The organism is Granulicella rosea (assembly GCF_900188085.1).
Lineage (GTDB): Bacteria > Acidobacteriota > Terriglobia > Terriglobales > Acidobacteriaceae > Edaphobacter > Edaphobacter rosea.
On sequence record NZ_FZOU01000010.1, the window covers coordinates 1 to 57,671 of the forward strand.

General features: G+C 61.8%; 35 protein-coding genes (1 of these 35 running past the window's edge). 19 read left to right on the forward strand and 16 right to left on the reverse strand.

The features are described from left to right. Window positions 1–1,520, reverse strand: a 1,520-nt coding sequence (locus tag CHB87_RS19250) for an Ig-like domain-containing domain (RefSeq protein ID WP_245818105.1), incomplete at its 3' end; no start/stop codon positions are given. Window positions 1,521–1,754: 234 nt separating this feature from the next. Next, window positions 1,755–2,411, reverse strand: coding sequence for a Crp/Fnr family transcriptional regulator (locus CHB87_RS19255; RefSeq protein WP_089410085.1), 657 nt, complete (start codon window positions 2,409–2,411; stop codon window positions 1,755–1,757). Window positions 2,412–2,702: 291 nt separating this feature from the next. On the opposite strand from CHB87_RS19255, the gene CHB87_RS19260 reads away from it, so the two are divergent. After that, on the forward strand, window positions 2,703–5,240 hold the full coding sequence (locus CHB87_RS19260; protein ID WP_176441869.1) for a putative bifunctional diguanylate cyclase/phosphodiesterase: 2,538 nt from the start codon (window positions 2,703–2,705) through the stop codon (window positions 5,238–5,240). A 203-nt stretch (window positions 5,241–5,443) separates the two neighbouring features. Here the strand turns inward: CHB87_RS19260 and CHB87_RS19265 are convergent, their stop codons facing one another. Beyond that, entirely contained in the window at window positions 5,444–6,436 is a 993-nt protein-coding gene (locus tag CHB87_RS19265) for a LacI family DNA-binding transcriptional regulator (RefSeq protein WP_089410087.1), read from the reverse strand. Between the two features lie 150 nt (window positions 6,437–6,586). Between CHB87_RS19265 and CHB87_RS19270 the strand changes: the two genes are divergently transcribed. From CHB87_RS19270 to CHB87_RS19290, 5 genes are all read left to right on the forward strand, one after another. Beyond that, window positions 6,587–7,843: a multidrug effflux MFS transporter gene (locus CHB87_RS19270; protein ID WP_176441870.1), complete on the forward strand. Its 1,257-nt coding sequence runs from the start codon at window positions 6,587–6,589 to the stop codon at window positions 7,841–7,843. 125 nt (window positions 7,844–7,968) lie between these two features. After that, a complete protein-coding gene (locus tag CHB87_RS19275) occupies window positions 7,969–8,196 on the forward strand; it encodes a hypothetical protein (RefSeq protein ID WP_089410089.1) in 228 nt (75 codons plus the stop codon). 344 nt (window positions 8,197–8,540) lie between these two features. Beyond that, window positions 8,541–9,788: a glycoside hydrolase family 28 protein gene (locus CHB87_RS19280; RefSeq protein WP_089410090.1), complete on the forward strand. Its 1,248-nt coding sequence runs from the start codon at window positions 8,541–8,543 to the stop codon at window positions 9,786–9,788. A 24-nt stretch (window positions 9,789–9,812) separates the two neighbouring features. Beyond that, the gene (locus CHB87_RS19285; protein WP_089410091.1) at window positions 9,813–10,850 is read left to right on the forward strand and encodes a pectinesterase family protein; all 1,038 of its coding nucleotides are present in this window, start codon (window positions 9,813–9,815) and stop codon (window positions 10,848–10,850) included. Window positions 10,851–11,161: 311 nt separating this feature from the next. Continuing rightward, window positions 11,162–13,828, forward strand: a complete 2,667-nt coding sequence (locus CHB87_RS19290) for a glycoside hydrolase family 3 C-terminal domain-containing protein (protein ID WP_089410092.1) — start codon at window positions 11,162–11,164, stop codon at window positions 13,826–13,828. Between the two features lie 47 nt (window positions 13,829–13,875). Here the strand turns inward: CHB87_RS19290 and CHB87_RS19295 are convergent, their stop codons facing one another. Further along, window positions 13,876–14,760, reverse strand: coding sequence for a rhamnogalacturonan acetylesterase (locus tag CHB87_RS19295; protein WP_089410093.1), 885 nt, complete (start codon window positions 14,758–14,760; stop codon window positions 13,876–13,878). A gap of 475 nt (window positions 14,761–15,235) precedes the next feature. Here CHB87_RS19295 and CHB87_RS19300 point away from each other — a divergent pair, with 475 nt between their 5' ends. The 4 genes from CHB87_RS19300 to CHB87_RS19315 are packed head-to-tail and all read left to right on the forward strand — an operon-like array spanning window position 15,236 to window position 24,890. Beyond that, the gene (locus CHB87_RS19300) at window positions 15,236–19,078 is read left to right on the forward strand and encodes a TonB-dependent receptor (RefSeq protein WP_089410094.1); all 3,843 of its coding nucleotides are present in this window, start codon (window positions 15,236–15,238) and stop codon (window positions 19,076–19,078) included. Window positions 19,079–19,135: 57 nt separating this feature from the next. Continuing rightward, window positions 19,136–23,503 carry an NHL domain-containing protein gene (locus CHB87_RS19305; RefSeq protein ID WP_089410095.1) on the forward strand — a complete coding sequence of 1,456 codons (4,368 nt, stop codon included), beginning with the start codon at window positions 19,136–19,138 and terminating at the stop codon, window positions 23,501–23,503. 57 nt (window positions 23,504–23,560) lie between these two features. Continuing rightward, on the forward strand, window positions 23,561–24,067 hold the full coding sequence (locus CHB87_RS19310) for a hypothetical protein (RefSeq protein ID WP_142988435.1): 507 nt from the start codon (window positions 23,561–23,563) through the stop codon (window positions 24,065–24,067). A 25-nt stretch (window positions 24,068–24,092) separates the two neighbouring features. Then, window positions 24,093–24,890 carry a hypothetical protein gene (locus CHB87_RS19315; RefSeq protein ID WP_089410097.1) on the forward strand — a complete coding sequence of 266 codons (798 nt, stop codon included), beginning with the start codon at window positions 24,093–24,095 and terminating at the stop codon, window positions 24,888–24,890. A 508-nt stretch (window positions 24,891–25,398) separates the two neighbouring features. Here CHB87_RS19315 and CHB87_RS19320 read toward each other — a convergent pair. Both CHB87_RS19320 and CHB87_RS19325 read right to left on the reverse strand, forming a co-directional pair. Further along, on the reverse strand, window positions 25,399–28,542 hold the full coding sequence (locus CHB87_RS19320) for an Ig-like domain repeat protein (RefSeq protein WP_176441871.1): 3,144 nt from the start codon (window positions 28,540–28,542) through the stop codon (window positions 25,399–25,401). Window positions 28,543–28,660: 118 nt separating this feature from the next. Beyond that, complete coding sequence (locus tag CHB87_RS19325; protein ID WP_089410099.1) at window positions 28,661–32,245, reverse strand: Ig-like domain repeat protein; 3,585 nt, start codon at window positions 32,243–32,245, stop codon at window positions 28,661–28,663. A 616-nt stretch (window positions 32,246–32,861) separates the two neighbouring features. Between CHB87_RS19325 and CHB87_RS19330 the strand changes: the two genes are divergently transcribed. After that, window positions 32,862–36,230, forward strand: a complete 3,369-nt coding sequence (locus CHB87_RS19330) for an FG-GAP-like repeat-containing protein (RefSeq protein ID WP_176441872.1) — start codon at window positions 32,862–32,864, stop codon at window positions 36,228–36,230. Window positions 36,231–36,323: 93 nt separating this feature from the next. Here the strand turns inward: CHB87_RS19330 and CHB87_RS19335 are convergent, their stop codons facing one another. After that, window positions 36,324–36,971: an Lrp/AsnC family transcriptional regulator gene (locus CHB87_RS19335; RefSeq protein ID WP_089410101.1), complete on the reverse strand. Its 648-nt coding sequence runs from the start codon at window positions 36,969–36,971 to the stop codon at window positions 36,324–36,326. 127 nt (window positions 36,972–37,098) lie between these two features. Between CHB87_RS19335 and CHB87_RS19340 the strand changes: the two genes are divergently transcribed. Beyond that, window positions 37,099–38,040, forward strand: coding sequence for a VWA domain-containing protein (locus CHB87_RS19340; protein WP_089410102.1), 942 nt, complete (start codon window positions 37,099–37,101; stop codon window positions 38,038–38,040). A gap of 104 nt (window positions 38,041–38,144) precedes the next feature. Here the strand turns inward: CHB87_RS19340 and CHB87_RS19345 are convergent, their stop codons facing one another. The 8 genes from CHB87_RS19345 to CHB87_RS19380 form a co-directional block, all read right to left on the reverse strand. Next, complete coding sequence (locus CHB87_RS19345) at window positions 38,145–40,235, reverse strand: VWA domain-containing protein (RefSeq protein WP_089410103.1); 2,091 nt, start codon at window positions 40,233–40,235, stop codon at window positions 38,145–38,147. Further along, window positions 40,235–43,228, reverse strand: a complete 2,994-nt coding sequence (locus tag CHB87_RS19350; protein WP_089410104.1) for a TonB-dependent receptor — start codon at window positions 43,226–43,228, stop codon at window positions 40,235–40,237. Before CHB87_RS19350 ends, CHB87_RS19345 begins: the two co-directional genes overlap by 1 nt. Then, window positions 43,229–44,383, reverse strand: coding sequence for a TIGR03435 family protein (locus CHB87_RS19355; RefSeq protein WP_089410105.1), 1,155 nt, complete (start codon window positions 44,381–44,383; stop codon window positions 43,229–43,231). 273 nt (window positions 44,384–44,656) lie between these two features. Further along, window positions 44,657–45,808, reverse strand: a complete 1,152-nt coding sequence (locus CHB87_RS19360; protein WP_089410106.1) for a TIGR03435 family protein — start codon at window positions 45,806–45,808, stop codon at window positions 44,657–44,659. Between the two features lie 163 nt (window positions 45,809–45,971). Next, on the reverse strand, window positions 45,972–46,895 hold the full coding sequence (locus CHB87_RS19365; protein ID WP_176441873.1) for a TIGR03435 family protein: 924 nt from the start codon (window positions 46,893–46,895) through the stop codon (window positions 45,972–45,974). 49 nt (window positions 46,896–46,944) lie between these two features. Then, window positions 46,945–47,370: a hypothetical protein gene (locus tag CHB87_RS19370; protein WP_089410108.1), complete on the reverse strand. Its 426-nt coding sequence runs from the start codon at window positions 47,368–47,370 to the stop codon at window positions 46,945–46,947. Beyond that, window positions 47,370–47,720, reverse strand: coding sequence for a PadR family transcriptional regulator (locus CHB87_RS19375; protein ID WP_089410109.1), 351 nt, complete (start codon window positions 47,718–47,720; stop codon window positions 47,370–47,372). The genes CHB87_RS19370 and CHB87_RS19375 overlap by 1 nt, the downstream gene beginning before the upstream one ends. 119 nt (window positions 47,721–47,839) lie before the next feature. After that, complete coding sequence (locus tag CHB87_RS19380; protein WP_089410110.1) at window positions 47,840–48,703, reverse strand: winged helix-turn-helix domain-containing protein; 864 nt, start codon at window positions 48,701–48,703, stop codon at window positions 47,840–47,842. Between the two features lie 162 nt (window positions 48,704–48,865). On the opposite strand from CHB87_RS19380, the gene CHB87_RS19385 reads away from it, so the two are divergent. The 3 genes from CHB87_RS19385 (at window position 48,866) to CHB87_RS19395 (ending at window position 51,076) form a co-directional block, all read left to right on the forward strand. After that, window positions 48,866–49,675 carry a hypothetical protein gene (locus CHB87_RS19385; RefSeq protein WP_142988437.1) on the forward strand — a complete coding sequence of 270 codons (810 nt, stop codon included), beginning with the start codon at window positions 48,866–48,868 and terminating at the stop codon, window positions 49,673–49,675. 130 nt (window positions 49,676–49,805) lie between these two features. Continuing rightward, window positions 49,806–50,498: a CDP-alcohol phosphatidyltransferase family protein gene (locus tag CHB87_RS19390; protein ID WP_089410112.1), complete on the forward strand. Its 693-nt coding sequence runs from the start codon at window positions 49,806–49,808 to the stop codon at window positions 50,496–50,498. Continuing rightward, window positions 50,495–51,076, forward strand: coding sequence for a hypothetical protein (locus tag CHB87_RS19395; RefSeq protein ID WP_089410113.1), 582 nt, complete (start codon window positions 50,495–50,497; stop codon window positions 51,074–51,076). The genes CHB87_RS19390 and CHB87_RS19395 overlap by 4 nt, the downstream gene beginning before the upstream one ends. 182 nt (window positions 51,077–51,258) lie before the next feature. On the opposite strand, the gene CHB87_RS19400 is transcribed toward CHB87_RS19395, so the two are convergent. Then, complete coding sequence (locus CHB87_RS19400; RefSeq protein ID WP_089410114.1) at window positions 51,259–52,029, reverse strand: SDR family oxidoreductase; 771 nt, start codon at window positions 52,027–52,029, stop codon at window positions 51,259–51,261. A gap of 93 nt (window positions 52,030–52,122) precedes the next feature. On the opposite strand from CHB87_RS19400, the gene CHB87_RS22785 reads away from it, so the two are divergent. From CHB87_RS22785 to CHB87_RS19420, 4 genes are all read left to right on the forward strand, one after another. Beyond that, window positions 52,123–52,560, forward strand: a complete 438-nt coding sequence (locus tag CHB87_RS22785) for a winged helix-turn-helix transcriptional regulator (protein ID WP_089410115.1) — start codon at window positions 52,123–52,125, stop codon at window positions 52,558–52,560. Between the two features lie 69 nt (window positions 52,561–52,629). Further along, window positions 52,630–55,635, forward strand: coding sequence for a sensor histidine kinase (locus CHB87_RS19410; RefSeq protein WP_089410116.1), 3,006 nt, complete (start codon window positions 52,630–52,632; stop codon window positions 55,633–55,635). A gap of 113 nt (window positions 55,636–55,748) precedes the next feature. Continuing rightward, a complete protein-coding gene (locus CHB87_RS19415) occupies window positions 55,749–56,381 on the forward strand; it encodes a response regulator (RefSeq protein ID WP_089410117.1) in 633 nt (210 codons plus the stop codon). Between the two features lie 430 nt (window positions 56,382–56,811). Continuing rightward, a protein-coding gene (locus tag CHB87_RS19420; RefSeq protein WP_245818108.1) for a TonB-dependent receptor crosses the window boundary here: on the forward strand, window positions 56,812–57,671 show its 5' portion. It continues 3,106 nt past the right edge of the window; only the first 860 of its 3,966 coding nucleotides appear in the window; the start codon lies at window positions 56,812–56,814; its stop codon lies off the right edge, out of view.

The following is a 57,671-nucleotide window of genomic DNA, read 5'->3' on the forward strand; positions in this document are numbered from 1 at the left end:
AAGGTCGCGCTATTCAGCGTGCTTGCATTCATCGCCGTGCTGAAGGTGGCGCTGACGGGCTGTGTGAGCAGCACTCCGGTCGCACCGTTCGCCGGGACGGTTGAGATCACCGTTGGCGGCGCAGGTGAGGCAGCAGTGGTAAAGCTCCAGGTATAGGCGCTTGCCAGCGGTGTGCCGGCGGCGTTCTGCGCTCCTGTCGTGATGGTCGCGATATAGGTCGTCCCATACGCGAGATTCGCGGTAGGGGTAAAGGTTGCGGTGTTGGTCGCGGCTACATAGGTGACCGTGCCGCCGACAGCGGTTCCACCGGGAGACTTCAGCACGTATGTCCCGCCATTGATCGTCGCTGCGTTCATCGTCGTGCTGAACGTAGCGCTGATGGCCTGCGTGAGCAGCACTCCAGTCGCACCGTTCGCCGGGACGGTCGAGATCACCGTCGGCGGCGCAGGTGAGGCCGCAGTGGTGAAGCTCCAGGAATAGGCGCTTGCCAGCGGCGTGCCGGCTACGTTCTGCGCGCCTGTCGTGATGGTCGCGATATAGGTTGTCCCGTACGCGAGATTCGCGGCTGGAGTGAAGGTTGCGGTGTTGGTTGCTGCTGCATAGGTGACCGTTCCGCCGACAGCCGTTCCGCCAGGAGACTGCAGAGCAAACGTTGCGCCATTGATCGTCGCTGCATTCATCGCCGTGCTGAAGGTGGCGCTTACTGCCTGTCCTACCGCGACACTGGTTGCGCCATTCGCCGGAACGGTCGAGATCACCGTGGGAGGCGTCAGCGGTGGAACCGTGGTGAAGGTCCATGTGTACGTGGCAGCGAGCGATGTGCCGGCGGTGTTTTGCGCACCGGTCGAGATTGTTGCCACAAGAGTCGTCGAGTTAGGCAGAGCAACCGAAGGCGCGAATGTGGCGATATTGCCCGTAGCCGAATATGTCACTGCACCGGCAATCGGTACGCCTGCCGCCGTCACGGTGAAGGTCGAGGTATTGATCGTCGCTGCATTCATCGCCGTGCTGAAGGTCGCGGTTAACAACTGGCTTACCGGCACATTCGTCGCTCCGTTGACCGGTACGGTCGAGATCACGGTGGGAGGCGTCGGTGCGGGAGCCGTCGTGAAGGTCCAGAGATAGTTCACAGCCAGAGAGTTGGCAGGCGATGCCGTGTCCTGCGCGCCGGTGGTGATCGTCGCCAGATACGTGGTGTTGAGCGCAAGCGCGCTTGCCGGAGTAAACGTGGCGGTGTTGTTGCCTGCTGTGTAGCTCACCACGCCGGCGATCGAGGCGCCGCCGGGGCCGGACAGCAGAAACGTGGCTGCGTTGAGTGTGGACGCAGTCATGGGCTTGCTGAAGGTAGCCGTGATGGGCGGTGTCAGCGAGACGCCGGTGGCTCCCTGCGCAGGTGTGGTGGAGGTGACAACAGGCCGAACCGTGTCGGCGATATTGGCCGTCTCGACACCGCACCCGGCGAGTATGCCTGCTATTAGCAGCGCCATGAAGACGGTAAAACCATTGATGTGCTTGCCCATTTTGCTGTCCTTTAGGTGCCGGATCGCCATCTCGGCGCGAGATTCTGGGCTCGATCGATGGCTTCCGTGTATTGCACCGACCCTAGCAGCAGCAGGGCAGGACAAATTGTCTAGTATTGCTCACATCTCCGCTTTCGTTGTAGGCAACAGTTAACGTTGCCCCGCTGCACAAATCGGCGTTCGCCGAGAGCGAATGCATCTGGCGTCCGGTTGAAGCGCAGGCTTGAAAGAAGGTTAGTTACTTTGAAGAACGGCGCTTAGCGTATGGAATACGCGGATCTGACCGCTGTACGTGATGAAGCCCAGCTTGCGAAACCGGTTCAGGAAGAAGCTCACGCGGGAGCGCGTCGTGCCGACCATCTCCGCGAGCGCCTCCTGCGTGATCTTTGGGATCAGGGTGCTGACGCTGCGGCGCAACCCGTCCCTCGCCATGATGAGCAGGATCCGCGCCAGCCACTTTTCACTGGAGTTGAAGAACTGGTCTACGACCGCCGCCTGTGCACGCACCCCGCGCAGCAACAGGGAGTTCATGAAGATGACGGCGAGCTTCGGTTCTTCCCGGATGGCGCGCAGCATATCGAGCCGCTGAATCCGGAGTACTGTACAACTGAGCACGGCAATGGCGCTCGCAGCGCGCACGCCGGGGAAGGCGGGAAGATAATCCTCGCCAAGGAACTCGCCTGTGTTGATGTTCATCACTGAGGCCTCCTTGCCGTCCACCGAAGTCACAGCCAGTCTCGCCATGCCGTTGACCAGATAGAAGAGGGAGTCGGCGGGATCGCCCTGGATGTAGATCCGTTGCCGGGGCGCAACGATCTGAACCGCGCGATGAAGCCCAAACGCAGCGACGATGTCGGTCGTCGCGATGCTGCCCACCTGTGTTTGCTCCATAGGATCTCCGTGACTTTCCTGAGATAACGCTTACTCCGCCATGGGTACGACGTTTGTTTATCTTCCAACCGACCTCGAAAGTCAAGGTTAAGTTTATGAGTTTCAGCGGTTTAGTGGGAGGGGGTTATCACTTGCCACCAACGTCTCCGTGCATGCAACTAAAGTGCGGAAGAAATGTGCAATTCTATACACTCTTCCTTCGCCCTGGGCGCGTACTGTTCTCGAAGATTCGCAGTCTTCTCTTGGTTTCGCTCATTTCGCGGATGCCGAGTTCCGTACGTCGAGAGGCACATGCAGAAAATCAGATCGCTCGTCCCCCGCTCCCTATCCGCCGCTCCAGGCCTTGGCTTTGTCGTTTCGCCGAACGCCATCCTCGATCCTGGCAGCCAGGCCGATCTGGAAGCCGTTACGTCTCTGGCTCGATCCTTCTTTCGGACGGAACGCTGCTTCCTGACGCTGACGCGCGAATTCGCGAAACGCCTGCTGGGATCGCAGTGGCGTCGGGCCCAGATCCCGGCGTGGGCCAACGAAGAGGGCATCGAAGAAGAGCTCTGTCTCGATACACGCGCCGATGCCGCTACGCCTTTCTTTTTCAAGCAAGCTGGGTCATCGAGACCGGAATTTTTCGCCCGCACCGCTCTCATTGGCGCATCGGGCGCGAGGTTGGGAAGCATCTGCATCGCGGACGACACCGCGAAGGAGGACTTCACCAGCCGAGAGAAAGAAGCGCTCCGGAACTTTGCGGGATTGACCGTGCAGATCATTGAGCAAAGGCTTGGCGCTTACGAAAGAATGCGGGCGGCCGACGAGGCTCTGCGCACCGCGAATCGCGTTCGGATGCTGCTGGAGGCCACCACGGATTGCGTCTTCGTGCTGGGCGCCGATTGGGTGTTTACCTTCATCAACAAAAGCGCGATCGAGATGATCGCCCAGGGTCGCGATCTGATCGGATCGAACTTCTGGGACTCTTTTCCCACCGTTCTGGGGTCGGAGGTGGAGGAGCACTACCGCCGCGCCATACGAGACAGCGTAGCCGTCTCCTTCGAAGCGTTCTATCCCGGCGCCGCTGCCTTGTTCGAGGTCAACATCCAGCCGAGCGGCGACGGGCTTGCCGTCTTCTTTCGCAACATCACGGAGCAGCGCGCCATCCGGATGGAGTTGCAGCGTATCGAAGCCCGCTATCGCCTCGCCACGCTGGCTGCCGTCGATGGCATCTGGGATTGGGATCATGCCACGGGGCAGACGTACTTCTCCGCGCGCTGGCAGGAGATCGTAGGCCTTCCGCCAGTGGAGATTGTGGCGGACATCTCCCACTGGTTAGACCGCCTGCATCCAAACGATCTGCTGAGTGCGCGCGACATCTACAACGCGCTCAATCCCCAGATCACCTCCGAATTTACGCGTGAGTACCGCATACGTCATGAGAATGGCGACTGGCGATGGATCCTGAGTCGCGGCACCGTCGTTCGCGATCCTTCGGGCCGGTCTCTGCGCACGGTCGGCTCGAATCGCGATATCACTCACGAACGTTCACGCGATCCGCTATCGTCGCTTCATAACCGCGGCTCGCTGCTGGAGGAACTGGAACGGAGAATTGAGGATACGGCAGGAGATGGAAAGACCTTCGCACTCCTGCTCTTCGACATCGATGGCTTCCAACAGGTCAACGATCGTTTCGGCGAGGGTCATGGAGACCTGGTTCTGATCGAGATTGCGGCCCGCTTGGAATCCACCGTCAAGGACGTTCGTCACAGCCTGGTAGCGCGTGTGAGCGGCGACGAATTTGCCGTGGTCCTGGGTGGCGTCACGGAGGTGGAGGACGCCATCACCTACGCCCAATGTCTGCATACCATGCTGGCCGAGATCCCATGCGACAAGGAATTGTTGTCCATTTCGATTTCGATCGGCATCGCCATGGGAGACGAAGGGCATGAGGATCCGGGAAAATTGCTGGAGAATGCGGGAATTGCCATGCACCAGGCAAAGAATATGGGGGCGGATGCAACGCTCGTCTTCGGCGCGCAGATGCGCAGGGAACGGTTGAAACGAGTGCAACTGGAGGCAGACCTGCGCCATGCGATCGCCCGGCAACAGCTCGTCCTGCACTACCAGTCAAAGGTCTGTCTCGATACAGGAAAGGTCATGGGATATGAGGCCCTGGTCCGCTGGATGCATCCGGTACGAGGCATGATTCCGCCGATGGAGTTTATCCCCTACGCTGAAGAGTGTGGGCTCATTATTGCGATCGGCGAGTGGACGCTTCATGAAGCTCTCCGCCAACTCATGGAGTGGCGCACCTCGGGTTTTGTAACGCCGGATGTAACGATTGCGGTCAATCTTTCGACCCGGCAGTTCAATGATGTCGCTCTCGCCGACAAGGTCGCGAATGCCCTCAGCCTGCAGCAGGCGCCAGCATCGTGCCTTACGCTTGAAGTGACGGAGAGCGCGATGATAGGCGACCTCGCCCATGCGAAGAATGTGCTGGATGGACTACGCGCCATCGGCATCAGCCTCGACCTCGATGACTTCGGAACCGGCTATTCTTCTTTGAGTTACCTGCATCGTCTACCGTTTCAAGCGCTGAAGATCGACCGATCCTTTACGCGTCATCTGGAGCAATCCCACGAAAGCAGGGCTATCGCGCGTTCGATCTTGCAACTGGGCAAGTCGCTCAATCTGGCGGTGATTGCGGAGGGCATTGAAAATGAAGCCCAGCGCGTATGGCTCGTACGCCTCGGCTGTCGACTGGGTCAGGGATTTTTGTACTCTAAACCGCTATCTGCGGCGGCGTTGAAGATCGCCGGGCTGGACGACGTGCGAAGCGCATGAGGCCGGATGTCTGAAGCAAACATGGTGTACATCGTGACAATGTAACGATCCGCCCCGCGAATGGCGCGTTCATTACCGGAAGCTACTTTCTGATGGATGGCGGCGTAGCTGCCGCATACTGGTTTGGAGACCTCGCTCCACAGTGAAGACGGTGCGCCTGGAATAACGACGCTTGGGCTATATCGTGGACGGAAAGCGTCGCCTCAGACACAGCCACAGGACTTGCGGCAAATGAGATCTCCGGGAAGGAGAATTGTCTGTCGCGCCGCATCCATTTCTCCGTCGATTCGGCTGAACAGGAGACTCATCGCATATCGCACCATACTTTCGATCGGCTGGCGGATGACGGTCAGCGGCGGATCGATCAGCGAGGCGAAGCCGAAGTCGTCAAAGCCGATAAGTGGTACAGCATCCGCAGGCTTCATGCCGAGTTCGCTGAAGGTCGTAAAGATGGTCAGCGTCGCAAAGTCGCTAAGCGAAAGAATGGCGGCTGGTCGATTCCTGCTTCGAATGGCGGCGGCCAGGACGAATTTTAGCTGCTCATAGTCGGGCGCAGTGATCAGTTGCGGCGCAAGCTGATGGGCCGCCAGCGCCTCAATGTACCCGGCGATCCGTTCCTTGAAGCTGTAGATCTCAGGTTTCGCTGTGACGCAGGTGACATTGGCATATCCGTGCCGCAGCAGGTGCTCCGTTGCGACTCGACCGGCCTCTCGATTGCGCAGAAGGACGGCGTCGACCTCATCCGAAAAGAAGCTATCGAAGGCCACGACGGGAACGGAATGGATCGCCGACTCGATATCCTGCCGCGTTGTTCTGGCCGTTGCCGCGATCAGTACACCATCGACGCGATAACGCCGCAATGTTGCCAGATGTTCCGCTTGCTGGTGGAGCGAATCCTGGTGAGTGAGCAGAATGACGGCGCATCCTCGTTTTCTCGCTTCTTCTTCGATCGTCTGCACCGACTGGCTGAAGAAGACATTGGAGACCTTTGGCAGTATGACGCCAATGGTCCGGCTTCGTCCCACTCGCAGGGCTCGCGCAGTCTGGTCCGGTTCATACCGTAGCGTTTCGACAGCCTGTGCGACGCGCCGGGCGATCTCCGGCTTGACCTTCACCCCGCGCAGAAAACGCGATACCGTGGAGGGCCCCACATTCGCCATTCGAGCCACATCGATTACGGTAGAGCGTTTTTTCATACGGAGATCATCCTCTAGGATCGCAGATAGCAGTTTACGTCAGTCGGAAACATCGGTAGCTGAAGCGAGCGCTTCTGGACTGTTATGCGGAATACTTCGCCAAGGCCCGCTCAGTTAGCTGAACAGCAGGCGCTGTGGGAAGGCACTCTCATGGAAACCCAATCCGCACGGTTTACGGTTTTGCTTGGGTCGATCGCGGCTCTCACCTCATTGTCGATCGATATGACGCTTCCAGCAGCCCCTGCGATCGAACATAGTCTCGGCATCGCCGCAGGCCGTGCCGGACTCATCATGAGCGTCTTCCTCGCCGGTTATGCTGTGACACCGCTGATTGGCGGCCCTCTTGCCGATAGATTCGGACGAAGACCCGTGTTGCTGACATCGCTGCTGCTTTTCGCCGCTTCCACGATAGCGTGCGCGGCGTCGCGCAGCTTCACGATGCTGCTGGCCTTCCGTTTCGCTCAGGGTTGCGCATCAGGAGTTGCCACAACATTGCCGTTGGCCATCGTCCGCGACCTGCTGCAGGGCAGCGAGGCGCGTCGGCGTATATCGGAGATCGCGACGAGCAACAGTCTGATGCCTATTGTGGCGCCGATCTTCGGCAACGGCATCATGATACTCGGCAGTTGGAGGATTCTCTTCAATATGCAGGCCACGTTTGCCGTCGCGATGATCGCCATGCTGCTACTCGACTTTCAGGAATCGCTTCCACCGGCACGCCGACAACGCCTGCATCCGGCGCAGGTGCTGCGGAGTTACGGACTCCTGATGAGAAACCGCAACTTTGTCGGCTACTCGCTGATATATGCGTTCAACTTCGTATGCATCTTCTCCTTCATCTCCTCATCGCCTCTGATCCTCATGCAGCGAATGGCGGTCCAGCGTTCTGTCTACTCTTTGTTCTTCACGTTGATTGCGGGAGGAACGATCCTGGGCTCTCTCACGAGCGGAATTCTCAGCCGCTGCCAACGGCCACCCGGCCAGATGATATCGCTCGGGCTCTGGATAAGTTTTCTAGCTTCGCTGGCGGCCGCCGCACTGCAGGGCATGAGACTCCATCAACCGGCAGCGATTGTGGCGCCAGCCTTTCTCACCCTCTTCGGCGCGGGCCTTTCCGGCCCGTCCGTTATGCTGGAGGCGCTGGAACCGGTACCGAATCTGGCGGGCGCGGGTTCGGGCGCTCTCCGTTCCATCCTGATGATCTTCGGATCGGGTTCGAGCGGCTTATTGGCGGCCTACTGCGCACGTAAGCCCGAACATAGCGAGGTCGCCGCAACCCTCGCCATGTCCGGCGCGGGGCTGGCTTCCCTGGTGATCTATCTGGGCCTTCTTCGCGGAGGCCGCTCTTCTGGACGTGCGGCCGAGGGGCAAAAGCAGGCTACCTGGAAAGAGCAAGCGCCGAGTTGACAAGGGTTATCGTCGCTCGCTAAATTGTCGATACTGGCAACGTTGCCAAAATTTTGGTTTGTTCTCATCAACTGTAGGTCGTAGCAGGGCTACGAAGGGTCAGGACGGTGGAAGGAGCGACACCGATGGCGAAGCCGTTGCATCCAAAAAGCCGGGAATGGTTTCTCGAACGCGTCCACTGCACACGGCTTTGGGAAGAGTGGATAAAGTTTCCCGCGAATGCCAGCCTTCAGGCCAATTTGGTCGAATCTTTTGAGAAGCTCGGACTTATCAGGCTTGCTGACTCATCGTCGGCGGCCAGCACAGCCGCTCACCAAGAGGCGAGGGAGAACGGCGATGGACTGGCTCGCTGAACCCACGAGCAGGCGCCCGGGCATGGTCGACGAGTGCTCTTCGGGCAGAATTTCCGATCCGTGGACAAGAACTGAGGTACGAGCCGGCAGCCAGGTAAATTGCGGTTGGAATACTGACCGACTAGCCGGGTATTTTGGCAACGTGGCCAGAATATTCCTTGCTTCCGGATATAGCCACGGGAGTAAAGCAGGCCAAGCAGAATGCAGCATTTCGTGTAGATCGCTCTGCCTTCGAGGACGTTGAGAGATGTCTTCGGTTGACCGCCATGCAATCGAATCCGTATATTATGGCAACGATGCCGAAGGCGCACGCTTTTGTATTGCCTTCACGGAAGAGGATCGCAATGCACGTTTCAAAGAAGTTGCTCTGTGGAGCGGCCTTTCTGGGACTCATCCAGACGAATGAACTTTTGGGTCAGAAACGCTGCGACGTACATACGTTCGGCGCCAAAGGCGATGGCGTGACGAAAGATACCTCTGCCATCCAGGCAGCCATCGATGCTTGTAGCGGATCAAGCGGGGGCGTGGTGCTGCTCCGTGGCGCCGCGACTTACATCAGTGGCCCGCTGCTGCTCAAGAGCGGTACGACGCTGGACATCGAACCCGGAGCCGTTCTGGCTGCAACCTCGGATCACGACGATTTCAAGCCGATCCAGGAGTTCCACGACCCCGGCCGGGAGCCGCTTCTGAGCGCCGACCATGCTGAGAACATCGTCATCACTGGTGGTGGAGTCATCGACGGTCGTGGCGATTCCTGGTGGGGGCACAGGGAACCCGGATATCTGCGGCCGCGGCTGGTGGTGTTTCGCTACAGCAAGCACATCCGGATGGAAAATATCACCGTCCAAAACTCCCCATCCTGGCAGATCGTGCCGTACTACAGCGACGATGTGATCCTTCGCAACATGAAGGTTCTGGCCCCCGAGGGTGCGTCGCACAACACGGACGGGATCGATCCTTTTTCGTCTGGACATGTCGTCATCGATCACGTCACCATCGATACCGGGGACGACAATGTGGCTATAAAAAGCGGTCAGCCAGGGTCTCCGGGACCCGATGCGCCGAGCCATGACATCGTGATCACGGATTGTGAGTTTTTGCACGGGCATGGGTTGTCGATTGGGAGTGAGATCGCTGGAGGCGTGCAGAACGTCCGCGTGGAACGAGTTCATTTCAAGGGAACCGGGACGGGAATTCGCATCAAGTCCAATCGCGATCGAGGCAACGACATTGGAAACTTCACTTATCGCGACCTGGTGATGGAGGATGTCGGCACGCCGATCGCCATCAGCGCCTACTACCCGAAGATGCCGACAAATGTCGTGAGTGCCCCGGTCACTCGGCTGACGCCGCACTTTCACGACATCACGATTGAGAACGTCGTGGCCACGGGAGCCAAAGAAGCTCTCATGATCGTCGGTCTGCCCGAATCGCCGATCAAAGCTATCACCTTGACGAATGTGCATATTCAAGCAGCGAAGCCGGGGACGATCTCGTTTGCCGAGATTGTCGCCAAGGACCTAAAGGTCGTGGTTCCGGGAGCCGCGACGCCGATCCAGATTGGCGAAGGCGTCCGGGGCAGTCTGAAATAAACGTCGTTAGAAGATGGAGAATCTATGAGCCGTCGCCGCCTTCTTATCTCGTGTCTTGCCGTGCTGCTGCCAACTTCGGCGGTGGCCAGCCCACTGAGCGGAAAGAAAGAATTAACTGTCGGACCGGGCGGTCGCGGACAGTTCCGGACCGTACAGGCGGCCATCGACGCGGCGCCTTCGGATAAAGGCGCAATCATCCGTCTCGCCCCCGGCGTTTATCACGAGAAGGTGAGCATCGAGAAGCCGGGAATTGTATTGGTAGGTTCGGGGAGCAAGCCATCGGATACGGTCATTACCTGGGGCGACTCGTCGAAGAATACCGGCAGCACATTTACGTCGGGCACCGTCACCGTCTCGGCCAATGGGTTTGAAGCGGAGAACCTGAGCATTGTCAATACGTGGTGGGACGAGCATCCGCTCCCTGAAGATCGTTCACAGGCTGTCGCGTTGCAGATGGACTCTGACCGGGCCATCCTCGATCGCGTGCGAATCGTAAGTGCGCAGGACACCTTGTATGCAAACGGAGATGCGTGTCATGGCGACTTGACCAGACCTTGCCGAGCCTATCGTCAGTTCTTCAACGACTGCTTCGTCGAAGGCAGTGTGGACTATATCTTCGGCAATGCTAAAGCGGTCTTCAACCACTGCGAATTGCATTCGCGCCCGGGGTCTGGCGTGATGATTACCGCGCAGAGCCGGCAATCCCTTCAACTGGACTCCGGATATTTCATGCTCCATTGCAGCATCACCGGTGAGGATGGGGGGAAAAAGATCTTCCTGGGAAGACCATGGCGAGATTACGCCACGGTCCTCTTCTACGACACAGAGATCGTGCAGAAGATCGATCCGGCAGGCTGGGGAGAATGGGGCGATCGTCTGAAAACCGCAACTTATCGGGAGTACAGGTCACACGGGCCAGGCGTCAATGGAGACCGGCGGAGCGTAATCTACTCTCCCTTGACGCCGGAGGAAGAGAAGGGGCTCACGCCGGCGGCGCTCCTTGCCGGAGGTGACCATTGGAACCCCGAGGCTGAGTTGGAGCAACTGCGACGCCTTCCGTAAGCATGTGGAGACGAAAGGACGCCAACTCTTTGTCGAACAGTGTGGTTTCCATCAGAGTTGAGATAGTCGAGATCTCGCTTTCGCCGGGGTTGCACTCGCCGTGGCTCGTCGTTACCCAAAACGCGCCGTCTCCTCCCTTCAGCAAGCAAGGGCATTTGAATCAGCAAGCAAGGGCATTTGAATCGATCCGATCAGTGATTCGATCCAGCCCGCGAGTCCGAAATACGGAAGAGATTTCTGTGCGAATGGGATGCGATCGTTGGCCGTACCGAAGCCTTGAGGTATCTCTCTATTTGGAATAAGGGAATAACATGAACGTAACCTCCTATGTCGTCCTGCTTTTCACGATCTCCTGCTTTAGTTCGGCGCTTGCCCAGACGCCGATCGCCTGCACGCCTGCGACTTGCGCGTATTTGAACCCCGAACTGACGCCTGTCGCGCGAGCCAAAGATCTCGTCTCCAGGATGACGCTCCAAGAGGAGGTCTCGCAGACCATGAACGCAGCGCCCGCGATTCCGCGGCTTGGAGTGCCGTCCTATGAGTGGTGGAGTGAGGCGCTGCATGGCGTGGCGCGCGCCGGCGTGGCTACCAATTTTCCGCAGTCGATCGGCCTGGCAGCCACCTTCGATACGGGGCTGATGCGACAGGTTGCGGATGTGATCGGTACGGAAGGACGAGCGAAGTACAACGAGGCACAACGCGCTGGCGATCACCGGCGGTTCTCCGGTCTTACGTTCTGGTCGCCGAACATCAACATCTTCCGCGATCCACGGTGGGGACGCGGGCAGGAGACCTTCGGCGAAGATCCTTTCCTGACCGCGCGCATGGGGGTGGAGTTTACTCGAGGACTGCAGGGTGACGATCCGAAATTTCTGTTGCTGGTCGCCACCCCGAAACACTACGCGGTGCACAGCGGGCCTGAGCAGGACAGGCATCACTTCAATGCGCAGATCTCCGATCACGACCTCGAGGATACCTATCTGCCGGCCTTCCGCGCGTCCATCGTCGAAGGGCGCGCGGCCTCGATTATGTGTGCGTACAACGCTATCGATGGCAAGCCGGCGTGCGCGAGCGACATGCTCTTACAGAAGCATCTGCGCGACGCCTGGAAGTTCGACGGATTCGTGGTTTCGGACTGCGATTCCGTGGCGGATGTTTACCGGGGCCATCACTTCGCATCCGACGATGCTCACGCGTCGGCGGTCTCCCTGAAAGCAGGGACCGATCTGGATTGCGGCAGCGCATATCGCGCGCTTGCCCTGGCAGTGAAGTCCGGGTTGGTATCGAAGGCGGAGCTCGACATCGCTGTGGAACGACTGTTTGCAGGACGGTTCCGTCTGGGTATGTTCGATCCGCCGGGAAGCGTTCCTTACGACCGGTTGTCGGCGTCGTCGATCGATACGCCCGCCAACCGCGAACTGGCGCTTCGGGCGGCGCGCGAATCGTTGGTGTTGCTGAAGAACGATGGGATCCTCCCGATAAAAAACAAGGACGCGACCATTGCCGCGATCGGGCCAACCGCCGATTTGCTGGAGGCGATTGAAGGGAACTACAACGGAGAGGCGGCGGAGCCCGTGACTCCACTGCTGGGGCTACGCAGAGAGTTCGGAGTCGACAGAGTGCTGTATGCGCCAGGTTCGATCCTTGCGGCGGGCCTGCCGGCGCCCATACCTTCCCAGTATCTGCGTCCGGATGAAAAGAGCATGCGGACGGGACTGAAGGCAGAGTTCTTTGCCGATGGCGGTTTCACGGGGCAGCCGCTCGCCACACGCATCGACGCGAAGGTGAACTTCGACTGGAATCGCGTCTCGCCAGCATCCGGCGTCCCGCCTGGGAACTTCGCCGTGCGCTGGACCGGCGAGCTTGTGCCTCCGATTGCGGGAGAGTATATGCTGAGCTTCCGCTGCATCAAGCGCTCGACCACCTACGACCCGACGAGTGCTACCGCACACTCCCCCTTGCATTACCGTCTCTACCTGGACGACAAAGAGGTGCTCGACGATCATGCGCGTTACCAGGATCTGAAGGTGGTCTTCAACGACACGAAGCCTCACGCGATCAGAGTGGAATACATGCATTCGAGCGAGGATCGCTTCGTCGATCTCGAATGGCAGCCGCCTGCACAGCCCATGCTCGACGAGGCCCTGGCGACCGCACGCAAGGCCGATGTGGTCGTCGCGTTTGTGGGGCTTTCGCCGAATCTTGAAGGCGAAGAGATGCCGGTGTATACGGAGGGATTCGCGGGAGGAGACCGGACCATGATTGGCCTGCCGGCTGTGCAGCAGCACCTGCTGGAGGAGCTCGGCAAGCTGGGCAAGCCGCTGTTGGTCGTACTCACCTCCGGCAGCGAAGTCTCGATCCCGTGGGCTCAGGAGCATGCCAATGCGGTGCTTGCTGCGTGGTATCCGGGCGAGAGCGGAGGCACGGCGATCGCGGAGACCTTGACAGGTAAGAACAACCCGGCTGGGCGACTGCCGGTCACCTTCTACCGTTCCGTCACGGATCTTCCCGAGTTTTCGGATTACGCGATGGCGAATCGAACGTACCGCTACTTTCAGGGCCCGGTGCTATACCCGTTTGGCTTTGGGCTGAGTTACTCGACGTTCGAATATGGCAAAGCCTCGGTTTCGCAACCTGCGGTCCGCGCCGGCGAAGTTGTGAAGGTCAGCGTCAACGTGAGAAATACGAGTCCTGTGGCCGGTGACGAGGTGGTGCAGTTGTATGTGACTCCTCCGCGGACACCCGAGTCCCCGCGCCTCGCGCTCGAGGGGTTTCAGAGAGTTCATCTTGCAGCCGGTGAGAGCCGGGACGTTACGTTTCCGCTCGACGCGAGAGCCCTCAGCGAGGTCGACCGCAACGGCGACAGGCACGAACTCCCGGGAGAGTACACCATCTCCGTCGGAGGCTCGCAACCGGCCCCCGGCGACCTGCGTGCCGTCCATCTCCAGGTTACCGGCGAGTTGGCGCTTCCAAGGTGACCAGCCTCTTTATGCGGCTCGACCGCCAATGGGTATTGCCTGCTCCGTTACTTCACCGGAATAAGCTGCTGGCCCAGGGCGGACAGGTATGTCGTGACCGGCGCGTCTGGTAGCCCTTTGAGTCCGGCGGCAATGCACTGCGCAGCGAGGTATGCGCCGGGCGTCGTCATGTGAACGGTCTCGCGATCGTGAAACAGGCCATTTACCTTTGCCTGGCCGAACTTCTCATACTCCGCGCCCAGGATGGCGCTTACATCGACGAAGTCGGTGTTGTGCTCTTCCTGCGCGACGGTGCGCGCCCACTGCCGGTACTCGCCCACGCCCAGTTCGACGTGGCCATCCTTCCAGACATTTCTAGTCGTCAACGACAGGACGATCGGCGTGGCCCCCTTTGCACGTGCGTCCTGCACGTATTTGCGGATATACCAGCCGTAGGTATGCACCGTCTCGTGCTTCTTCGTGACCATGTTGTCGATCTCCTCGATCTCCGGACCGGTTCCTGGCAGCGTTCCGCGTGCGCGTGTGGAGTCGTTGACCGGGAAGACATCGTTCTGCCCTAGCTGGATCAGCACGACGTCGTGAGGCTTCATCTGCAAGATCACCTTGTCCCAGAAACCTTCGCTCATGAAGGTCCGGCTGGACCTGCCGCCACGCGCCGCGTTCACCACGTTGACCTTTGAGGGGTCGAAGAAGACCGGGAAAAAGACGCCCCATCCCTGCACTCCCGCGGTACCTTGGTTCGCAGTATCGCTGCTGATGTCTGCGGTCGAGTCGCCCACGATGAAGATCGTGGGAAGAGCAGGGTTCGCCGGCTCACGCGGACTGGCCTTCAGCGCACCGGAGACAGCCTGCGCATCGCATGAAACGGCATGAGTGACGACCGGCAACAGCCACATGCCGGCAAGCATTGTGTTCCTGATCCACTGCTTCATGAAAGCTCCTTGGTAAGTCGTCGATTGCCCGGTCACACCCACAAACCTAAACGGTGAAGGCTTATTTTGGCAACGATGCCGAATTTATCTTGACAGAGGCGTTCGCCATCGGTAGATTTTCGTTCGCGCGACTCTTCAAAGTTTAGGACGATTCAAATTTACGGGGAATGATGGAGATTGCCAAGCCGCAGAATTCACTCAACTTACATTGGCAACGTTGCCTAAGATTGGCTGCCGCCCTTCCCGCACATCGGTTTTTCTGCGCCGAATTGAGCTCCACCGGCGTGTCGGGGGGGGGCGAGGGCACACTGATATCTCTGCCCGCGCTACTCGTCTGCGCGCAGCTTCCACCAGGTTGACTGCGCCATCGCCGGCGTAAACAGCCTCTCTTCGCTTGCCACGGCGAGCGGACAAAGATCGCGAACGTTGTGAAATCTGTATCGCATTGCCCGACATCGGGTCGACTGGGGGAAACATGGTAAAGGAAACGCAGAGCACCGGGATCGCGAAAAGCGCTGCATCTCGCAGCGAGAACGGACGACTGGCAAGCCTGCTCGCGGCATTGCTCTTTGTCGCGGGATTCTTGACTTCGGCGCAGGCACAAAACACCGGTTCGATCTTCGGCAACGTGGTCGACCAGACCGGCGCCGTTGTCGCCGGCGCCTCGATCACCGCAACCGACGACGCGCACGGCATTACCCGCACGGTGAAATCGACCAGTCGCGGCGAGTTCCAGATGTCGAGCCTCCCTGTCGGCGCCTATACCCTCACCATCACCGCACCCACGTTTGAAACCGAGGCGATCACAGGAATCACCGTGGATGCCAACTCCAACATCAAGGAAGTAGTGAAGCTTTCGGTGGGAAAGGCCAGCGACACGATCGTCGTACAGGACACGGAAGGCTCGGTCGTCGATGCGAGGTCGGCAACGATCGCGACATTGATTCCCCAGCAGTTGATCGAAGATATGCCGATCGACGGCCACAATGTCGTCGCATTGGCGGCGTTGCTGCCGGGCGTTGTGAACGTCAATGCTCCGGCTACCTTTACCGGGGACACGGGCGGCCCGACCTATAGCGCGTCCGGCGGAAGAACCACGCAGAACCTCATGCTCTTCGACGGTCTGTTCTGGAACAATCTGTTCTACAACACCGGCGTGAACTTCCCCACGCCCAATGCTTTGAACCAGGTCAGCATTTTGCAGAACAACTTCAAGGCGGAGTACGGTCGCAATGCGGGTTCGGTCTTCAACGTACTCACACGGCAGGGAACGAATCAGTTTCATGGCGCGGTCTGGGACTATCTGCAGAACCAGATGTTCAACGCGACCGACTACATCACGCAGGTCAATCCCAAGAACAATCAGAATCAGTTCGGCGGAACGATCGGCGGGCCGATCCTCAAGGATAAACTTTACTTCTTCGCTGCCTACCAGCAACTCATCGGACATTTGCAGACCACCGGAAAAGCGCTTGTGCCGAGCGCCCAGGATCGCGGCCTGGGAGCGAACGGCGTAGGGGTGCATCCGTGCAACCCCAACGGTGCGTTTCCCGGCATGGCGCAGTGCGCCGACTTCTCCGATCAGACGAACCAGACCGTCAACGGCGTGCTCACCATCGGGCGCATGATCAATCCCATCCAGGTCGGCAACACGGTCTCGATTCCAGGCGCGGGCGGCGTGAACCCACAAAACGTCATCGATACCTACAACTACGCCTCGGCGCAGGCGGGCGGCCCGGCCACCTCGCCGTGCATCGCACTGCTCAATCAGGCGAGCACCTTCGCAGCCACCCATAACTACGGCAACGCCGGCGGAACGACGACCAGTTTGCAGCCGACGTACATGCCCTACGACGAACTTCCTTCTCCCTGCTTCAACCCGGTCATACAGAAGATCGAAAGCACGTTTGTACCCCTTCCCAACTCTGTTTCGCAGCCGGGATTCGCAGTGACCACCTCGCCTGCGCCGACCGCCGATAAGAACTTTTTGATCCGTACCGACTGGATCGTCGATTCCAAGCGCACCGTCGATGCCCGATATAACGTCTTCACCTCCAGCTCAATGTCGCCTCCGGGCGTCAACTCGCAGTCCACCGGCGTGGCGACCTATGAACTGGTTCATGCGCAGGTTCATGGCAACTTCGGCAACGTCGGTCTCACCTGGATCCTCACACCCAACATCCTCAGCACCACGCGCGTCGGCTATAAGCGGTTCGAGACGACCCAGATGCCAACTGACGCACGCACTCTCAATGACTTCGGCGCCAACTTCTATACGCCGCTGCAGCCTGTTCTGCCTTCGATCGGATTTGGCAGCTTTACGCTCGGCAGCTCCGGCCAAGGATACTCCGACCACATCAACGAGAACGTGGAGGTTCAACAGGCTTTCACCTGGACGAAGGGTAGCCACAACTTCAAGGGAGGCTTCGACTTCCTTCGTCTGCAGTATCTCAACCGCTCCGACTATGCGGGCAGCCTCGGCTTCAACGTCGATTACACAACCATCCAGAACGCCGATGCGCTTGGTGGACTGCTGGACTCCGTGACGGTTCAGAACCGACTCATACAAGGCGGCATCCAGCATGACGTCTTCGCCTACTTCCAAGATGACTGGCGCGCGACGCCGAAGTTGACGGTCAACCTCGGCGTTCGCTATGAGCTGCCATTCCAGTGGTTTGAGCCACATGGGCATTCCGCTACCTTTGTGCCCGGACTTCAGTCCCGCGTCTTTCCCGGCGCGCCTCCGGGCCTCGGCTTCCCAGGCGACCCAACCGTACTGCCTTCGCTGGTGCCGACGGACTACAACGGTATCGCGCCCCGTCTCGGTCTCGCTTATGACGTCAAGGGCAACGGGCGCTTCCTGCTACGCGCGGGCTTCGGTATCTTCTTCGATGGACCGAATGCCAACGTCGTCGGCGTCGGTGAACCCTTCCACTATCTCGCCACGGAGTCTCAGCCTCCGGGAGGAGCTTCCGTTCCGCTGGCAACCTTTGGTTACAGCAGCACCGGCGTCCCGAACAACTCCGTACTGACGCTGCCACAGACCTTCGATCCCAAGAACCCACTCTTCTTTGCGCCGTTCTCTATTTTCTTTCCAGATCCAAACTTCCGTACGCCGTACGTGGAAGGCATGAACTTCGGCTTCCAATATCACATTCCTCACGCCGGTGTTCTCGATGCAAATTACATCGGCCGTATGGCGCGCAAGCTGACGATTCCGCTCGATCTCAACCCAACGCTGGTCGACCCCCAATGCACCGGCTTCGGACAGGCGAACCCCACGGTCTACTGCCTCAACTACAACCCGACGGCGGCCCAGATTGCCGCCGGCCAGCCCGCACCTACCATCTACCAGGCGGAAGGCGGCGCCGGCACCTCGACACCCCAGAGAAAGCTCCGTGCCCGTTACGCGCCATTCAACGTGGGCGGACAGGGAATCGTCGATATCCTTTCGGCCGGCAGCTCCAGCTATAACGCTCTGCAACTGCAGTACACACAGCGTGGCGGCAAGTATCTGACGATCCTCAGTTCCTTCAGCTATGCGAAGGCGATGGACACCCAGACCAACGGTCAGACGACTTCCAACGCCGTTCCGAATGTGCTGAACCTGAGGTCCGACTACGGCCCTTCGGACAACAACGTCAAGTTCAACTACACATTGGGCTGGGTGACGCGATTCCCAAGAATCACGACCGGGAACTTCATCGCGCGCGCCATCCTGAACGACTGGGTCTATAGCGGACAATACCTCGCTCACACCGGTACGCCCTTCAGTGTGACGATGAACTCGGATTCGGCCTTCAACGATGAACCGGGACAGCGAGCCCAGGTGATCCCGGGTATGAATCCGCGACTGCCCTCCAACCGTCATCGCACGGACAAGGTGACGGAGTGGTTCAACATCAACGCCTTTCAATATCCGATCTCCGGAACCTTCTCCAACCAGTCGCGCAACAGCTTCGTCGGTCCTGGCTACATCCTGACGAACATGACGGTCGGTCGCGACTTCCCGATGGCGCGCATCCGCCAGGGCATGCGGCTGAATTTCCGGGCGGAGGCCTTCAACGTCTTCAACACGCCGAACCTCGCAAATCCCTATGCCAGCTACTCCTGCACGACTTCAGCGGTGGGTCCCCTCACTCAGGTCAACGGAACGGGCACGATTTACAGCCCGTCCGGCCAATGCCAGGTCTTCGGCAATCTGATCACCGGCACCAACACGACGCAGTTCGGCAGAGTGCTTTCCACCTATGGGAATAACGCGAATACATCCACGAACGGCCGCAAGATGCAGTTCGCCGCAACGATCTATTTCTAAACGAAAGCGAACGCCGTGCAGTTCTACGAATCACCTCAGCCGCCCTGGGAGGCACACATGAAAGTCACATCGGTAGTTGCAGCACGAATGGGAAAGGCGCTGACGAGCACCTTGGCGGTCCTCTCGCTGGCTTCAGCCGCGAACCTATACGCGCAGGCGCCTTATGCTTTGCCTTACACCATCCAGTCTTATGCAGGCGGCGGTACGGCGCTCACGGCGAATCCTCCGGTCCAAACAGCTTGCAAACCGACCAGCAATACGGCCATCAACTACAGCAACTACGGCGATGGATGCCAGAATACATCCGCTTCCGTCGTTCTGGGCGCAGGTCAGGCACTGGGGAACATCCACGATATCAACGTGGATGTTCAGGGGAACATCTACTTCCTCGACCTCAGTTCGCTCAATCACACGGCGCTCCGCCGGATCGACGCACGCTCCGGAAGAGTTACGACGGCCGCCGGCACGCTGGGACCAACCTCCGGTACAGCAGCCATCTGTGCGAATGCCACGGACTCCTACGGCGACGGATGCCCCGCGAGTGACGGTCTCGGCAACTCGGCAGGAGGCTACACCTACTATGGCGTAGCGTTGCGCGGCTTCGCCGTGGCGAAGAACGGCGATATCTACATCACCGGCTACAGCACCAATGTTGTGCAGAAGATCAGCGCCACGACTGGCCTTCTGACTCTTGTCGGCGGTACGCTCAGCGGCACCGGCAAATCGGCAAGCGGATCGGGCGGCTTCGGCGGCAACGGCGGCCCGGCCACGAGCGCCCACTTTAGCGGACCCCGTGGAATCGCAGTCGATAACTCCGGCAATGTGTATATCGCGGACTCCGGCAACAACGAGATCCGCGAGATCAACGCTGCCACCGGCATCGTCACCGTCGTCGCGGGATCGGCCACGGCGACCTCCGGCTATACGGGTGACGGCGGCCCTGCAACCTCTGCGACGCTCACGACTCCCGAGGGTGTGGACATCGATGCGGCTGGCGATATCTTCATCGCAGCCTTTGGCAACAGTTCCGTACGAGTCGTGTACGAGGGTGGCGCCGCCGCAGCCAAGCTGATCTCTGCGACGAACAAAGGGATAACCCCGGTTGTCGGCAGCATCTACACCGTGTGGGGCGCCGGCACGAATGGATATATCAGCGGCCAGTACGCGTTGGGAACGAGCATCGTCGGAACCACCGTCGCCTCCGGCGCTACTGCGGCTACGACCTTCGCGCCCCGCAAGATTCGCCTGGACTCCCGGGGAAACGTCTACATCTCCGAGAACGACTACAACTCCATCTTTTTTCTCGATGCGACCACCGGCTACACCCATGTGGTAGCCGGCACCTACGGTGTGACCACAACCTCCGGCGGAGCAGGCTGCACTCCGCTCTATGGAACCACGGATGCCTACGGGGATAACTGCCCCGGCACCGTTGCTACGCTCAATCCTAACGGCGCGATGTCGGTCACCGTGGACGCGGATGAAAACGTCTACATCTCCGACAGCGGCCATGACCTGATCCGCAAGTTGGCCACAGGCAGGGACTTCCCATCCGTTGCCACGGGCACGTCCGTCACGCAGATGCTGGACATCCACTTCGCCGCGGGCGATGGACCCGCCGACAATCCCTTCACCATCACCGGCAACACCGACTTTACCGTCGGAACGCCGTCGTGTACGGCAAATGCCGACGCCACGCGGGACTGCCTCGTGCCGGTCACCTTCAAGCCCACCACCGGCGCACGCGAGAGTGGCGTGCTCAGGGTCTCCTCACTTTTGAACGGGGTCGCCTCTATCGGCGTGCAGGGAAGCGGCATCGCGGCTGAGGTCGCCCTCGATCCCGGCGCCGTGACGAGCGTGGCTGCCACCGGCCTGAAACTGCCCCAGGGCGCCGCCGTCGACGCTACCGGCAACACCTATGTCGCCGACACAGGCAACAATCGTGTCGTCGCCTACAGCACGACTGGAGCGGTCACCGTCTTTGCCGGCACGGGCACTGCGAGCTATACAGGCGACGGTGGCCAGGCTGCCGCGGCAACTCTCTCCTCGCCTTCGGCAGTCGCTGTAACTCCAGGCAATCTCGTCTATATCGCCGATACCGGCAACAACGTAGTGCGCGTGGTGGACCCGGTTACGGGAATCATCTCCACTGTCGCCGGCGGAGCCACAACCGTCTGCGGCGACGCGCGCGATAGCGAAGGTGACGGCTGTCTTGGGGCCTTCACAAAGTTCTCGAAACCGGCCGGTCTCGCGGCGGACATCTACGGCAACGTGTATGTATCCGATACAGGAAACAACATCGTCCGGGAGATCTCTCCCATCGGGTATGTCTCGCTGGTCGCTGGTGGAGCATCCACCATCTGCTCGAGCACCACCTTGACCATCGATTCCTTTGGCGATAACTGCTCCCCCACGCAAGCGGCCTTCAACGGTCCGACCGGTCTGGCGATCGACTCGAACATGAACATCTACATTGCCGACACCGGCAACAACGAGGTACGCAAGATCGTCGCCACCAGCGGCCTCGTGACCAGCTTTATGGGCACGGGCGTGGCGGGTGACGGAGGAGATGGCGGTCAGGCCAACGTCGCCCAACTCAACGGCCCTGTCGGTCTAGGCGTCGATGCAGCAGGAAACGTCTACGTCGCGGACAGCGGAAACGACACCATTCGCACCGTCACGGCAAATGGGCTGGTGAGCGCCGTGGAGGGCATTCCAGGAGACAGCGGAAGCGCTGCCTTTACAGCGGTCGATGAGATGGGCCTGAACAACCCGCTCGGTCTCGCGGTTCTGCCCAGCGGCAACCTGGTCATTCTCGACTCCGGCAACAATCGCCTGCTGGCGGACAGCCGCGCTGGGGTGACCTATAACTTCGGTCCCACCAACGTAGGCTCCAGCAGCCCACTGCTCAACCTGGTCGAAACAGAGGTCGGATCGGCCGCGGCCACTCTCGGCTCTCCTTTGTTCACTCCTTCGGGCAGTAGCAACTACTTCACCGTGAGCGGGGCCGGTTCTGCGGGATGCTCCGGCGGAACGAGCCTGGCTGTTGGCGCTACCTGCGCCTTCTCCGCAGTCTTCTCGCCCACCAGCACGGTGTTGAAGCAGACTGTATCCGCGACCTTCACCCAGCAGAACTCCAATGCGGTGAACTCTACCTCACCCGTGCTCAATCTCTCTGGAACCGGCGCAACCCTCACGGGGACGGGCGTCGTCGTCGCACTCACAACTCCCAGCGTGACACCGAAGTATTCGCTGCCATTCAGTGTCATCGCAACGGTGACCGCGACTGCCTGCAACACAGCCGCGCCAACCTGCTACCCAACGGGTAACGTGACCTTCTTCGTCGACGGTCAGACGCTCGGAGTCACGACGCTTGGAAGCGGTTCCGGCTCCTCGGCCTCCGCTACCTTTACCATCTCCCAGGCGATTCCGATCGGCGCGCACCAGATCACCGCGGTGTATTCGTCGGACACGTATTACGCGGCCAATACCTCGTCGGCACTTGCTATTACCATCGCCGGCGCGCCCTCGACGTCGGTCGTCACAGCCGCGCCGAATCCCGTGGCGCAGTTCAACGCCATCACGTTCACCGCCACCGTGGGCGCTGCGTCGGGTCGACCCACCGGCTCGTTCAGCTTCTACGCTGGAACGACTCTGCTCGGCACAGTCGGGATCAACGCGTCCACCGGCATCGCTTCGCTCCCCGATACCCTCGTAGCGGCTACCGTCACCACGCCGGCGTATTACCAGAACTTCGGTCTCGCGGCGGGAACCTATAACATTACCGCGGTATACAGTGGCGATGCCAACTATTCGACATCGACCTCGACAGCATACAGCCTGAACATCACGGCATTGCCGCAGTCGTTCACGTCCATACTGGTTAATCCGGCCACCGCGCTGCCGAGCAATATTGCGGTTACCTATCCTGGAGCCACTACGCAACTGGATATGTTCGTCACACCGACGAACACACTCAACGGCGCAGTGACGTTCTCCTGCTCGGGAATGCCGATGTACACCGACTGCGGCTTCACTCCTTCGACCCTCCCGTTCGCACCCACCCCTCTCTTTCCAACGCCGCAGTACACTCAGGTGACCTTCTTCACAAACGTCAACCCGGCTGTGATTGGGCCTGGGCAAGCAGGCTTCGGAAGAAACTGGGTCGCGATAGGGATCAGCGTCCTCCTATTCATCATCCTTCGCCGCAAGGCTCGCCGGCACAGGGTATGGCTGTTGATTCCAGCTTTCGCTCTCGTCTGTGCCAGTTCCACTCTCTTCAGCGGCTGCGCAAGCAGCAACAGCAAGCAGAGCTTCGTTACCGCCCTGGGCACTTATAACGTGAACGTCACCGCAACCGGGCCGAATGGTCAAACAGTAACGCTACCGGTCGTCTTCACCGTCGCGGCCCCAACGTCGAACTAGCCGCACAGACCCTTTTCCAGGAAGCTCGCAGGTATGCCGGAATTCGGAGGATGCACGATGAAACTAACTTTTCTTGCGACACTGCTCCTGTCGTGCGCACCCCTATGGCGCGCACAGGCTCAGACCAGCGCGTATGTCGACTTTACAGCGAGCAAATTCACGAACTTGGTCGACACCAACTACTTGTATGGCCCGACCTTCGGCGTGAGCGGCCACCTGGTCGGCACGAAACGAGTGGCTCTTTCCTACGACGTGCGCGGACAGATACTTGGAACAAGTCAGAAATACGACTCTGTCGCCGTAGGTCCGCGCGCACAAATCCACTTCAAAAGCTTCGTTCCCTACGGAGAGTTTCTGATAGGGTTTGCCCGGTACAACGATGGCGCAGGACACTCTTCGACCGATTCCGAGATCGATGCAAATGCGGGAGTAGAGCGCACAATCAAAGGGCCTGTCTCGTGGCGCATCTTCGAATATGGATACAAGGAATACTTTGGTCTGGGAGGCCAGTTCAATCCGAAGTCCTTCAGCACAGGCGTCGCTTACGCCATTGGCAAGAGATAGCAACCAAATCTTTCGAGGACGTCTTATGAGGCGCAGTGCACTGATCGCTTTTCTTCTTCTCTCCTCTCCGCTTGCCTTGTTCGGCCAGAAACTGACCTATGAGATTCGCTTTCATGGCGCCATCGCCGGCAAGGATACGTTCACGATCAAGAAGAGCAAACAGGGTTACGATGTGTCAACGCAGTATAGCTATGCGATCGGTTCCTCGGAGGGCCATTTCGCGAACGAGTATCGGCTCGACGACGCCTATCAGTGGCTGCAGGCTTCTTCCAACAACCAGACCTTGGCGATACGCTACGTCGATACGGTGGACAAGACCCGCACCAGGCTGCATATCTCAATCACCCAGAACGGCGCGGGAAGCAACAGCGAACTGCCGGTGCGACCGGATCTCGAACTCTTGCCCAGCCTCGACCCCGCGGCCGCGCAGATTCTCTTGTTGCGAGCAACGACACATCCAACGCAAAACGGTAAGTACAACATCGTGGCGCCATCCTTTGGCGAACCGGAGGCAATGGCCAGCCTGAACTCCGTGCGTGACGGCGTGAGCCCCGCTGCTCTTGCCACAATGCAGCTTCCCTCCAGCAGAGAGAGCTACGATGCCGCATGGCAGAAAGGCGCAGACGTCTCTGGAACCCTGAACGGTAAGCCTGTGGCGGCACATGTCTATCTCCTTATCTTCGGCAGCTTTCGATGGGTGTTCCTCGCAGACGACGATAGTACGCTCCTCCAGATGAACGTACTTCCGAGGCAGCCTGTTTTCGTCAAACAAGGCTTTGCGCTCAATCCCCAGGCTGTCGAGGCTCTCAGCGCAAACCCATAGCCGTTCGTGCCGGGCGATGTCATCAGGAGACACATGTCATCGAGACTGCCTCCGCCTCTCGATTCCAGAAGCGGCCGCAAACGTCAGATAATGATGCGTTCTGTATTTCGATGAAAGCGCAACGGTTTCGCGGCCATCCTATGATGCGGTCGCTAGTTGAGCGGTCGTTAATAGAATATAAAGCACGTTATGCTTGGCTACGGCGTGGCGGCAAGCCGTCTTGCGGTCATGTTGAAACGGCGGGGCTTTAGCCAGACTCCCGGTCGAAGCTAGGCTGCCCGCGCTGCTCACCCTTACGGTTCGATCTCAACACGCGACTCAGGAGTAGCGACCCAGAAAATTGTTGAGTAAGGAAAATTTGGCCTCCGGAGCAGAATCGAGACCCGATCTCCATACTGTAGGGAAGGCTTGAGGTGCGCTCGCAACGAAAGAGAATGCCCTGCCAAAACTTATCCCGCCCGATATTCCGGGCGGGATCTTTTGAAGTGAATTCTTACGGCAATCGGATCTATTGCACCGTCAGAGTAAAGGAGGTTGTATGCACAAGAGTGCCGGCGGTGGCGGTGACTGTGATGGTCGATACACCGGTGGGCGTCTGTGGAGGTGGATTTGAGCCGCAGCCGATGGCTGCGCCGAATGAGGCGAGCGTGAGCAGGAGAAGGGAGCAGAGACGGATCCAGCGTTTGCTTCCATTCGCGTTGCGGCGTCTGGAGAAGGCCGCCCCGAAGGAGCTGCCGATGCCGAGGAAGGTGAATGCTGCGTAAGTTCCGGCTCCGGGGCGGGTGTTTGGATGAAGTGGCGCATGCAGGGCCGCGGTCTTCACGTTGGTCTGGAGGGTGAGGGTGGTGGAGGCTGCGTGAGCGCCGTCCGAGGTGACGGTTGCGGGGCTGAAGGTGCAGGTTGTTTCCAGGGGGAGGCCGGCGCAGGTGAAGGTTACCGGTTGAGCAAAGCCTCCCTGAGGCGTGACGGTGAGGACGGAGGTTATGGTGCCTCCGCGAGAGACGGTGCCGCTTGCGGGTGCGAAGGCGACGTTGAAGTCGGGCGGGATGGGTGTGATGACGATGGAAAGCGCTGCAGAGGTGGAGGCGGCGTTGCCAGTGTCTCCGGTGTAGGCCGCAGTGATGCTGTGGGTCGCGATGGAGAGTGTGGAGGTTGTGAGCGTCGCTTTGCCGGAGGTGAGGGCGCTGCTTCCGATGGAGACCGCACCGTCGTAGAAGGTCACGGACCCGGTGAGAGCGGCGGTGCCTGAGGTTGGGGCGACGGTGGCGGTGAGGACGATGCTGGTTCCGGAGACCGCGGTGGTTGCCGAGGCGCTCAACACCGTCGAGGTGGAGACGGGATTGCTTACCGTGACGTTGACGATGGGCGAGACGCTGGTCAGGAAGGTGGTGTCGCCGAGATAGGCGGCGGTGATGGGATGGGTGGCGGCGGTGAGCGACGAGGTGGTGTAGGCGGCCTTGCCGGACTGGAGAGCCACGGTCGCGAGCTTGATGGCTCCGTCGTAGAAGACGATGCTTCCGGAGGGAACAGCGGCGCCAGTGGCTGGAACAACCGAGGCATTGAAGGTGAGCGAGACGCCGGTGAAGGCAGTCGTGGCGGAGGCAGTCAGGGTGGTGGAGGTGGCAACGGGATTGTTGACCACGAGGGCTACGGCGCTGGAGGTGCTTGCGGCGAAGATGTTATCGCCGGGATAGGTTGCGGTGACGGTGTAGTTGCCGGCTGCGAGTGCAGAGGTGGAGAAGGAGGCTACGCCCGAAGCGGCAAGCGTTCCGGTTCCGATCGGCGTCGAGCCGTTGTAGAAGGTTACCGTTCCCGAAGGAGTTCCTGTGGCGGTCGAGGCGGGCGTGATAAGTGCGGAGAAGCTGACGGCCTGACCGGTGGTGACCGTAGACGGCGTGATGGTGAGTGCGGTCGTGGTCACGACTGCCGGGACACCCGTTCCGACGGCCTGGATCGGGTAGTTGGAAGCGCCAGCGTTGACGCTGAGCGTGCCATTGGCGAGGCCATTGACGACGGGCGTAAAGGTGAGGGTGGAAGGGCAGTCGTAGAGGCCATCGGCCAGGACGCTGCTGCAGGCGGACTGGGTTACGGCGCCGATCGTGAGGCCCGCAGAGGCAGTGAACGGGGCGGCGGCGGAGACGGCCGTGACGGGCGCGCCATGCAGCATCGCGTACTGCGTTCCGGTTCCCGGATAGGCTACGGCGGAAGCTGGAGCCGTGCCGATAAAGTCGGTGCCGACTGCGATCTTGCGGACGAAGTTATCGGGAGTCGCGATGTAGAGATTGCCGGCCTGGTCGGTCGAGATCTTGCCGTACGCGGGCGCCGAGAGAGTTGCGTAGGGCGCGGGGCAATTGTTCCAGGGAGTCACGGAGGATCCTCCGCAGCCTGTGTTTGCCGTACCGGTGACGCCGAAGATCTGGTGCATCCAGCCGGTTGCCTGATCGTACATCCAGATCATCTTGCCCGAGTCCATGTAGTAGATGACGCCGGAGTTCGGGGAGTTGAGGTCGGCCGAGATGCTGCGGCCCGCGGAGAGGTGCGCCGCGGCGCCGCCGGCGGTGACGGCCTGCGCGTAGAGAGGCAGACCGCTTCCGCCGCTGACGCCAAGGCCGAAGACGAGCTTGTTCTGCGTGGTTCCGTCGACGGGCGCGGTGATCTCGCGGATGCTGAGGCAACTGCTTTCGGTGAAGAAGAGGTTGCCATCCTTGTCGAAGGTGAGGTCCCTGACGGCGTTGGTCTTGGCGCTGTTGGGTCCGGCGGGGCTGACGGTGCCGGCGCCCGCGCATCCTGCGACGGGCTTGCAGCCGGCAGCCAGGGTGGAGCAGCCAGGGCCAACGACGGTGGTGGTCTGACGGGTGCCGAGATCGGCGACGCGAATGGCGGTGCCGAGATCGTCGGTGAAGGCGATCTTCGTGGCGCTTTGCGTGTTGCTGGCGTTGACGGCGATGGAGGAGGTGAAGTACATCATGGTCCCTACACCGTCGGCGACCCATGTGAGCCGTTGCGTACCATCGCCGATGACGACCTGAATCTCGTGGGCGTAGGTCTGGCCGGGGAGCGGGGTGGCGGCGAGGCTTACCTTGTGGATGAAGCTGCCGTTGAAGTCCGCGATGTAGAGATAGTTGGCATCGATGGCGAGGCTGTAGATGCTTTGAAAGTTGGCGTAGGTCGCGGCGCAGCCATCGCCGTAGATGTTGCCGCCTCCGGGGACGTTCTTGTCGGGACTGTCGCAGGGGCCGAGCGGGTTGGTGGCGCTGCCGCCCGCGAAGATGCTGAGGACGCCGGTCTTGGCATCGATCTTCTTGACCAGTGCGGAGTAGTTCCAGTCTTCGGTCTGGTTGGCTTCGCCGAAGTAGATGTTGCCGTCCTTGTCGACGACGACGGAGGTGGGGCTGTTGAGGGTTGCATCCACGGCAAGACATCCCGTTCCGTAGGTGTCGAGCGCCTTGAGACCGTCGCCATGAGGACACGCCTGACCCGTGGTAAAGATGGTGCCCGCACCGTTGCCTGCAATCGCTGTCACAAAATAAGGGACCAGGCGCGGGGTGGATTGAGCGTGCAGCATCGTGACGGACGTGGGCACGAAGAGAAAGAGTCCGACGATCATCGTAACGATCGAAGAGAGGCGATGCAGGATATGCCTGGATGTCATGTTCATTCCTATGGATTGCGAGTGACGGTCCTGGTAGCGGGTTGGGCGAATGCCTCCGGGCAGGACCGTGGCAAGCCATGGTCCTGCCTGGAGACGGAAAGGAAGACTGCGGGGTGGGCTAGTACACGACGACGGGGATGTTGATGGTGCTGCTGTTGCCGAGCACGTCCGATGCCTTCACCGAGAGTGTGGTGGAGTAGAAGACGACCGCGGGGGTTGAGGCTGAGGCCGAGCCGAGGTTGGATGTGTCTCCGGCGTAGGAAGCGACGATGGCGTGGGCGCCCCTGGTGAGGGTTGTGGTGCTGTACGTGGCTACACCATTGGCGAGTGTGGCTGTTCCGAGCACGGCGGATCCTTCAGAGAAGGTGACGGTTCCGCCGGGAGCGGCGGCGCCGGCTTTACCCGCTACGCTTGCCGAAAAGGACATGCTTGCGCCGAGGGCTGCGCGGGCTGGAGTGGCTGCGAGAGTGGTTGTGGTGGCGGCGAGAGGTGTGCCTGCGGCGTTGCCTCCACTGCAGCCGGAGAGCACGAGCAAGGCGCCTGCGAACAGGCATGGCAACAGGTGAACCATGGCGGCGCGGCGACGCTTCGCAAAGCCGAAGAGGAGGATGGCGGCCAGTCCGATGAGAGAGCCTGCCTGGCTTGCGTTGGAGGCTGTCTGTGTCTTCCTGAGCGATGGCGTGAAGATGGGGTTGGAGGCGTAGACGGTGAGCCCGACGACGGCTCCTGTCGAGCCCTTGGCGATGGCTGCGGGATCGAACGAACAGGCGATCCCTGCCGGCGGGTTGACGCAGGACAGGTTGACGATCTCAGCCAGTGGACTGCCGTTGGTTGCGGAGAGCGTGAGCGAGGCCGCGCCTGTGCCGTTGGTGAGATCGACCTCGGAAGCGGTGGAGCTGAGAGTGAAGGGGCCGGTGTAGGAGATGCTGAGCGCGGTCGAAGCGGAGCTGTTGTAGTTGGAGTCTCCTGCATAGGTGGCGACGATGGTGTTCAGTCCGGGGGTGAGGAGCGAGGCCGGTACCGGAAGCGTGGCCTTGGCGACGGAGTATCCATTGGCGTCGGTGACGCCGTAGGAGGCGACGACCGCGAGGGTCGCCTTGGTCGCCTGGTTGACGAAGGTGATGACGCCGGTGGGGTTGTCGGCCAGGCTGGAGGTGCTGACCGTCGCGACCAGAGTCGTGCTCTGGTTGCCGACGATGGTGGAACGGCTGGCTGCTATGACGAGGGAGGTCGGCGCCTTGGAGATGGTGATGCTGCTGGCGGTGGAGGTGCTGGGCGCGAAGTTTCCATTGCCCGCGTAGTAGGCCTTCACATCGATCGTGCCGGCGGGGATGCGCGTGGTGGCGAAGCTGACCTTGCCGTCGACGAGGGTGAGCGGGCCGGCGACCGCGGCGTTGGTGGCGCTTAGCTCAACCGACGCATCGCCCGCGGGGATCGCGGATGTCGAGCTCACGGTGATGTTCGCATCGATGGGCGAACCGTAGGTGGAGGTCGTCGCGTTCCAGACAAGCTGCGTCGTGGTGGGCGCGAGCTGGCTGGAGGCGACGGCCCAGGCGTTGACGAGGTTCAGTGCGTTGATGGTGCCGATGCCCGAGGCGAGATCGTATCCCTTGCCGGTGGAGTATGCGGGGAGCGCGGAGTAGATGTCGGCTGCGTTGGTGGCGGTGCAGTCCTGGCTGCCGACGGCGCAGGCCACGGCGTTGCTGCCCTGGGTGATGTCGTGGAAGATGCAGTCGCTACCGGGGGTTCCGTTGGAGCTGTCGCAGGAGCTGGAGCCGGTGGCGAACTGGGCTGTGCCGAGCTTGTAAAGGATGTAGTTTGCATTGCCCTGACGGACGCCGGTCTTCTGATTGATCATTGCGAAGATTCCAGCCATCGCAGGGGAGGCGAAGGAGGTTCCGCCGGCGGCCATGTACTCGGTGTCGTCGGCGGAGGTGTAGTCGCATGTGCCGCTGGGTGTGATGTCCGAGGCGCAGTAGACATAAAAGCTTCCCCAGAGTCCATTGCCGGCAAAGAGAGAGATGTCGGGGACGTCGCGTGCATTGTCGGCCGGGTCTCCCGCGATGCCTGCCTGCCATGCGGGCTTGGGCCAACCGCCCTGGCAGAATGCGGGATCGCCAAGACCGTCGGGCGAGATTACGCAACTGCTCTTTCCGCCGCCGCCTCCGGTGGTAGAGAGATAGCTGCTGGAATAGATGCCGTTGCAGAGATCCTCCGCGTTTTTGCCGGTGTAGCCCTTGCCCTGCAGGACGGTGAGGAGCTGGGGGTTGCCGCAACTGTTGTTCCAGGGCGTCTCAGGCATGTACGACTTTGCGGAGCGGCCGGTGAGGGGATCGTTGGTCGTGTCCCAGTAGGTGGCCTTGCTGGTGTAGGTGCCGTACAGATCGGTGCCTCCCACGGCCACGTTATAGGGAGTGGAGGAGAGGCCGCTCACCGAAAGACCGTAGGTGGCATAGGTCTGATTCTGATCGCAGGAGGCCGATCCGGCATCGCCCGATGCAACGAGAACGGTGATGCCCTGGGCCGATGCCTGCTGCCATAGATTGGAGTACCACTGGTTGCCGGAGGTGCCGAGGCCCACCTCGCACTGGCCGAAGCTGACGTTCATGACAGGCGCGAGATTGTTGTCGACGATGTATTCGGAGGAGAGATCGACGCCGTCGGTGACCGCGGTGCTGGCGGCGACCACCATGGCGATGCTGGCGTTTGGCGCGACGGCTCCGGCCCATTCGACGTCGAGCGCGGCTTCACTCTCGTCGTCCGTGATGCCCGGGTTCTGTCCGTTGTAGATGATCTGAAGCTTCGATGCAGGCAGGCCGAAGGTCGAGCGGAAGTGGCTTACGTCGTTGGGATTGATGGCGCTGCGGCTTACGATGGCGATGGTCTGGCCGGAGCCGTCGACGCCTGCGTCCCACAGAGGCTTCACGTTGTAGATGGTGGCGAAGTCGAAGGGAGAGACCGCCGCGTAGGAGCGTGCGTTGAGTGTGGTGTTGAAGAGTGGATCCACCTGATCGGTCGCGATGGACTGCCAGGAGGTCTCGCCCTTTCGATTGCGGACGAGGCCACGATCCTTGTGAAGCGCGGCGGGCCGGAAGTCGTTGAGACGTACGAAACCGGCGACGACGGGCGCCAGCGCGGCGGGAATCGACGGGTCTACGGCATTGGCGTAGTGCGTCTGGTTTGACACGCGATAGCGATGGATCTCGGTATGGAAGGCGCTCTTCAACTGTGCATGCGTTCCAGAGAAGGTGATGACGTTTCGCGCCCTGGCAACCGACTCGATGGCGAAGCCATGATCCCCGAGCCAGGTCGTCACCTTCGCGAGATCGCTGGCATCGACGCCGAACTGAAGGCCGAACTGATCGGGCGTGAGCCAGCGATGGTAGTTGGGTGAGGATGGGTTCTGCTGTTCGTCGAGGAACCTGCGCAACGCCCCGGCCTGTGCGTCGCTTTGCTTAAGGACAAGCATCATTCTGCCGAGAGGCATCGCGTCTGCGATGGCTCCGATGTCGGCGCCGCTGGCCGCGGAGGGATGTACGTTGCCGGCGAGGCGAACGATATCGCGGTCGTCGATCGCAGCCTTGATCTGGGGAGCGGGCGTCGCGAGGGTAGTCGCCTGCGCGCGGACCTGCTGCGAGACAGAAGCGGATGCCAGTAAGCAGAGACAAAGAAACCGGAAGAAGAGGGGCGTTCGAATTCTCATGGTTCTCCTGGGGAGATCGCACGCTTAGCACAGGATCGCCTGCGTGTCGAGGCTCGAAAGAGGGGGTTGACTTGAGTGATAAGACATGAATGCAGCCCCGCTTATGCGCGCAGCAAGCAAGCATAATCCGTTTGCAACGCGAAAAATCCGCGCGTTGTGGCGATGTATGTATCTTTGAGGTCGATTATTTGTGTCAAATCGCATTGTGTCAAGAAAAAACATTGCTTGAGTATGACTTTAGTATTATTTTGGCTGCTTTGTGATTGCATATTAAGGAAATTATGCGATAGGCTGAACTCGCACCCGCCCAAAACCACGTTGTTACGCCTGCCTCAGATCCGCCTTTGCACAACTGCAAGCAAGAGCACTTACTTTGCTGTCTTTATCAAGAAGGAGACTTATGGTTCCCCCTGCCCACAGACTTGACGTGAAACTTCAGGTGAGAGGCGTTCTCTCCGCTGCCCTGCTTTGTTGCCTCTCCGCGTATGGGTGGGGGCAGTCGTCTGTACCGAAGGCTTCCACCCACGCCCCACATGCCAAGGCGAGCCTGTTGCGGACGCCTGAGAGCGCCGGGACGCAGGCTGTTCCTTCACATGCGATCGATGGAAAGCCGCGGTTGTACGCCTCGAAGCCGAAGGCGAGTGCGCTGCAGACGCTGCAGGGTCGCGGCTCCGGGATGGCGCTTCCACGAGATGCGAAGGCAACCACGGCGTTCCCTGGTTTTTATCTTGGTCCGAATGTTCCGGTGGCCGGCATCACCGATGCAGTTGCGGTTGTCGACGTCGATGGCGCGAATGGGAAGGATCTTGTGGTGGTTCAGCTCGATGGAACACTCGATGTCTTCTACAACGACGGCAAGGGAAACTTCCCGACCTCGTCGAGTGTAGGGACAGAGAATGGCATTGCGGCCCAGACGCAGACCATCCAGGTGATCGACCTGAATGGAGACGGGAAGCCGGACGTGGTGGCGATGGACCCGATCTATCAGTCGTTTTTCGTGTACATGAATACGGGCAACGGAACCTTCGCGCCGGGCAAGTACACGGCGATTCTGCCTGCGTCGATCGGCCTGCATAACCGCGCGGCGGACGCGATCGTGGTGGGCGATGTGAATGGCGACAACCACCCCGATGTGGTGCTGCTGGTGTCGGCGCAGAACGCGGACACGACAACGACGACGATCAAGCAGTTGACGTATTTCGGAAACGGAGATGGAACGTTCCAGGCCCCGATCGAAGCGGATACGGTGATGCCCGGTTATTACTTCGTCGGCACGGACGGAAGCTGCGCGTTGCTGGCGGATATGGATGGCGACTCCAAGCCGGACCTGGTGATGGAGCTGGTGAAGCTGGGCGAGACCATTACGATCAGCACGGCGCATGGCAATGGGGATGGAACCTTCGGCAAGATTCCAACGACCGGCGCGAGTGTGAACGATGTTTACGAAGGAAACGGGACCCTTCGTCTCGCCGACCTGAACAAGGACGGCCGGCCGGACGCGATCTTTCTGACGAGCTCGAACAATGTGTACAGCGCACTTGGAAACGGCGACGGCAGCTTCCAGACGCCGCGTGTGGCGTTGAACTATCTGGCGGAGGGAACGGGCTCGGTCGCGCTTACCGATCTGAACAACGATGGCATTCTCGACATGGTGCTGTTCGATTCCATGGCTACGGGAATCTTTCCGGGGCTGGGAGACGGAACCTTCGGCCAGGTTTCACTGGGCTACTATGCGAATGGTCCTTCATCGTCGGCTGAACCGGATCCAGTAGATATCGATGGAGACGGCGTCGTCGATATTGCATACCTCGACACGAATGCGAATGTGGTCTCGCTTCTTCATGGCAATGTCGATGGTACGTTCATCGCGGCAAAGGCTCTGTATCCGGTCAATTCAGCGGCTGCGCATCCGAACAACACGGAGTATCCGAACAACATTCTTGCTGTCACCAGTGGCGATGTAAACGGGGACGGAAAGACCGAGTTGATCGCCTTCGACTTTACCGATGCAGCAACGAATGGAGTGGCGGAGACGGTGACGGCGGCGAGCGATGCTCAGGGCCGGTTCTCGTTCGTGAAGGGCCTGACTGCGGCGCAGGAGATGGCATCGGGCATCGCGGGATTCTTCCCCATGACGGCGGACTTCAATGGCGATGGCCGTGCCGATCTGATCGGTGAATCTTCGCTGGGAGAGATTCTCGTTGGACTGGCGAATGCGGATGGAAGCTTCCAGACGCCGGTGAAGACGGCTCTGCCGGCTGGCATCACACTGCAGTGCGGATATCTGAACGCGATCGATGTAGGGGATGTGAACGGAGACGGGAAGCTGGACATCGTAGCGACGTACTACGGAGATTCCAACTGCTTCGCAGCAAGTGTCGTGACGCCGTCCGGGTACTTCGTCTATCTTGGCGACGGCTCAGGCAAGTTCAAGGGCGCCTTTACTCCCTTCGGCGAAGGTCTCTACTCTCCGCGGCTTATCGATTTGAATAACGACGGACGGCTGGACCTGGTGGTGTCGGATGTTCCGCTGCTTCTGGATCAGACGGGCGCGCACATTCTTCCCGGTTTGGGCGATGGCGCCTTCGACCTGGCGCATGCCACACTGGCCGGCGCAGGGTACATCATCGCGGACGTGTTGAAGGGAGACTACAACGGCGACGGCAAGCAGGATCTGACCTTGATCCAGAATGGGAAGACGGACTATGAGTGCCATACGGATGGCAGCTGCGACTACGAGGTGCTCGATGGCTCCGCGGGCATCCTGCTGATGGCGGGACATGGCGACTTCACCTTCGACGCGGCAGTCGGGATTCCAGGCGTGGCCGGGGCAACCGCTGGGACGGCTGCGTATGCGGACTTCAACGCCGACGGCCTGCCGGATATCGCGTTCAGCTCGTACGGGTCTTCGTTCAGCCTGGTTCCGAGCAGCGACGCCGCGACTGCCACCTTCGGAACCGTCGTGCTGCCGAATCTTGGGGGCGGTAGCTTTGGAGCGCCGCTGAGCATGCCTGCGCCGGGCGATACATTCGGCGCTCAGAATCCGCTGACCTTCGTGGGCGACTTCAACGGCGATGGCGCATCGGATATCGCCGTCGGTGGGGGTGTGGACATTGGAGGACATTCCATGGCGAGCGCCTACTACCTGAACCGGGGAGGCATTGGGCTGAGCCTTTCCGCTGCTCCCACCACGGTCACGCAGAACAGCCCGGTCATCCTTACGGCTACCCTCGCCAGCCCGCTGCTGGATACCCCGGTCGCTACGGGGACGGTGAGCTTCTTTGCGAACGGCAGTTCGATTGGAAGCGCCGCCATCGTCAATAACGTGGCTGTTCTCTCCGTTTCGACGCTTGCGATCGGAGCGGAAAAGATTACCGCTACGTATGCCGGCGATGCGGCGCACAATGGCGCATCGGCTGCGCCGCTCTCCGTCACGATCGTGAGCCCTCCCGCAGGCAGCTTCAACCTTAGCTCCTCCACGGGAGGCATTACTCTGGCGCGAGGCGCTGCGGGAAGCATCACGCTGACGCTATCTTCCAACTCCACCTTCTCGGGCACGGTTGCACTGACCTGCGCGGGGCTTCCGGCCAATGCCAGCTGCAGCATCAACCCTTCGAGCGTGTCCCTTGGCGCGAATGGGACGAGCACGGTAGTGGCCACGATCAACGCCATGCCGTCGCAGGCTGAGAAGGGCTCCCATCCGTTTGGGTGGCCGGCTGGCACAGGAGTGGCGGTTGCCGGAGTCCTTCTGGTGGGGATCCGGGCACGCAGGAGCAGGAAGCAGGCGTGGATGATGCTCACGATGCTCGCGGTTCTGCTGGGTTCGGCGGCGTCTCTGACCGGATGCGGCGGTGGCGGCGGCAATAACGGGCCTGCGCTTCCGGCTGCAGGCACCTACACAGTCACGGTGACCGCCTCCGGCACCTCAACGAGCGGCGTAGCGATTACCCGGTCGCTTCCTCTGACGGTGGCAATCAGCCAATAAATCCCCGCAGCAGCTCCGCAACCGACACACGCCCGGGGCGAATGCCCTGGGCGTTGCTTTTTGGATCTCGCGAGCGCTGAGGAAAGAGGAGGATCAGCCGCGTGTTTCGCGTGGCTTTATGGGGCGCTTGAAGATGGGGATTGCCGTGGAATACTTGATCCGCTCGAGCGCGATGCTGGATTGAATGGAGAAGATTCCGTTGTAAATGCGCAACGTATCCTTCATCCAATCGCCGTACTCTTTGACTCCGCGCGCCTTTACATGGAGCAAAAAATCGGACTCGCCGGTCTGGATGTAACACTCGACGACCTCCGGCATTCTGGAGACAAGTTGGCAGAACTCGGTCATGTACTTATGACCCTGCGATTTCAACCGGACACTGACGAAGACGTCAAGGTCCAACTCCATGATCTCGGGGTTGAGGATGGCTACATACTTCTCGATGACGCCGAGTTCTTCGAGGCGCTTGACGCGGCGCGCGCATGCCGCAGTGGACAGGCCGATCTGCTCGGCGAGTTCATGCATCGGTCTACTGGAACCCTGCTGGAGGTCTGCCAGAATCGTGAAATCGATATCGTCCAAACGCGATTTGATGGAGTCCATAGGGGCAGCCGTATAGCCAAGTTGATAGTTTAGTATGCCGAAGGTCTGATTCGCATATAGTCGGCAGTACACCACTTTATATGAATTGGCTCGGCTGCGCCAGCGTGGCAGATTTTTGATCCAGATTGCCTTTGGCATCCGGCGTGCGTCCGATAATGTCTCCTCTGTCTCATTTGCGTGTGTAGGAGCCCGAAAGAAATGTCATGTTCTCGCCGGATAGAAATGTCTTTCGGAACCAATCTCGGCCGTTCCGCGTATCTGACGTATGCTCGCCAATATGCCACGGCTTGCCGCCGCGCTCCTCGTCTTCGCCTCCCTCAGCTCCGCCCAGAACCTGCCTACCTTGAAGGTGGAAACCCATCTCATCGACACCACCGTCAGCGTCCACGACAGCTCTGGCGGCCTGGTCAGGGATCTCGCCAAAGCGGACATCGCCATCGTCGAAGACGGCATCCCCCAGACCACGCGCTTCTTCTATCGTGCCGAGCAGCTTCCACTCAGCATCGGGCTGGTCATCGACGCAAGCGGAAGTCAGGAGAAGTTCGTCCGCGATCACGAACGCGACATCGCCGACTTTCTACACCAGAGTCTCGACCCCGACGACCGTGCCTTTGCGCTTTGCTTCGGCAACCATCTTCGCATGGTCAGCGACTGGACCCATGATCGGCAGGCCATCGTCGAAAACCTGCGCCGTTACGACAAGGGACAGCGCGATAGTCCCGAGCTTGGCCCCGCGGAAGAGCGCGAAGCCGGCACAGCTCTCAACGATGCCGTCTTCTACTCGATCACGGAGAAGATGGCCAACATTCACCAGCGCCGCAAGGTTCTCGTCGTCTTCTCGGACGGAGAGGAAAACTCCAGCGAGCACGACCTTCTCGACGCCATCGAGGCCGCCGAAAACAACGACGTCATCGTCTATGCCATCCGCTATACCGAACTGAATCACGGCAGGATGAACGCGCGCGACCGGTATGGTATGCGGGAGCTCGATCACCTCACCGCGCAGACCGGAGGCAAGGCCTACGATGTACACACGATGAAGGTCAGCGAGGCCTTCGCCGAGATCGCTGGCGAGCTCCGCTCATTGTATGGAGTCGCGTATCAGTCGACCAACCCCACGCGCGATGGGTCGTTCCGCAAGGTTGTAATTCGACCGGTACGCAAAGGGTTGGTCATCAGAGCCAGAGCAGGTTATTACGCAAAATAAGCTCTTCTGCCGTCATTGAACTTGCCCTTTTGTTTATCATTCCCGAAGAGCATCCGCTTCTGCACTTGCCGTCGTATTTGTATCTGCAATCAGCACAAATAACATCAGGGCACGATCAGGATCGGCGCCTGCCAGAAGCTGCTGCGGTTCCCCGTGGGATCGAGCACCGTCACCTGGCAGTCGTAGTCCCCCGGGGGCAGTTGCCCAAGGCTGAGCGTGAAGCTTAGCGGCGTCATGCCGAGGCGGCTCGTTGCAGCGGGCGTGACCGCCGCGGGTTGGCTCTCGAAGACCTTCGCGCCGCCACGATAGAGGCTCACATAGGCGACCACCGGCTGCGTGCCCGGCTGATACGCCTGTAGAAACACATACAGCTCGCGGTCGCGGCTGAAGACGCGGTTCACGCTGGGGATCAGCCTGCTGCCGTTCTCGACCAGCGGGTCGGCGATGGCGGCCTTCGCTGCGTCCTTGCTCTTCATCGCGTTGTAGAGCGCGTCCTTCATGTTCACGCGTTGACTGCTCAGGATCACGGCGCTGATCGGCACATGCTTCAACTCCTTGTTCAGGTTGGGCACGGTAAAGGTCGTCTGATAGGTGCCGATGCGGCCCGTCTCATCGTCGCGCGCGAGGAACTTGATCATGTACTTGCCGGGCAACAGCGTGAAGCCCGCATCGTACTCGATGGGCCTGCGCGCAAGCTCCCCCGCCGAGGCGTCACTCAGCTTGATGTTGACGTTGTCGCGCAGGTTGGTGACGGTCGTACCGCCGACCACATCCTTCACCTCGCCGACGAAGTCGATCAGCGTATGCTCCGCGCCGCCGCGCTTGGCCAGCGCCAGCTCGCGGCCCGGTATCTTCACGATGATGGGGACGTAATACTCCGCGCGATTGAGCTGGAAGTAATCGATCTCCATCGCGATGGTCAGCTCGGTGATCGGGTCGTTCAACATCAGCGCGTCTTCAAGCTGCCGCTCCTTATCGACCGCCGTGAACTTCGCGAAGGTCTTGCCCGCATAGTACCCCTCGCGATACTCGAGTCTGGCTTCGAGCCCGTTGCTCAAAGCAATCTTGACCTTGCGAAAACGCCCATTCTGCGCGGGATTCGTCGTGTAGTAGCCGACGATGTAGTAGTCCGAGATCGCCTGCTGCGCCTGCACGATGCCATGCGCAAGGTCGTTCGAATCGAGCATCGCCTTACCGCCCGTGTCGCCCGCAAGCGCAAACAGCGTGTCTTGCGAACGCTGCAGGTTCGTGACGTTCGCCTGCGCGGCCGCGCCGTTGTACATGCCAGCGTTGCCGGGCGAGCCCTGCGTCGCATCGCCCAGCGGCGCCGACGCCACAAGGCCGCGAGCATCGATCGGCCAGAACGACACGCCCGCGCGCACCGCCGCATCGACCGTCGCGTGCAACTGCGCCTGATTGTCGACGCCGTTCAGCCGCAGCCCGCTCGCGAAGTAGACCAGCGACTTCTTCTCGTTCAACTGGCCCAGCATCTTCGCCGTCGTCTGCAAGGCCGCAAGCTGACGGTCGGTGTTGAAGACGTTGAACTCCCCGTCGTCCTGCCCAAAGGCCGCGCCCGCATCCGCGCCGCTCGCGTCGTCGTTCGACTCCGCAAGCCCCTGCCCTTCGCCGACGATCAGCGTCTCGAGAATGCTGAGCAGGCGATTGCGATCGCCGGTAAAATCCTGCAGCACATCGACGGAGCCACCCGCATAACGCAGGATCGACACCATGTCCGCCTCGGTCATCTGCGTGCGGATGAACTTCTCCGCCGCGGCCAGCGCGCGCAGTTGATCCGCCGGTCGCATGGCCGACATGTCGAAGTAAAACACCAGCAGACGGCGATTGTTATAGCGCGCCTTGCCCTCGGCCTCGGGCGTGATCTGCGTGCGGTTCAGTGTTTTATAGATCTTGACGTTCTCGGGCTGCGCGGGCGCTGGCGTTGGCGTCGAGGGCAGTTGTTGATGCTCGACGAAACGCACCGTCTGCGGCGCGTTGTCTTCGGTCACGGTGAAGTCCTTCGCGGTCAGCCCAGGGATCGCGGCGCCCTTCTTATCCTTGACCACCACTGTCTCGACCACCAACTGCGACTTCACCGAAAGCGTGTATCCGCCGGGGTCGCCAGGCCTCGCATTCTGGCCGATCTGCTGCGCGCCCGCGAGCGACGTCAACACGAGCATGAGGAGTAAGAGTCGCATCAGTACCTCACCCGCACAGTCGTTTGCAGACTCCGCATCGCGTTGGTCGAGGCAGGCAGCCCGAAGGTCGTGCCGTTCACGATCGTGTTCCAGCTCGTGAAGACCACATGGTTCAACAGGTTGGTGGAGTCCACGCGCAGGTCGAGGTTCAGATGATCGCGCATGCGAAACGTACGTTGCAGCGACGCCGTCAGCGTGAACTGCGCAGGCCCGGTGATGCTGTCGCGACCTGCATTGCCCCACTGCCCCGGCGTGGGCGCGGTGTACGCAGCGGAGTTCAAGTGGTATCCCACCGGCGCGTTATGGATCGATGCGCCGGTAAGGCTCGGACGAATTGCGCCCGTAACGCCAGTGCCCGGCGTGGCCGCAAGATAGATCGGCGTCTCGGGCAGGCCCGTGCCGGTGTTGATCTGGCTCAGCACAGTCCACTCCTTCAGTAGCGAGCCGCGCCAGCCGGACATCAGCGTGCCGCCTCCCTTGCCCATGCCCGAGGTGTACTGCAACTGCACGTTCAACAGATGGCGCTGGTCGAAGGTCGAAAGCCCGCGCTCCGCGCTCAGGTTACGCCAGTCTTGCGCGACCACCGCGGAGGGCTGCGCCTGCACCGCTGCGCCCGGCGCCACCGGACCCTGCCCGCCCAGCGTGGAGTCGTCGTCGATCGACTTCGAATACGTATACTGCAGCGACGCCGCAAAGCCGCTGCGCAGTCTACGCCGAAGCTGCAACTGCGCGGACTCGCGCGTCGAGTTGCCGTTCGACCCGCGATAAACAAAGCCCGAAGGGCACGATGGGCAGGGGTTCACGCCGCCGAGCGGATAGCTGTTCGGCAGATACTCCTGGATGCCGCGCGTGCCCTTGATCCCCAGATACGACGCCGTTGCGACGAGCGCGCCGGGCAGATCGCGCTGCGCCGAGAGGTTCCACGTCTGCGCATAGCCGACGCGAAAGTTGGGATCGACAGCAAAGGTATCCGCCGTCGTCGTGGGACATTGCAGGAAGCCGTTCGCCAGCGTGATGGAACAGGTCGTCGCGTTGTAGCTCTCGCTCACGCTCTTCGACAGCGGCGCCTGCTGCGCCATCAGCGTGGCCTGCGCGGTGTAGACGGACGTATCGTCATAGACGCCATAGCCCGCGCGAATCACCAGTGTCGACGCGGGAATCGGCCGCCACGAGAGCCCGATGCGCGGCTCGATGCCGAGCCTGTCCGGCCGTATCAACGACGTAGGATACCGTTGCCCCGTCAGCGTCCCAGCAGGCGAGCTGCCCAGCACCGGGGCAACCGCTGTAAAGCCAGGCGATACATCCAGATTCACCAGCCGCCCCTTGGTCTCGGTCACCGGCGCGCCGTAGTCGTAACGCAGACCGAAGTTCAACGTCAACTCGGAACGCACCCGCCAGTCGTCCGCGACATACGCGTCATAGACCGTCTGCCGCAGGTACTTGTCCGGATTGCCGAAGGCGATGGAGCTGGTATCCGGCGTGCCTAGCAGGAAGTCCTCGAAGTCCGCGCCGGACGGGGCCGCACCGTTAGGGGCCGCGCTCGCCGCCAGCGCATAGGCGCCCGTGAAGGTATACGTCCCGCGCGGGTCTTCCTGCGCGAAGATGTTCGTCTCCTGCCGCCGCAGGTCGCCGCCGACCGTAAGGTTGTGGCGCCGGTAGGTCCATGTCACGCTATCCGATACAGCGTCGGTCTGGTTGCGATTGCGCGAGCTCTGCGCATCGGACAGACTCGCGATGCCGCTGGCAAAGACCAGCGTCGGCGGACCCCAGTTCAACGGATCCTGATCGTTGCCCGCGGGCGCCGGATCCGCGCTGATACCCGCGGCGCCAGAGACATTCCTGCGCGACTCGAACTGCGGCGTCACATGCGTCCGCAACCGGCTGAAGCGAAAGCCGGCGACGTTGTAAAACTGCCGGTAATGATGCGACCAGTTCGCCGTCGTGTTGATGCCCAGCAGGTCCGTCGTATCGACGAAGCCGAAGAGGTTCGCGGCGTCCGTGCGCGTGCTCTGCAGCGCGAAGCCGCCATACACCGAGTCCCGGCGCCCGATGGTGCGATCGAGCCGCAGCGTCACCGCATCCTGGTGCTCGTTGCCGATCGTCTGCGTCTGGTAGTTGTACCGCCCGCCTGCCGTCAGGTTCGGCAGCGGATAGAAGCTCAGCAGCGACTTCGCCGTCGGCACGCCGCCTGCATTCACGGCGTCGCGTTGAGTGTCCGTAGGCACCAGCCCGGACTGCGTCGTGGCGTTGCGATTGCGCATCCACTGGTACGTCAGAAAGAGGCTCGGCCCCTTCTTCATCAGGTGCGGAATGTTCAACGGACCACCGAACGTCAGGCCGCCGGTAATGTGGTTGTTCTGATCCTTCGGCGTATTCAGCCCGGTCAGCGAGTAAGGCCGCGCATCGAAGACCGAGTTGTCGAAGACCAGCGAGACGCCGCCCGTGTAGAGGCTCTTGCTCGTGCGGTTGTTGCCGAACGCCGCGTTCAGCGTGTACTGCGAGGTCGCCGCATTGTTGCTGCTGCCCTGGATCAGCAGACCGTCGGCGGGACGCGGCGCACTGTCGTCCGGCGGCCTGGGAGCATCGGGCAGCGCATCGTCCTTCTTTGCAATGTCGGCGCGCGCGATCAACGCAGGCGCGGCGGGCTTCGGCGCATTGGCCTTCGCGATGATCTCCGCCAGCGGCAGCAGCTTCAACTCCCAGCGGCCGGCGGCCGTCGTCGAAGAGATGGTGACCTCCTGCTTTACCGGCGCGAAGCAGAGCATCTCCACCTCGATCGTCCACGCGCCATCCGGCAGATCGGCAAAGCTGTAGAGCCCGAGCTGGTCCGAGACCACCGCGATCTTCGTCGCGCCACGCGTCGCCGTCACCGTCGCGCCGGGCACGGGCGAATCGCCGAAGACGATCTGCCCGTGATACTCCGACGCAAACCCCGCGCCACTGCCGCACGCGAGCAGCAGCCAGAGTTGAAGACAACGCGACAAGCGACCCATCTAGTTCTCCGAAGGCTTCTCGACCTTGTCGAGCACCAGCACGTCGACCGGCGTCTTCTCCGCTTCGAGCTTCAACCCAAGATCCTTCTGCATCGCCTCGAACAAGCTCAACGCACTGTCCGTCGATGCGCCTGCGGGCATCTTCGGCGGATGCCCGTTGAACTGCGAATCGTCCGGCGCGAAGGTCACGCTGAAGTCGTAGCGGTCGGTCAGGCCGGTGCGGTCGACGACCGGCCGGTCCAGCACCAGCGTCTGCAGGAAGCCCGTGAAATCGCCAATCGCTCCGTTGGCCACATGCAACGTGATGCCTCCCGGACCGGGCGAAAGCCCAAGCCCCGGCAGCGGTCCCTTCATCTGCGTCGGCGTCAGCTTCGAGCCGCTCTTCGCCACCGTCAGCACATAGGCCGAGAGCTCGCGCTTGTCGTGATGGAACGTCAGTTGAAAGCGCTCCTTCAACAGCTTGCGAATCATCGACCGCACCTGCTCCGGATTCGGCGCGCCCTCGGCGTCGGGCACCGCGGCGATGTCGTAGCGATCCTTATCCAGCCACTCCGGCCCGCCCACCAACTGCTTACCCTGCACCTGGTACGCGAACTCGATCAGGTCCGCGACTGACGACGCACGCGTCTTGAAGTTGCGCCCGTTAACCGTGAGCCCCTGCATGCTGGTCGCGCCCGTGTTGTTCGGCTTGATGGTCGCGACCTCGAACGACGGGTCGGCATCGGCGGCCATCAGCTTCGGCGGCGGCGCGGGCGCGGGAATCTCCCATGCGGTCTCGGTCGTGGCGCGGGCCAGGTCGAGCAGCAACGGGTTCGTCCCCTGGGTGAATGTACCGGCAATGGTGTTTCCATCCGGACTCAGCTTGCCTTCGTAGCTCGCGCCGATCGCGACGGCCGCGAACTTGATGTTTGCGCCCTGCTGCGATGCTGAGCTCGCCGCCAGCGGCTGCCCGCCCTGATCGATGCTGTAAAGCGTGGCCTTCAACGAGCCGTCCGCCTTGGCGAACTTGACGACGATACGCAACCCCTTACCCACGGCCAGCGTTCCCTGCCAGGCGCCGGTGATGTCCTTCGCATCGGGTTTGGCATCCTGCGCGCGCAGACCCGCGCCAGCGAGCGCGGCCAGTACGACGATCCAAAGCAGCAGTCTCTTCATCGAGTATCTCCGGTAAAACTCATGAAATGGCATAAGACGAAGTACGTGCAGAATGACGACGGGGTTCCTGCATAGACGGGTCAAATCGCGAAACGTTCAAGTACGGGGAGTCGTTATTTCAAAAACAGGCGCCTGTCCTTCGCAGCAAAAACAACTGCCATCCACAGCAAAAACAACGGTCATCCGCACCAGAATGCCTGTCATCCTGAGCACAGCGAAGGATCTGCTTCTTTTTCGTGCCGGCGACTCCCTTCCCCGCGAACATCCTCATCGCTAGTTCTCCGACGGCTTCTCCACCTTGTCGATCACGATCACATCCACCTGCGTCTTCTCCGGGTCGAGCCTCAGCCCCAACTGCTGTTGCATCGCCTCGAACAGCCCGGCCGCGCTAAAGCTCCCATTCGCCGGCGGCCGCGGCGGATTTCCGCCGAACTCCGAATCGTCCGGCGCGAACGTCATGCTGAAGTCGTAACGCCCGGCGACCCCGGTGTGGTCCACAACCGGCCGATCCAGTACGATCCGCTGCAGGTAGGCGCTCAGGTCGCCGAGATTGGCGTTGCGCGCAATCAGCGAGATGCCTCCCACGCCGGGCGAGAAGCCAAGCCCCGGCAGCGGACTCGTCGCCTGCGTTGGCGTCAGCTTCGGCCCACCCTTCCCGACCGTCAGCACATACGCCGGAAGCTCGCTCTTCTCGTAGTGGAACTTCAGTTGGAAGCGGTCGGCCAGCAGCTTGCGAACCATCATCTTCACCTGCAGCGTACTCGGCACCCCCTCGGTATCAGGAACCCCCGCGATATCGTAACGATCTTTATCCAGCCACGACGGGCCGCCCGACACCTGCCTGGCGTGTACGCCGTAAGCAAATGCAAGCAGGTCGACCACGGAGCTTGCGGCCGTCGAAAAGTTGCGCCCGCGAATGTACATACCCTGTGTGCTGTCCGCGGTGGTGTTGTTCGGCTTGATCGTCGCAACCTCGAACGAAGGGTCCGCATCGGCGGCCATCAGCTTGGGCGGCGGAGCAACCGCCGGAATCTCCCAGGCCGTCTCGGCGGTCGCGCGCGTCAACTCGAAGGGCTGGACGCTCGCCCCCTGTGTATACGAGCCGGCAATCGTATTGCCATCCGCGCTGAGCTTGCCCACATAGCTGCCGCCGATCGCGACAGCCGTGAACCGAATCGTTGTACCCACCTGCGATACGGAGGTGGCGGCGATCGGCGCGCCGCTCAGGTCGATGCTGTAGATCGTCGCCTTCAAAACGCCATCCGCCTTCGCAAACTTGATCACCATGCGTAAGTTTCTGGTGACGGCCAGCGTGCCCTGCCATGTACCGGTAATATCCTTCGTATCCGGCTTACTCTCCTGCGCTCCCAGGCCCGCCCCCAAAAAGGTGACAAGTACAACAATCCAAAGCAACAACCTCTTCATCTGACAATCTCCAGGCTGGATGTAACTCTAAGGTGCGTAACGCATCCAGTTCGATGGTGAGGTACCAGAATAAATGGGTTAAATCGCAAGGCGCTTGCTTTTATCGTCGCCGTTACTTTCCCCGGAACCGCTACGTCCGGTAAACCGCTTGATTGCCACTCCCCTAATTTTCTGAAGGCCGCTCGATATGGTCGATCACGATCACCTCCACCGCGCCCTTCTGCGGAACCAGCTTCAGACCAAGCTGTGCACGAAGCGCCTCTGAAAACGGCGCTCCCGTTGGCGCGGCATCGGCGCCGATGGCCGTCTCCGGCGCGAACTCGAGGTCATAGTCGTATGTCCCGGTCAAGCCCGTCGCATCGACCACCGGCCGGTCGAAGATGTTGCCCGTCCCGGCGATCGACGCGGCCAGCATCGCCGGCGTCATACCACGCGCGACGATCCGGAAGTTGCCCGCAACCTTCGGCAACGTCTGCCAGGCCGCGCCGCACGACGCGGGATACGTGCCCGGCATCGCCTCCGGCATATCCGCCTTCGCGCACGCGGGATCGTCCGCCGGATGAACCCGCAGCCCCGTCCCCGGCCTGACCTTCGTCAATTCCAGCGCATAGACCGGCTCCCGCCGCGTCTCGCGATGCACCTTCAACTTGAACCGGTCCGCCAGCAGCGCCTGCATCATCACGCGCAGCTCGTCCTTGCCGGGATGCCCATCCACACGCGCCTGGATATCGTAGTGAGCGCCCCGCGTCCAGTCCGGCAACTGCGCGCGGAACTGCTGAATCTGATACATCGTCGGCTTGTACGCGAAGACGATATACCCCAGCAGCAACTGGTTGGTCGACATCAGATGCCCACCGATGTCGACATACTGCGGCCCCGGCCCCAGCGGAAGATTCGAGAACGCCTTCGCGTCCGACCGGTTCTCCCGCACCGACGCCACCTCGAACCGCAGCGTCGCATCCGCGGTTGTCATCGGCGCGTTGGCCGCAGATACCGGCGCCTGCTGCGCCATGCAGGCGCCCGACAAACTCAGCGAACCTCCCAGCAGCGACGCCCATAAGATCGCTGTCGTCCTGAGCGCAGCCAAAGGACCTGCGTCTCGCTCGAACCGGCGATGATCCATCCACGGAGATAGTCTAAGGACGTTCCGAAAGGTTGCGTTGCGCAACATACCTCACCCCTCTTTGAACATGCGCCCGGCCCGCCATACGACCCGGCACATACGCGCCGGGGTAAGGAAACAGCAGAAACGATGTCAACGTCAGCAGCAGCGCCGCCGACAGCTTCGCCATGGTCAGGTGCGGCGGACCGCCCACGGGATAGCTCCCCGCCAGCAAACCGAAGCGCGCATCCGGCCCCGCAAGCTGCGCATCCTCGGGCGACCGCAGACACCACTGCCGCAGCAGCGAGAGCGCCGCATCGCCCAACAGCCACGCCGCCCCGTACTCTATCCATGCCTCGTCGAAGACCCGCATCATCTCCGGAGCGAAGCTCGCCCGGAAGCACTCCGGATGCAGCCGAAGCAGCGCGCGATAGAGCTTGCGTACGATGAGCTGAGGCATCAGACCTCCCTCGTTCGGCCCGTAGTCTGGCCAGCCGCCAGCCGCGACCGGCCAGCCTTCACCACCTCGGCCAGCCGCTTCAGCTCATCGTCCAGCACGGCGGCGCCCGCCTGCGTCAGGTGGTAGATGCGCCGGGCCTCGCCGCCATCCTCTACCTCCGACTCCTCGACCAGCGTCGCCGCCATCAGCGCTCTCAGATTGTCGTAGAGCAGCCCCGGGCCGATCTTGTACTCGCCGCCCGAAAGCCGCGTGGTCTCCTGCATGATGCCGTAGCCATGCAGGTCGCGCTCGGCCAGCGCGAGCAGGATGTAGGTGACGGCGTTCGAGAGGGGCGGCGCAATCGTCTTCATGTCGGCTTACGATATATCGGAATCCGACTATTAAGCAACCTATTTTTTGCGGAACCTTATCCTCAGGTGGAAGCATGGGCTTCAGCCCCATGAATCGAGGTCGCTCGAGGAGCAGGGCTTCAGCCCTGGGTCTCTGGCTCACGCTCGCCCGCGCCCATCAACACCAGCGACCGCTGCGCAAACGGCGAGTACACCAGCAGCGCCGTACACGCCAGCGCCAGCCCGAAGTTCATATGGTGCAGCAGCAGAAACGGCGCCAGCGACCAAAGCACATCGAACGGCAGCACATAAGCCCACAGCTTCAACAACTTACGCCGCACGCCTGGAGCATGCAGCAGCACCGCGCAGACAATGAACGCCCGCACCGGAATCAATAGCGCGGCTGTCACCACCAGCACGACCATCGCCTCCGCCGGCCGCGACAGCGCGGAGAAGAGATCGCCGATCTCGGCCAGGTTCGCCAGCGCGCCGACATAAAACCCGACATACATCAATTGCAGCAGCAGGTAGAGCGTCCGCACCGTCCGCCAGGGCGTCTTTGGCAGCTCATGCGGCGCCGCCAGATACGGACTCAGCTCCTCCGGCTCTTCGTCGAGCTGCTCCTCGACGATCACCGGCGGCGGAGCCACGGCAATCGGGTCATCCCCCACCCGCTGTACCGGCGCGACGAACCGGTATCCCCGGCGGGCGAGCGTCTCGATGAACCGCGGGTTGCGCGCCTTGTCTCCCAGCGCCTCACGGATGCGGTTCACCGCCGAGTTCACCCCGTGCTCATAGTCGACGAAGGTTCCCTCCGGCCAGAGCACGCGGGAGATCTCCTCGCGCGTCAACACCTCGCCCGGCCGCTCCAGCAACAGCAGCAACACCTGAAACGGCTGCACGTTCACTTTCACCCGGATGCCTTGCCGGCGCAGCTCGCCGGTCGAGACGTCGGCCTCGAAGACGCCAAAGCGGTAGCGAACGGCGGTGCGCGGCTCGGTCATGGTCACGCCAGTGTAACGGATGTGTGAATCCGGCTTTGCCCGCGCCTTGGATATTTTTCGCTATCTCTTTTTGAATAAGTATCTTGCACCGTGAGAATCAATTTTCTGCGCGTGAGGTTGCAGGCATTGCAAAACGCGCTCGCAAACCGCAATCTCCAATTCATGAAACTGAAACAGACCATCGACGCCTGCCGGCTCCCGCTGCTCTCGCTCTTGTTAGTCCTTCTGGGTTCTCGCCGGGCCGTGGCCGAACCCAGGCCGGAGGCGGTCGCCGCCTTCAACAGCTACGCAGCCACGGTTGAAACACGCCTCACCCGGCAGCACAGGTCGCACTCTACCTTCCTCGCACCCGACAGCTTTGCGGGCGATGGGGAGGCCCGGCTGCGCGCCGGCGAGCTGATCATCCAGCAGATCGCCCCGCCCATACCCAACCCTCCCGGCGCCCTGCTCCGCCACTGGCGCGGCGCGGCCTTCGTGCAAGGCGCCCACGCCGCCGACTTCGAACGTCTGCTGCGCGACTTCAACGCCTATCCGCAACGCTTCGCCCCCCAGGTGCTCCGCGCCCAGAGTAGCGGCCAGGGTGATCACTTTCAGGCCACCATGCGCGTCCGTCAAAAGCACGTCATCACCGTCGTCATGGACACGGCCTACGACGTCGACCTCGGCCGCCTCGACGAGACCGCCCGCTACAGCGCCTCGCGCAGCACCCACATCTACGAGATCGACTCCCCCGGCACGCCGCGCGAACGCCCGCTGAGCCCGCAGGAGGAGCACGGCTTCCTCTGGCGGCTGAATACGTACTGGACCTATGAGGAGCGCGACGGCGGCCTCTATATACAGATCGAGTCGATTTCGCTGAGCCGGTCCATCCCCACCGGCCTCGGCTGGGCGGTACGCCCGTTTGTCGAAAGCGTACCCCGCGAGTCGCTCGAGTTCACCCTCCGCTCGGCCTCGAACGCCATCCGCAGGTAGTCACATCGTTCGCCTTTGCTTCTGGGTAGGCCAAGGCTTCAGCCTTGGCATTCGACCATCCGCTCACGGGGGCTTCAACCCCTGGGGTATGCCTTCCTGTCCCACAACGCCACGAAATCGGAGAACTCACATGATTGAAACGAAACCACTTCCAACCACCGGATTCATCTCCGCCCCACGCATCCACCAGGCGCTCACCGCCGCGGCGGAGAAGCGCGCCCTCCACTGGATGGCCGAACGAGCCCCGCGCTGGCTGACCTCGGACCAGCTGACCGCGATCGGCCTCGCCGCGCAGATCGGCGCCGGCCTGGCCTACGCACTCGCCCGGACGCATCGCCTGGCGCTGCTGGCGGTCATCCTCTGCCTCGCGCTCAACTGGTTCGGCGACAGCATGGACGGCACGCTCGCCCGCATCCGGCAGCAGCAGCGCCCGCGCTACGGCTTCTACGTCGACCACATGGTGGATGTCTTCGGCGCGACCGCGCTGATGACCGGCCTCGGCTGCTCCGGCCTCGTACACTGGCAGACCGCCATCGCGATGCTCGTCGCCTTCCTGCTGCTCTCGTGCGAGAGCTACCTCGCCACCTACACCCTCGGCCGCTTCGAGCTATCGCAAGGCCTCTTCGGCCCCACCGAGATCCGCCTGCTCCTCGCCGCCGGCAACCTCGCGCTGCTGCACAGCCCGTACGTCACCGTACTCCACCGCAGGATGCTGCTCTTCGACCTCGGCGGCGCCATCGGCGCGGCCTGCATGCTGGGCCTCGCCCTCGTCGTCACCGCGCGCCACACCGCGCAGCTTTATCGTCAGGAGCCGCTCGCATGAAGATCTACCTCATACCTGTCCTGCTGCTGTCGATCGGGGCAACCTTGGCCGACGCACAAAACCGCCCGGCCGAGCCGCTGCCCGAGGCTCCCTTACCCTCGCAAAGAACGGCCCTGCCGGCGCCGAAGCCGTCAACGATCTACAACGAAAGCTACGTCGTGCGCGCGGGGTACATGTGCGGCGCCGGCGCCAGCACGTCGCCGGTAGCGACCAAACCCACCACAGGCTGCGGCGTGGGGTTCACCTTCATCCCGCTGCCCATCTTCACAGAGATCGGCATCATGGCGCCGCAAGCCAACCGCAGCTATTTTACCGGCTATGTCAGCGTGGATGGCAGCATTCCGCTCGCAAGCATGAAGCTCGCGTACCTGCCCATGGCCATCGTCGGGTACAGCCGCCTCTTCGAGACCGGCCACGCCTTCGATTATGGCCTCGCTCTCGCCATGCCGCACAAGGGCAAGCCAGGGGACTACCCCACCAGTCTGCGGTTGGAGCTGCGCGACTACTGGACCTTCGCCAACCCTACGCAGCACAATGTCATGTTGCGCCTTGGCTGGATGAGCGTGGAGACCGACTGAGGTTTGTAGCAATTTTCGTTCGACCTTTAGCCGCTGAGGTACGCTTTTCGTCCCTATGCTGGCTTTGACGAAAGCGTACCCCAGCGGCTAAAGCCGGATTCGTAACTGGATGGGGCGGCATGGCTAAAGCCAAGCCCTTAACAAAGCAACTGCCCTCTCCGTGCTATGAAGTGAGATTCGTCTCAGTGCCCGGCCATCGCCGCGTTGAACTGCTCGAAGAAGCCGTCGAACTTCTCCCGGTTGAAGTCCCCCGCGAACCGCAGCGGATAGACATTCTTCACCAGAATCTCCGTCGCCTCCGGCTGCGTCGTCAGAATCTCCATCACCTCGGCGATAAACGCGTCGAGCGGCATGGCGCGCGGGTCGCTCGCCTGGTGCGGGCCCATCAGCTCCGTCTGCACATACGGCGGCGCCAGCTCCAGCACCTCGACCGACGTGCCTTTCAACTGGTAGCGCAGCGAGACCGACCACGAGTGAATCGCGGCCTTGGTCGCGCAGTAGGTCGGCGTCATCGCCAGCGGCATGAACGCCAGACCCGACGTCACGGTCATCACGGTCGCCTTCGCCTGCTGCTTCAGGTGCGGCAGCAGCGCGGCCGTCAGGTGCAGCGGCGCGGCGAAGTTGATCGCGATCGTGTCGTCGACGACGGTCGCATCGGGCGCGTCCGACAGGTTCTCCGGCTTCATGATCCCGGCCATGTTGATCAGCACGTTCAGCGCCGGATACTTCGCCACAATCGTCTCGGCGAAGCCCTTCAGCCCCGCCGTCTGCTGCACGTCGACGACCTCGTACTGCATGCCGGGATTGGCCGCCGTCACGGCCTCCAGCACCTCCCTGCGACGCCCCGCGATGATGACCGTATTGCCCAGCTTGTGAAACGCTTCGGCGAGTCCGCGGCCCAGGCCCGAGCCGCCGCCAGTGATAAGGATTGTGTTCTTTTCGGTAAGATGCATGGCTGAAAAATCTCCTCTTGAGTTACTGTAAGTAAGCCACTCTCTTTTGGGAAGTAGGCACCGCGTAGTGCGCCACGCACCCAGGGGTAAGAAATGAAGAAAACGGTCTCATCCGGCGTAAAGAAAAATCCCGCGCCCCTGCACTATCAATCGCCGGACGGACAGACCTCGACTCCCGAGATCGACCGGCTGGTCGAGGAGATGATCGGCCGAATCGCCGACAAGTGGACGCTGCTGGTGTTGGAGGCGCTCGCGCAGCACGGCGTTGTACGCTTCAGCCGGCTGGCGGAGCTGGTCACCGGCATCAGCCAGAAGATGCTCACCCAGACCCTGCGCCAGATGGAGGCCGACGGCTTCGTCACCCGCACCGTCTACCCGGTCGTGCCGCCGCGCGTGGAGTATGCGCTGGCGCCGCTGGGCGAAAGTCTCGGCGCGGCTTTCTGCGGGGTCTGGCAGTGGGCCGAGGCCAACTATGCCGAACTGGAACGCCAGCGCGCCGCCTATCGCGAGCGCAAGGGACTGAGCGCTTGAGCAAAGAATCCTGCAAGCCGAAACGCTGGCTATCCCCCAAGCTATCTCCCATTGATATACTTCGCCCCAGTGAGCTTCTTTCGCCGTTGGCTCGTCTGCATCGTCGTTCTGCTGGGCGTCGCGCCCGCGCTCCCGGCTCAGGGCGGGCTGGAGTGGATGACCAGCCGCGCCTGGCGCATTCAGGACGGCCTGCCCGACCAGGTCATTCAGGCCATCGTTCAGACCCCCGACCACTATCTCTGGATCGGCACCAAGCTCGGCCTCGTGCGCTTCGACGGCTACCACTTCCTCGACTACGGCGCCGATCTCGCGCCCGTGCTGCACGACTTTGGCGTCGACTGCATTCTGGTCGCGCGCGACGGCACCCTGTGGCTAGGCACGCAGGGCGGCGGCGTGGTGCATCTCGCGGGCGGCACGGCGCGGACCTACGGGACCGCCGCCGGCGTCGAAAACGGCCTGGTGCGCGCGCTCTACCAGGATGAGACAGGCCGCATCTGGGCCGGCGCCGACCGCGGCCTCTACCGCCTGGACTCCGCCCTGCCCAACGACCACTTCATCCGCATGGACGACCCCATCGCCACGCCCGATGTCGGCGTTCACACGCTGGTCGGCGACGGACACCGCGGCGTCTGGGCCGGCGGCACGCGTCTGCTTCACTTCCACGCGGCCGCCGGCTCGGGCAAGATGCCGTGGGAGATGCTTCAGCTTCCGCCGCAGCCTGCCTCCATCCGCATCTGGAGCCTCGCGCTCGCCGAGGATGGCGGCCTCTGGATCGGCACCCTTGGCGGCCTCTACCGCGTGCCGGCCGGCGCGTCGGTCGGCGGCGCGGTCAAGGAGAGCCGCATCCCGGGCAGCATCCTCTCGCTCTATCGCGACCGGCATCACCGGCTCTGGGTCGGGACGCTCGGGGAAGGCCTCTATCTGCTCGGCCCGGACGGTTCGGTCGCGCACGCCTCCGCGCCGGCGCAGCTCGGCAGCAACGCCGTCCTCACCATGGTCGAGGATCTGGGCCGCGATCTCTGGGTCGGCACGCAGTCCGGCCTCAACCGCTTCAGCGTCACCGGCATGCAGCTCACGCGCATCCCCGGCACCATCGACTCCGAGTTCGGTTCCGTCTCGGTCGACACGGACGGCTCGGTCTGGGTCTGCTCCCGCCAGCTCATGCATATCGAGAACGGCGTCGCGAAGCTGGTCGCGCTGCCCATGCTCGACGGCATCACCGTCCGCAGCGTCATGCGCGAGCGCTCCGGCGCATTCTGGGTCGGGACGCTCGGCAACGGCGCGTACCGCATCGCCAAGGGTCTCACCGGACACACCGACCATTACGCCGCGGCGATCGGCACGAACTACATCCGCGGCTTCCTCGAAACGCCCGAGGACGGAGTCTGGATCGCCTCCGACGGCGGCCTCGCCAACTGGAAGAACGGCGTCGTGACCAGCTATCAGGAGTCGCCCAACGCGCCGCACGCCGCCGTGAACGCCATGGCCTCGGGCGCTCCGGGCGAGCTCTGGGTCGGCACCTTTCATGGCGTCTCGCTCTGGCGGCGCGGCCAGTTTGTGGATTCGCCCGCCTCCGCCGCGCTTGGCAGCCACATGGTCTGGGCGCTCCACGTCGACGACGGCGGCGCGCTCTGGATCGGCACCGAGGGCGGCCTTTACCGCTGGCAGCACAACAAGATGCAGCATCTGCCGGTCGACGCCGACATGGGCAGTCCGGCCATCCTGTCCATCCTCGAGGACAGCCGTCATCGCATCTGGCTCGGCGGTCCTACCACCGTTCTGCGCACCAAGCGCGGCGCGCTCGTCAGCCTCGGCCAGGGCAAAGCCTTCGAGCCGGAGATCTTCCCCGTCTCGCGCGAGACCGGCGCGGAGCTCAGCGGGGGCGCCGCCTCCACCGCCACGCTCGACGGCGCCGACGGCGCATGGTTCGCCTCCAACGAAGGCCCGCTGCACATCGAGTCTGAGAAGGTCCGGCAGGATGGCGCGCCGCCGCCCGTCATGCTCGGCCAGGTCTCGGTCGACGGCCAGCGCGTCGCCGTCGACGGCAAACTCGTCCTCCAGCCCTCGGTTAAAACCCTCCAGATTGACGCCACGCCGATCGCACTCGGCTCCCGCCCCGGCCTGCAGCTCCGGCGCAAGCTCATCGGCTTCGACACCGAGTGGAGCTCGGTCGATCCCCTGCAACCGGCGACCTACACCAACCTGCCGCCGGGCAGCTACATCTACCGCGTGGAAGCAAGCTGGAAGGGATTCCCCGGCATCACCAGGCTCGAGCTGCCCATCGTCCAGCGCACGCACCTCTACCGGCAGCCCGTCTTTCTGATCGTCTGCGTGGCCGTCGTGCTGCTGCTCATCTGGCTCGTCCACTGGCTGCGCGTTCAGCAGGTGACGCTGCGCTTCCGGCTGATCGCGGAGGAGCGCAACCGCGTCGCGCGCGAGATGCATGACACGGTCGTGCAAAGCTGCATCGGCGTCTCCTCGCTGCTGGAGGCGATCGCTATCCGCCAGACGTTCTCGACAACCGCAACCCCGGTCTCCACCGCCGCGAAGCAGGAGCACGACCTGCTGAACACCGCGCGCGAGCAGATCGCCATCACCATCATCGAGGCCCGCGAGGCCATCTGGAACCTGCGCCATCCGCAGAACGACGGCGGCCTGGCCCACGCGCTGCGCTCCATGCTCGACCGCATGACCGCCATCCAGAACACCGTGGTCGAGTTCACCAGCGAGGGCGAGCCGACCCCGCTCGACGACGAACCCGTCCACGAGCTGCTGATGACCGCGCGCGAGGCGCTGCACAACGCCATCGTCCACGCCGCGCCCAGCCGCATCGACATCCTGCTGCAGTACGAGCCCGGCCGGCTGACCATCCGCATCTGCGACGACGGCGTCGGCTTCGACCCCGCCACCGCCGGACGCGGACGCGGCGGCCATTACGGCCTGCTCGGCATGCACGAGCGCATGGAGCGCATCGGCGGTTCGTGTACCATCGAGAGCGTTCCCGGTAGCGGCGCCGAGGTCATCCTCGAGATGCCTCTCGGCCGCGCCGTCCGCACCTTGCAGGAGACCCGCTAGAGTTCATCGGGGGCTGTCACGATTCGTCGGAATCTGTCATCCTGAGCGCAGCGAAAGGACCTGCTTTTTTGTTCGAGGCGAGATAGCCCCATTGGATTGAGTCAGGAGACGCAATGACCGCAGCCGCAAAACCCATCCGCATCCTGCTCGTCGACGACCATCCCATCGTGCGCGCGGGACTCGCCGCCATCGTCAGCTCGCAGCCCGATATGGAGATCGTCGCCCAGGCCGGCAGCGCACGCGAAGCCCTCGACAGCTACGTCCAATGCGAGCCCGACATCACCCTGATGGACCTGAAGCTGCCCGGCATGAGCGGCGTCGAGGCCATCCGCGAGCTGCGCCAGCAACACGGCGCCATCAAGGTGCTCGTCCTCACCACCTACGAGGGCGACGAGGACATCTACCAGGCCCTGATGGCCGGAGCCGCCGCCTACATCATCAAGGGCATGCCGCACGAACTGCTGCTGCAGGGCATCCGCCGCGTCCACCAGGGCAAGGTCTACCTGCCGGCGGAGATCTCCCGCGCCGTCGGCAAGCGCACCGAAAAGGACGAACTCAGCGCCCGCGAGCGCCAAGTCCTGACCCTGATGGCCGCCGGCAACAGCAACCGCGCCATCGCGGAGAAGCTCGGCGTCACCGAAGGCACCGTGAAGTGCCACGTCGGCGTCATTCTGTCGAGCCTCGGCGTCAAGGACCGGACGCAGGCCGTGCTGATCGCGCTGCGCCGCGGCTTCGTCCACCTGTAACGGCTGGCCTCTCCCGCCCGAAATTCTGTCATTCCAAGCGAAGCGCAGAGCGCGCTTTTCCTCCGTTCCGGCGCCGACCCGCGCCCGAAAGCAGCCCTGCACGGCTCGCTCCGAAAGCGGAAATTGTTTTTCTGTCGAAACTTTTTCCACATCTATCTGACTAAAGTAGGATGACAGTCCTACATCCCCGCTCCTACACTTCTCCTCGCACTAAAGATCGCCGTTTGGGCGTTGGAAGACCCCCTTGCGCCACCGCCCCCGGGCACGTGGCAGGTCTCTTTCACAACGCCAACGCGAGCGACCGGACAGCAAGACCCAGGAGCACTTTCGAATGTCGACTTACGCCAGCGCAATGCCAGACGCTACCCCATCCAGAATTCAAAGCGGGACAAGACCACCCCGCTTCCTTCTTTTCCTCACCATGATGGCGATGTGTCTCCTCGCTTTCTTTGTCCGCCCCGCATCCGCGCAGTCCGGCGCCGGCACCATCACCGGCACGGTCGCTGACGCCACCGGCGCCGTCATCCCCGGCGCGACCGTCACCGCGCTGAACGTCGCCACCGGCGTCAAAACCGTCCGCATCGCCACCTCGAGCGGCCTTTACACCATCAACCCGATCAACCCCGGCACCTACACGGTCACCGTCACCAACCCCGGCTTCAGCACCTTCAAGCAGGAAAACATCGTCGTCGACGCGCTCGGCACGGTCGGTTTGAACGTGATGCTCAAGACCGGCGACCAGGCCGAGACCATCACCATCAGCGCCGCTCCGCCGCAGCTTGAGACCACCGACTCCACCCTCGGCGGCGTCATCGAGAACAGCACCTACACCGCCCTGCCGCTGCTCATCACCGGCGGCCAGCAGCGCGACGTCACCCAGTTCTCGAACCTACTGCCCGGCGCGCAGGTCAACCCCGGCGGACGTTCGTCCATCATCGGCGGCACCGGCCAGCGCGTCGGCGAGCTCTACGTCGACGGTCTGCCCCTCACCACCGCCAGCCAGCAGGGCGACAATCGCCCCGTCTTCAACCTCGTGCCGCTCGAAGCCATCGACCAGATCAAGGTCGTCACCACCGGTTATTCCTCGCAGTACTCGGGCGCCGGACTTGAAAACTACAACCTGAAGGCCGGCACCAACCAGTACCACGGCTCCGTATTCGCCTATATCCGCAACACCATCTTCGACACCTGGAGCTTCTCGTCCAAGCCCGGCGGCGCCAACACCGTCCCGGTCGTCACCAACGGCGTCCTGGGAACGGCCCCCGGTCCCAAGCCGGCAGAGCATCAGAT

What these genes read in the sequence shown, in the direction of transcription:
- CHB87_RS19255 (WP_089410085.1), bottom strand. Translation starts at nt 2,411, where the DNA reads ATGGAGCAAACACAGGTGGGCAGCATCGCGACGACCGACATCGTCGCT.
- CHB87_RS19260 (WP_176441869.1), top strand. Translation starts at nt 2,703, where the DNA reads ATGCAGAAAATCAGATCGCTCGTCCCCCGCTCCCTATCCGCCGCTCCA.
- CHB87_RS19265 (WP_089410087.1), bottom strand. Translation starts at nt 6,436, where the DNA reads ATGAAAAAACGCTCTACCGTAATCGATGTGGCTCGAATGGCGAATGTG.
- CHB87_RS19270 (WP_176441870.1), top strand. Translation starts at nt 6,587, where the DNA reads ATGGAAACCCAATCCGCACGGTTTACGGTTTTGCTTGGGTCGATCGCG.
- CHB87_RS19275 (WP_089410089.1), top strand. Translation starts at nt 7,969, where the DNA reads ATGGCGAAGCCGTTGCATCCAAAAAGCCGGGAATGGTTTCTCGAACGC.
- CHB87_RS19280 (WP_089410090.1), top strand. Translation starts at nt 8,541, where the DNA reads ATGCACGTTTCAAAGAAGTTGCTCTGTGGAGCGGCCTTTCTGGGACTC.
- CHB87_RS19285 (WP_089410091.1), top strand. Translation starts at nt 9,813, where the DNA reads ATGAGCCGTCGCCGCCTTCTTATCTCGTGTCTTGCCGTGCTGCTGCCA.
- CHB87_RS19290 (WP_089410092.1), top strand. Translation starts at nt 11,162, where the DNA reads ATGAACGTAACCTCCTATGTCGTCCTGCTTTTCACGATCTCCTGCTTT.
- CHB87_RS19295 (WP_089410093.1), bottom strand. Translation starts at nt 14,760, where the DNA reads ATGAAGCAGTGGATCAGGAACACAATGCTTGCCGGCATGTGGCTGTTG.
- CHB87_RS19300 (WP_089410094.1), top strand. Translation starts at nt 15,236, where the DNA reads ATGGTAAAGGAAACGCAGAGCACCGGGATCGCGAAAAGCGCTGCATCT.
- CHB87_RS19305 (WP_089410095.1), top strand. Translation starts at nt 19,136, where the DNA reads ATGAAAGTCACATCGGTAGTTGCAGCACGAATGGGAAAGGCGCTGACG.
- CHB87_RS19310 (WP_142988435.1), top strand. Translation starts at nt 23,561, where the DNA reads ATGAAACTAACTTTTCTTGCGACACTGCTCCTGTCGTGCGCACCCCTA.
- CHB87_RS19315 (WP_089410097.1), top strand. Translation starts at nt 24,093, where the DNA reads ATGAGGCGCAGTGCACTGATCGCTTTTCTTCTTCTCTCCTCTCCGCTT.
- CHB87_RS19320 (WP_176441871.1), bottom strand. Translation starts at nt 28,542, where the DNA reads ATGACATCCAGGCATATCCTGCATCGCCTCTCTTCGATCGTTACGATG.
- CHB87_RS19325 (WP_089410099.1), bottom strand. Translation starts at nt 32,245, where the DNA reads ATGAGAATTCGAACGCCCCTCTTCTTCCGGTTTCTTTGTCTCTGCTTA.
- CHB87_RS19335 (WP_089410101.1), bottom strand. Translation starts at nt 36,971, where the DNA reads ATGCCAAAGGCAATCTGGATCAAAAATCTGCCACGCTGGCGCAGCCGA.
- CHB87_RS19340 (WP_089410102.1), top strand. Translation starts at nt 37,099, where the DNA reads ATGCTCGCCAATATGCCACGGCTTGCCGCCGCGCTCCTCGTCTTCGCC.
- CHB87_RS19345 (WP_089410103.1), bottom strand. Translation starts at nt 40,235, where the DNA reads ATGCGACTCTTACTCCTCATGCTCGTGTTGACGTCGCTCGCGGGCGCG.
- CHB87_RS19350 (WP_089410104.1), bottom strand. Translation starts at nt 43,228, where the DNA reads ATGGGTCGCTTGTCGCGTTGTCTTCAACTCTGGCTGCTGCTCGCGTGC.
- CHB87_RS19355 (WP_089410105.1), bottom strand. Translation starts at nt 44,383, where the DNA reads ATGAAGAGACTGCTGCTTTGGATCGTCGTACTGGCCGCGCTCGCTGGC.
- CHB87_RS19360 (WP_089410106.1), bottom strand. Translation starts at nt 45,808, where the DNA reads ATGAAGAGGTTGTTGCTTTGGATTGTTGTACTTGTCACCTTTTTGGGG.
- CHB87_RS19370 (WP_089410108.1), bottom strand. Translation starts at nt 47,370, where the DNA reads ATGCCTCAGCTCATCGTACGCAAGCTCTATCGCGCGCTGCTTCGGCTG.
- CHB87_RS19375 (WP_089410109.1), bottom strand. Translation starts at nt 47,720, where the DNA reads ATGAAGACGATTGCGCCGCCCCTCTCGAACGCCGTCACCTACATCCTG.
- CHB87_RS19380 (WP_089410110.1), bottom strand. Translation starts at nt 48,703, where the DNA reads ATGACCGAGCCGCGCACCGCCGTTCGCTACCGCTTTGGCGTCTTCGAG.
- CHB87_RS19385 (WP_142988437.1), top strand. Translation starts at nt 48,866, where the DNA reads ATGAAACTGAAACAGACCATCGACGCCTGCCGGCTCCCGCTGCTCTCG.
- CHB87_RS19390 (WP_089410112.1), top strand. Translation starts at nt 49,806, where the DNA reads ATGATTGAAACGAAACCACTTCCAACCACCGGATTCATCTCCGCCCCA.
- CHB87_RS19395 (WP_089410113.1), top strand. Translation starts at nt 50,495, where the DNA reads ATGAAGATCTACCTCATACCTGTCCTGCTGCTGTCGATCGGGGCAACC.
- CHB87_RS19400 (WP_089410114.1), bottom strand. Translation starts at nt 52,029, where the DNA reads ATGCATCTTACCGAAAAGAACACAATCCTTATCACTGGCGGCGGCTCG.
- CHB87_RS22785 (WP_089410115.1), top strand. Translation starts at nt 52,123, where the DNA reads ATGAAGAAAACGGTCTCATCCGGCGTAAAGAAAAATCCCGCGCCCCTG.
- CHB87_RS19415 (WP_089410117.1), top strand. Translation starts at nt 55,749, where the DNA reads ATGACCGCAGCCGCAAAACCCATCCGCATCCTGCTCGTCGACGACCAT.